Origin of the sequence: Acidovorax sp. sif1233 (genome assembly GCF_019218755.1) — a bacterium.
GTDB lineage: Bacteria > Pseudomonadota > Gammaproteobacteria > Burkholderiales > Burkholderiaceae_C > Acidovorax.
Window position 1 is genome coordinate 168081 of sequence record NZ_JAHUWZ010000004.1, and the last position, 56017, is coordinate 224097.

At 67.5% G+C, this 56017-nt stretch carries 52 protein-coding genes (2 of these 52 only partly in view); 15 read left to right on the forward strand and 37 right to left on the reverse strand.

All coding sequences use genetic code 11. The annotated features are described in order from the left end of the window. Positions 1-149, forward strand: the 3' portion of a protein-coding gene (locus KW843_RS15175; protein WP_218295987.1) for a serine protease. It extends 799 nt beyond the left edge of the window; only the last 149 of its 948 coding nucleotides appear in the window; its start codon lies off the left edge, out of view; it ends in the stop codon at positions 147-149. A gap of 167 nt (positions 150-316) precedes the next feature. Next, positions 317-1039 (forward strand): hypothetical protein, encoded by a 723-nt coding sequence (locus KW843_RS15180; RefSeq protein ID WP_218295988.1) that lies wholly within the window; start codon positions 317-319, stop codon positions 1037-1039. A 61-nt stretch (positions 1040-1100) separates the two neighbouring features. Here the strand turns inward: KW843_RS15180 and KW843_RS15185 are convergent, their stop codons facing one another. Beyond that, the gene (locus tag KW843_RS15185) at positions 1101-2282 is read right to left on the reverse strand and encodes an integrase arm-type DNA-binding domain-containing protein (protein WP_218295989.1); all 1182 of its coding nucleotides are present in this window, start codon (positions 2280-2282) and stop codon (positions 1101-1103) included. Between the two features lie 463 nt (positions 2283-2745). Between KW843_RS15185 and KW843_RS15190 the strand changes: the two genes are divergently transcribed. Together KW843_RS15190 and KW843_RS15195 are read left to right on the forward strand one after the other, a co-directional pair. Next, positions 2746-3081: a hypothetical protein gene (locus tag KW843_RS15190; RefSeq protein ID WP_218295990.1), complete on the forward strand. Its 336-nt coding sequence runs from the start codon at positions 2746-2748 to the stop codon at positions 3079-3081. A gap of 120 nt (positions 3082-3201) precedes the next feature. Further along, positions 3202-3654, forward strand: a complete 453-nt coding sequence (locus KW843_RS15195; RefSeq protein ID WP_218295991.1) for a GFA family protein — start codon at positions 3202-3204, stop codon at positions 3652-3654. 256 nt (positions 3655-3910) lie between these two features. On the opposite strand, the gene KW843_RS15200 is transcribed toward KW843_RS15195, so the two are convergent. Next, complete coding sequence (locus KW843_RS15200) at positions 3911-4111, reverse strand: hypothetical protein (protein ID WP_218295992.1); 201 nt, start codon at positions 4109-4111, stop codon at positions 3911-3913. Between the two features lie 290 nt (positions 4112-4401). On the opposite strand from KW843_RS15200, the gene KW843_RS15205 reads away from it, so the two are divergent. Beyond that, positions 4402-5235: a hypothetical protein gene (locus tag KW843_RS15205; protein ID WP_370628503.1), complete on the forward strand. Its 834-nt coding sequence runs from the start codon at positions 4402-4404 to the stop codon at positions 5233-5235. Positions 5236-5287: 52 nt separating this feature from the next. Here the strand turns inward: KW843_RS15205 and KW843_RS15210 are convergent, their stop codons facing one another. Together KW843_RS15210 and KW843_RS15215 are read right to left on the reverse strand one after the other, a co-directional pair. Then, positions 5288-5503, reverse strand: a complete 216-nt coding sequence (locus tag KW843_RS15210) for a hypothetical protein (protein ID WP_218295993.1) — start codon at positions 5501-5503, stop codon at positions 5288-5290. Between the two features lie 331 nt (positions 5504-5834). Then, positions 5835-6725 carry an EamA family transporter gene (locus tag KW843_RS15215; RefSeq protein ID WP_218295994.1) on the reverse strand — a complete coding sequence of 297 codons (891 nt, stop codon included), beginning with the start codon at positions 6723-6725 and terminating at the stop codon, positions 5835-5837. 88 nt (positions 6726-6813) lie between these two features. Here KW843_RS15215 and KW843_RS15220 point away from each other — a divergent pair, with 88 nt between their 5' ends. Further along, entirely contained in the window at positions 6814-7299 is a 486-nt protein-coding gene (locus KW843_RS15220) for an Lrp/AsnC family transcriptional regulator (RefSeq protein WP_218295995.1), read from the forward strand. A gap of 4 nt (positions 7300-7303) precedes the next feature. Here the strand turns inward: KW843_RS15220 and KW843_RS15225 are convergent, their stop codons facing one another. The 3 genes from KW843_RS15225 to KW843_RS15235 form a co-directional block, all read right to left on the reverse strand. Continuing rightward, the gene (locus KW843_RS15225; protein WP_218295996.1) at positions 7304-8296 is read right to left on the reverse strand and encodes a 2-dehydropantoate 2-reductase; all 993 of its coding nucleotides are present in this window, start codon (positions 8294-8296) and stop codon (positions 7304-7306) included. Between the two features lie 196 nt (positions 8297-8492). Further along, a complete protein-coding gene (locus tag KW843_RS15230) occupies positions 8493-9878 on the reverse strand; it encodes an ATP-binding protein (RefSeq protein WP_218295997.1) in 1386 nt (461 codons plus the stop codon). Then, complete coding sequence (locus tag KW843_RS15235; protein WP_218295998.1) at positions 9875-10534, reverse strand: response regulator transcription factor; 660 nt, start codon at positions 10532-10534, stop codon at positions 9875-9877. Before KW843_RS15235 ends, KW843_RS15230 begins: the two co-directional genes overlap by 4 nt. 187 nt (positions 10535-10721) lie before the next feature. Between KW843_RS15235 and KW843_RS15240 the strand changes: the two genes are divergently transcribed. Beyond that, positions 10722-11750 (forward strand): ABC transporter substrate-binding protein, encoded by a 1029-nt coding sequence (locus tag KW843_RS15240; RefSeq protein WP_218295999.1) that lies wholly within the window; start codon positions 10722-10724, stop codon positions 11748-11750. Positions 11751-11801: 51 nt separating this feature from the next. Here KW843_RS15240 and KW843_RS15245 read toward each other — a convergent pair whose 3' ends face one another. The 10 genes from KW843_RS15245 to KW843_RS15290 all read right to left on the reverse strand — a co-directional run bounded on the left by KW843_RS15245 (position 11802) and on the right by KW843_RS15290 (position 23378). Next, a complete protein-coding gene (locus KW843_RS15245; RefSeq protein WP_218296000.1) occupies positions 11802-13325 on the reverse strand; it encodes a DegQ family serine endoprotease in 1524 nt (507 codons plus the stop codon). Positions 13326-13529: 204 nt separating this feature from the next. After that, positions 13530-14519, reverse strand: a complete 990-nt coding sequence (locus tag KW843_RS15250) for a catalase (protein WP_218296001.1) — start codon at positions 14517-14519, stop codon at positions 13530-13532. A gap of 76 nt (positions 14520-14595) precedes the next feature. After that, positions 14596-15708 carry an aldose epimerase family protein gene (locus tag KW843_RS15255; RefSeq protein ID WP_218296002.1) on the reverse strand — a complete coding sequence of 371 codons (1113 nt, stop codon included), beginning with the start codon at positions 15706-15708 and terminating at the stop codon, positions 14596-14598. Between the two features lie 21 nt (positions 15709-15729). Further along, complete coding sequence (locus tag KW843_RS15260; RefSeq protein ID WP_218296003.1) at positions 15730-16668, reverse strand: DMT family transporter; 939 nt, start codon at positions 16666-16668, stop codon at positions 15730-15732. 261 nt (positions 16669-16929) lie between these two features. Further along, on the reverse strand, positions 16930-18504 hold the full coding sequence (gene garD / locus KW843_RS15265) for a galactarate dehydratase (protein ID WP_255594786.1): 1575 nt from the start codon (positions 18502-18504) through the stop codon (positions 16930-16932). A 45-nt stretch (positions 18505-18549) separates the two neighbouring features. Next, positions 18550-19842, reverse strand: coding sequence for a TRAP transporter large permease (locus tag KW843_RS15270; RefSeq protein WP_218296005.1), 1293 nt, complete (start codon positions 19840-19842; stop codon positions 18550-18552). A 217-nt stretch (positions 19843-20059) separates the two neighbouring features. Continuing rightward, positions 20060-20548 carry a TRAP transporter small permease gene (locus KW843_RS15275; RefSeq protein WP_218296006.1) on the reverse strand — a complete coding sequence of 163 codons (489 nt, stop codon included), beginning with the start codon at positions 20546-20548 and terminating at the stop codon, positions 20060-20062. A 71-nt stretch (positions 20549-20619) separates the two neighbouring features. After that, positions 20620-21597, reverse strand: coding sequence for a TRAP transporter substrate-binding protein (locus KW843_RS15280; protein WP_218296007.1), 978 nt, complete (start codon positions 21595-21597; stop codon positions 20620-20622). 57 nt (positions 21598-21654) lie between these two features. Continuing rightward, positions 21655-22551 (reverse strand): SMP-30/gluconolactonase/LRE family protein, encoded by an 897-nt coding sequence (locus KW843_RS15285; protein WP_218296008.1) that lies wholly within the window; start codon positions 22549-22551, stop codon positions 21655-21657. Between the two features lie 8 nt (positions 22552-22559). Further along, entirely contained in the window at positions 22560-23378 is an 819-nt protein-coding gene (locus KW843_RS15290; protein ID WP_218296009.1) for an NAD(P)-dependent oxidoreductase, read from the reverse strand. A 128-nt stretch (positions 23379-23506) separates the two neighbouring features. On the opposite strand from KW843_RS15290, the gene KW843_RS15295 reads away from it, so the two are divergent. The 3 genes from KW843_RS15295 to KW843_RS15305 all read left to right on the forward strand — a co-directional run bounded on the left by KW843_RS15295 (position 23507) and on the right by KW843_RS15305 (position 26696). Next, complete coding sequence (locus tag KW843_RS15295) at positions 23507-24235, forward strand: FadR/GntR family transcriptional regulator (RefSeq protein WP_218296010.1); 729 nt, start codon at positions 23507-23509, stop codon at positions 24233-24235. 337 nt (positions 24236-24572) lie between these two features. Next, positions 24573-26012, forward strand: a complete 1440-nt coding sequence (locus KW843_RS15300) for an aldehyde dehydrogenase family protein (RefSeq protein WP_218296011.1) — start codon at positions 24573-24575, stop codon at positions 26010-26012. A gap of 366 nt (positions 26013-26378) precedes the next feature. Further along, on the forward strand, positions 26379-26696 hold the full coding sequence (locus KW843_RS15305; protein WP_218296012.1) for a hypothetical protein: 318 nt from the start codon (positions 26379-26381) through the stop codon (positions 26694-26696). A gap of 94 nt (positions 26697-26790) precedes the next feature. Here the strand turns inward: KW843_RS15305 and KW843_RS15310 are convergent, their stop codons facing one another. Next, entirely contained in the window at positions 26791-28425 is a 1635-nt protein-coding gene (locus KW843_RS15310) for an iron ABC transporter permease (RefSeq protein WP_218296013.1), read from the reverse strand. Between the two features lie 125 nt (positions 28426-28550). Here KW843_RS15310 and KW843_RS15315 point away from each other — a divergent pair, with 125 nt between their 5' ends. Further along, positions 28551-29615: an ABC transporter ATP-binding protein gene (locus KW843_RS15315; protein WP_218296014.1), complete on the forward strand. Its 1065-nt coding sequence runs from the start codon at positions 28551-28553 to the stop codon at positions 29613-29615. Between the two features lie 24 nt (positions 29616-29639). Here the strand turns inward: KW843_RS15315 and KW843_RS15320 are convergent, their stop codons facing one another. From KW843_RS15320 to KW843_RS15360, 9 genes are all read right to left on the reverse strand, one after another. Continuing rightward, positions 29640-30029 carry a thiol-disulfide oxidoreductase DCC family protein gene (locus KW843_RS15320; RefSeq protein ID WP_218296015.1) on the reverse strand — a complete coding sequence of 130 codons (390 nt, stop codon included), beginning with the start codon at positions 30027-30029 and terminating at the stop codon, positions 29640-29642. Further along, positions 30026-30586, reverse strand: coding sequence for a DUF4166 domain-containing protein (locus tag KW843_RS15325; protein ID WP_218296016.1), 561 nt, complete (start codon positions 30584-30586; stop codon positions 30026-30028). The genes KW843_RS15320 and KW843_RS15325 overlap by 4 nt, the downstream gene beginning before the upstream one ends. 211 nt (positions 30587-30797) lie before the next feature. Beyond that, positions 30798-32030 carry a Yip1 family protein gene (locus KW843_RS15330; RefSeq protein ID WP_218296017.1) on the reverse strand — a complete coding sequence of 411 codons (1233 nt, stop codon included), beginning with the start codon at positions 32028-32030 and terminating at the stop codon, positions 30798-30800. A 218-nt stretch (positions 32031-32248) separates the two neighbouring features. Beyond that, positions 32249-32986 carry a 1-acyl-sn-glycerol-3-phosphate acyltransferase gene (locus KW843_RS15335; protein ID WP_218296018.1) on the reverse strand — a complete coding sequence of 246 codons (738 nt, stop codon included), beginning with the start codon at positions 32984-32986 and terminating at the stop codon, positions 32249-32251. Between the two features lie 138 nt (positions 32987-33124). Beyond that, positions 33125-34414 carry a dihydroorotase gene (locus tag KW843_RS15340; RefSeq protein ID WP_218296019.1) on the reverse strand — a complete coding sequence of 430 codons (1290 nt, stop codon included), beginning with the start codon at positions 34412-34414 and terminating at the stop codon, positions 33125-33127. Between the two features lie 79 nt (positions 34415-34493). Continuing rightward, positions 34494-35456: an aspartate carbamoyltransferase catalytic subunit gene (locus KW843_RS15345; RefSeq protein WP_218296020.1), complete on the reverse strand. Its 963-nt coding sequence runs from the start codon at positions 35454-35456 to the stop codon at positions 34494-34496. A gap of 2 nt (positions 35457-35458) precedes the next feature. Beyond that, a complete protein-coding gene (gene pyrR, locus KW843_RS15350) occupies positions 35459-35983 on the reverse strand; it encodes a bifunctional pyr operon transcriptional regulator/uracil phosphoribosyltransferase PyrR (protein WP_218296021.1) in 525 nt (174 codons plus the stop codon). Next, complete coding sequence (gene ruvX, locus KW843_RS15355) at positions 35980-36399, reverse strand: Holliday junction resolvase RuvX (RefSeq protein WP_218296022.1); 420 nt, start codon at positions 36397-36399, stop codon at positions 35980-35982. Before ruvX ends, pyrR begins: the two co-directional genes overlap by 4 nt. After that, the gene (locus KW843_RS15360; RefSeq protein WP_218296023.1) at positions 36396-36995 is read right to left on the reverse strand and encodes a YqgE/AlgH family protein; all 600 of its coding nucleotides are present in this window, start codon (positions 36993-36995) and stop codon (positions 36396-36398) included. The genes ruvX and KW843_RS15360 overlap by 4 nt, the downstream gene beginning before the upstream one ends. Positions 36996-37016: 21 nt before the next feature. On the opposite strand from KW843_RS15360, the gene KW843_RS15365 reads away from it, so the two are divergent. Further along, positions 37017-38507, forward strand: a complete 1491-nt coding sequence (locus KW843_RS15365; RefSeq protein ID WP_218296024.1) for a deoxyribodipyrimidine photo-lyase — start codon at positions 37017-37019, stop codon at positions 38505-38507. A 183-nt stretch (positions 38508-38690) separates the two neighbouring features. On the opposite strand, the gene KW843_RS15370 is transcribed toward KW843_RS15365, so the two are convergent. Genes KW843_RS15370 through KW843_RS15395 form a run of 6 tightly spaced genes read right to left on the reverse strand, consistent with a single transcriptional unit; the run spans position 38691 to position 48752 of the window. Next, complete coding sequence (locus KW843_RS15370) at positions 38691-44855, reverse strand: Hpt domain-containing protein (protein ID WP_218296025.1); 6165 nt, start codon at positions 44853-44855, stop codon at positions 38691-38693. A 47-nt stretch (positions 44856-44902) separates the two neighbouring features. Further along, positions 44903-47191, reverse strand: coding sequence for a methyl-accepting chemotaxis protein (locus KW843_RS15375; RefSeq protein WP_218296026.1), 2289 nt, complete (start codon positions 47189-47191; stop codon positions 44903-44905). Between the two features lie 21 nt (positions 47192-47212). Continuing rightward, a complete protein-coding gene (locus tag KW843_RS15380; RefSeq protein WP_218296027.1) occupies positions 47213-47740 on the reverse strand; it encodes a chemotaxis protein CheW in 528 nt (175 codons plus the stop codon). A gap of 15 nt (positions 47741-47755) precedes the next feature. Continuing rightward, the gene (locus KW843_RS15385) at positions 47756-48121 is read right to left on the reverse strand and encodes a PleD family two-component system response regulator (protein WP_010459520.1); all 366 of its coding nucleotides are present in this window, start codon (positions 48119-48121) and stop codon (positions 47756-47758) included. Next, entirely contained in the window at positions 48122-48520 is a 399-nt protein-coding gene (locus tag KW843_RS15390) for a PleD family two-component system response regulator (RefSeq protein ID WP_005796099.1), read from the reverse strand. Positions 48521-48578: 58 nt separating this feature from the next. Continuing rightward, a complete protein-coding gene (locus KW843_RS15395) occupies positions 48579-48752 on the reverse strand; it encodes a rubredoxin (protein WP_082836248.1) in 174 nt (57 codons plus the stop codon). 94 nt (positions 48753-48846) lie between these two features. On the opposite strand from KW843_RS15395, the gene KW843_RS15400 reads away from it, so the two are divergent. After that, positions 48847-49806, forward strand: a complete 960-nt coding sequence (locus tag KW843_RS15400; RefSeq protein WP_218296028.1) for a bifunctional hydroxymethylpyrimidine kinase/phosphomethylpyrimidine kinase — start codon at positions 48847-48849, stop codon at positions 49804-49806. Further along, a complete protein-coding gene (gene hemL / locus KW843_RS15405) occupies positions 49790-51100 on the forward strand; it encodes a glutamate-1-semialdehyde 2,1-aminomutase (protein WP_218296029.1) in 1311 nt (436 codons plus the stop codon). The genes KW843_RS15400 and hemL overlap by 17 nt, the downstream gene beginning before the upstream one ends. Before the next feature lie 81 nt (positions 51101-51181). Here hemL and KW843_RS15410 read toward each other — a convergent pair whose 3' ends face one another. After that, positions 51182-51961, reverse strand: a complete 780-nt coding sequence (locus KW843_RS15410; protein WP_218296030.1) for an IclR family transcriptional regulator C-terminal domain-containing protein — start codon at positions 51959-51961, stop codon at positions 51182-51184. A gap of 210 nt (positions 51962-52171) precedes the next feature. Here KW843_RS15410 and pobA point away from each other — a divergent pair, with 210 nt between their 5' ends. Next, on the forward strand, positions 52172-53356 hold the full coding sequence (pobA, locus tag KW843_RS15415) for a 4-hydroxybenzoate 3-monooxygenase (RefSeq protein WP_218296031.1): 1185 nt from the start codon (positions 52172-52174) through the stop codon (positions 53354-53356). Between the two features lie 82 nt (positions 53357-53438). On the opposite strand, the gene purH is transcribed toward pobA, so the two are convergent. From purH to dusB, 3 genes are all read right to left on the reverse strand, one after another. After that, entirely contained in the window at positions 53439-55052 is a 1614-nt protein-coding gene (gene purH, locus KW843_RS15420) for a bifunctional phosphoribosylaminoimidazolecarboxamide formyltransferase/IMP cyclohydrolase (RefSeq protein WP_218296032.1), read from the reverse strand. Between the two features lie 95 nt (positions 55053-55147). Then, a complete protein-coding gene (locus tag KW843_RS15425; RefSeq protein WP_218296033.1) occupies positions 55148-55381 on the reverse strand; it encodes a Fis family transcriptional regulator in 234 nt (77 codons plus the stop codon). Continuing rightward, a protein-coding gene (gene dusB / locus KW843_RS15430; protein ID WP_218296034.1) for a tRNA dihydrouridine synthase DusB crosses the window boundary here: on the reverse strand, positions 55378-56017 show its 3' portion. Its footprint extends 407 nt past the window's final position; the window shows 640 of its 1047 coding nt (coding positions 408-1047); its start codon lies beyond the right edge, outside the window; the stop codon is at positions 55378-55380. The genes KW843_RS15425 and dusB overlap by 4 nt, the downstream gene beginning before the upstream one ends.

Sequence of the window (56017 nt, forward strand, 5' to 3'; positions counted from 1 at the left end):
TGTGGCCCCCAACGCCATACAAGCGCCCAAAGCCTGGAACGCTCCTGCACTTGGGAAAGGCGTTTGGCGTCTCAATTGAACGCCCGGACGCTTTCAAGCTCTGCACCTATAACGGAGACATCTCACTCGAATACGTGGCATGGGAGTAGTGCTCAATTTGGGCGTGCCTTCGCTTTGGTTCATAGGGCTCAACCATGAGATTTGGTGCGCAAACAGCACTGAAAGCGACTCTCGCATCCGTTCTGTATCAACCCACGGTGATGCAATCTTCTGCTTACTCTCGTCCCAAATCTAGGCCTACTCTCCCGTCCACAACATGCCGTCTCAAATAGAAAAACTCGAAGCTCACGCCGGGCATCTGCTCGACTCGTTCATTGCATTGCGTGAGAAATACGCGATGCTTGAGCCGATGCTGTTTGATCCGGATACCGTCATGACACGAGGCTCCCGCGAGCAGTTCAGGGGATTTCAAATTCTGCGCAATTCATTGTTTTTCTCGTGTGCTCAGGACATCGCGAAGCTGACGCTTGACGCTGATAAGCGAACTCCCAGCATTCGCAACCTCGTAAGTGCGTTAGACGATGCACTGGTTGTTGCTGAGCTAGAGGAGCGGTACGCGGTATGGGTGATTCCCTCTGCGGGAGAGGAGAAAGACCCAGAAATTGCCATGGCGCTCAGGGGACTAGAGGAGCGCGAACGAAAGGAACTGAGAGACCAATTTCGTGAATATGTGGCGGAGCTTCGCACCCTCTGGGCTGAACTGTCCAGTGCACCGGCAGTTTTAGGATTTCTCACTGTTAGAGACAAGGTTTCTGCGCACACGGAGGTCAGATTTGTCGCGGACAAATACCAACTCGTGGATATTGCCAATCTCGGAATTAAATGGAGCGATCTCCGCTTGAGCATCGCGTCAATGCAGCGACTGGTTGAACTTATAGGTTTTATCGTCCGCAATGCCGGGTTCGCTTGGGACTCGCTAGATCATCAACTATCAAAGGCTTCCATGGCCTTTTGGCGATTTCCGACCGATGGTTCCTAACAGACCCCAATCCAATTCCGAAGGCATTGCGATGCATCGCGGCATCCGAACGACGCAACCATCATGGGCTGGCCGACAGTTTTCCGTGCAGGTAGTCCGCCCACCACTGCATCAACTTCGTGCGGTCCGCCATGTAGGTGGTCCGGTGGTACGCCGCCCGAATTTCGTTCTGTTCCCGATGCGCGAGCTGTCGCTCAATCACATCCGGGTTCCATCCGTGTTCGTTGGCCACGGTCGAGAACAAGGCCCTGAACCCGTGCGCCGTGGCGATGCTCTTGTAGCCCATGCGCGCGAGTGCTGAGTTGAAGGTGTTCTCGCTCAGTGGCTTGCTGGGGTAGTAGGGACTGGGGAACACCAGCTCCCGGACGCCGCTGATGGCCTCGATCCTGGCCAGCACTTCGAGGGCCTGTTTGGACAGCGGCACGCGGTGTTCCTCGCGCATCTTCATGCGCTCTGCGGGGATGGTCCACAAGGCCGCCTTGCGGTCGAACTCCGCCCAGCGCGCGCCGCGCACTTCCCCGGGCCTGCAGGCCGTCAGCATGAGCATGCGCAGGCCCAGCACGATGCTGGGTGCGCCGTCATAGGCCGCGAGTTTGCGCATGAACTCGGGCAGCTCTTTTTCCGCCAGGGCGGCCCGGTGTTGGACGGTGCGAGGCTTGAGGATCTCCGAGGGCACGAGATCGAGCATGGGGTTGGTGTCGATGCGCTGGTGCGTTACGGCCCAGCGGTAGATGGCTTTCACGCGCTGCAGCACCCGGCCCGCCTGATCGCTGGCGCCACGCGCCTCCACCGCCTTGACGGCTTCCATGACCTCCCTGGCCTTCAGGCTGGCCATCGGCCGCGAACCGAGGGTCGGGAACACATCCGATTCGAGAGAAGCCCGAATGCGGCCCATGGTGACGGGCTCCCAGCGGGTGGACTGGTGTTCGAGCCAGTCGCGGGCCACGGCTTCGAGCGTGTTGCGGTTTTCATGGACGACCCGGGCCTTTTGTTCCTTGCGGGCCTCCCCCGGGTCTTGGTTGTCCTGCAGGAGCTTGCGGGCCTTGCCCGCGGACTCCCTGGCCATCTTCAGGCTGATGTCGGGGTAGACGCCAAAGGCCAGGCGCTTTTCTTTTCCGGCGAAGCGGTACTTCATGCGCCAGTAGCGCCCGCCTGCCTTGGTGATTTCGAGATACAGGCCCAAGCCGTCGGCGTGTTTGCCAGGTTCAGAGAGGGTGCGGAGCTTCGTGTCGGTGAGTTTCAAGGGGGCACCAAAAAGGGCTGGGGGCACAAATGGGGGCACATTCTGCCAGCGCCTTTCTAGAAGTGAGTATCCATGCGGCCTAGCGGACAGAATGTGAGAGCTGTCGAGGGACCACGAGCCCTTTACGAATCAACGACTTACACCCAACGATCCGTTCCCGGGGACATTGTGGGAGCACGGTACGGCAGTGAGATCGACCCGTGACCTCCCACAGCTGCAGCCCGCTTGCGCCTGCCCTCGCCGCTTGGCCGGCCCCGCGCCTACGGGCATTGAGACGGCGCTCCGTCCCCCAGCCCGCCATGGATTCATGCGGCGTTGTCTGACAAAAGCAGGCCGTCAGCCCCCGTACGATTGCTCCGTCGCCCTCCTCTGCGACAACCCTCCCCTCCTTGCCTTGAGCAAGTTAAAGCCCGCTGAGTGCGGGCTTTTTTTTCTTCCGGGTTTCATGGGCAAAATCGAACCCATGGCAGCCCAGAACATTGTTGACCTCCCCCCTTATCGCCCAGGCATGCTGGATGTATTCCGCCGCCTCTCGAACGCGTTCCGCACCCACTGGCGTGACCACGAAAACAAGTACCCCCAGAAGATCATCCTGACAGCCCAGCAGGCAGAGGACTTGTACATCACCCGATGCTATGGCGCCGTTGCGGACCAGAATCGGAAGGAGCCACCTCCCAAGAGCGAGTTCTGGAGCCGTCCGATTGAGATTTCCGATTCCACGGCAGGCGTGGTGGTCGCTCATGACGGGACGGAAATGCCGCTCTCGGCTTTCGACCAGATGCCGCCAGCTCGAACCTAGGCACGCGGGCGCCGCACCGTTCGTCATCGGGCAGAATCCGGCCAGGAGCGGACCTGGCGTTGCGCCAGTCGATCCGGATGGCTCATCTGTTCATGTGCTGATTCGTTAGTGGAGGCGATTTTGACCCCAGCTGATTTCGACGGCCGCAAAGGGCTTCACGCCAGTTGCCATTGCGGCGCCGTGAAGTTCACTTTGCTGTTGACCGATGGATTGCGCAGCGCGCGCCGGTGCAACTGCTCGTACTGCGGCATGCGGGGCGCGGTAGCAGTCTCTGTCAACCTGGATGACGTTCATGTGCATGCGGGTGAGGACAAACTGACGCTCTATCAATTCAACACAGGACAGGCCAAGCACTATTTCTGCTCCGTGTGCGGGATATACACCTTTCACTCCCGGCGTTCCGTGCCCACGCAGTATGGTGTGAACGTCGCCTGCATCGATGGGCTCAGCCCGTTCGACTTTGACGAGGTGCCTGTGCTGGAAGGTCGCAGCCATCCAAAAGATCGTCCGGGCGGCGTGCCGACCACCGCGGGCTGGATCACTTACCGCGCCAACTCCGATCACCACAGCTGAAGGCCTGCCCCTGCATCAGCCGCCTGGCAGCTGACAGCCCGCCATTCTTCGAGAGCGGGGCCGCTCCCTGCCGCGGTCTACGGTGCAAGATTGCTTTAGGCCTCACCGTACGCGTGGCGTCACCCACACCCAGCGTCACAGTCGCCCGAGGAGAGGCATGTGCCCTGGTTGCCGAGATACAAGCGCCGTCAGGGCTGCGCAGGCGTGGTGGAGCCGGCCCCCTCGCTCAGGCGGAGCGCCAGCGGCGGCTATGGGCTCACATCCTCGGCGGCTTGCCGACCGGGTCATCGTCCTCGTTCTCAACTTCGCCCTGGTAAGGATCTGGACCGGAGCCATCGGGCAGCTGCGGTGGTGGTGGCAGGGTCGGCGGTTCGGTGCTGGGCGGCAGATCGCCCGGGGGCAGAGGAAATTCCTCGGGGACTCGGTGGGCGGGGTGTTCGTTGGGGTCGGTGGCCATGGTGCGCTCCTTGGGCAGAAAGCCCATTGGGCGCCGTACCGTGGCGTGCTGCCGTAGGAGGCGGGCCACAAACCAAGCCCGCCAGAGGATGCACTCCGATGGGAGAGCCGTAGCTGAAAGCACCACGCGCCAGGCCGGATGCCGTGCTCGACCCGGCCCATCGCGCGCATTTGAACCCGGACACTCGCAACCAAGGCACGGCCCCAGGCGTGAAAGACGTCCGGGCGGGGGCCGATCTTGGACCACCGCGCCCTGCTTCCGGCCACGAAGGCGTCCTCTAAGATAGCCGCGTGTCCACACCGCCACCATCCCCTCCTCTGCCCGCCGCTTCCTTTTCAGAGCCTTCCGCCAGCGTGCTGGCGCAAGCGCTCGGGTTGCCCGTCTTCACATCGCCCTGGCACACGCCGCACTACCCTGATGGTGCCGTGGGCCCCTGGCGGATCAGGCGTGGCGGCGTCGGGCTGGACTGCGGCTACCACAGCGGCCCGTGTGTCGCCTCGGGTTCAGCCGTGCTGATGCGCGAGAACGGCGAGGGCGGGTGGGACACCTGGATGTCGCTCTCGCCCATGGAAATCGAAAGCCAGGAGCTGCCCTTGCGCCACGTCCGCGGCCACGTCGTCGTGATGGGGCTGGGCATGGGCTGGGTTGCGGCCAACATGGCGCTGCAGCCGGCGGTGGACCGCGTGACGGTGGTCGAGCGGGACCAGGACGTGCTGCAGCTGTTTGGCCTGTGCCGTGTGCTGGAGGGGCTGCCCGATGCCGCCGCGCGCAAGGTGGCACTGGTTCAGTCCGATGCGCTGCAATGGCAACCCCAGGGCGCGCCCGTCGATTTTCTGTATGCCGACATCTGGCTCGGGCTGGCCGAACCCCAGGCCCTGGCGGATGTGCAGCGCATGCAGTCGAACGTGCACGCGCAGCAGGTGTACTTCTGGGGCCAGGAACTGGTGCTGGGGAAGATGGCCCGCAGCCAGGCAGAACCTGGAACCCCGCAGTGGGCCCCGGCAGTCGGGCACGCGGTGCGAGAGACGGGCTTGCCCTTGCTGGCGCACGCCGAGCCCGGCTATGCCGAACTGGTGGCGCGTGTGCTGCAGTGGCGCGAAGGCCGGGGTTCGGCCACCGGGTGACCGGCGGGCAGGCAGGCCCACCGCAGGCCACCCATCTCCTGGGGCATGGTCGTCATTTGAGCCACTTGCGCCGGGCGCGCGGCTGGACGGTGATGTCCACGGTCTGGTGCACGGCGGGTTTGCCGCTGGCGGTATCGGTTTCCACGACGTCTTCCAGGTCGATGTCCTTGACATCGGAATCGGTGGTTTCTTCGAGGTCTTCCAGGATGGCGCTGACCTTGCGTTCAGCCTCGTCGACTTCGGATTGGGGCAGCGGGGGAATGCGCATGGGCGACTCCTGTAGGGGCTGTGGTGGGTATATCGATCGGTGCAGCGTCCAGCGGACGGCCACCGCTCCTGCCCCCCGGCGCGGGGCCGCGCCCGGGCGGGCATCGGGGATGCCAGCGTGCCATCCCTCCATGGCTTCCACGGTAGAAAAGGCGGCGGCGCGATGACGTAGGCCACCGCGAGGTTCGGGTGTGGGAATCGCGGTAGCACAACCCAGGCATCGCCCCGCGCCGAGCCGCCATCGGGTGGGCAAGGGATCGGAGAGAGGGCCGCGCCCGCCAGACTGGAGCCTGTCCGCGACGGAACCGTCGCGGCGGGCAACGCCCGCCGTGTCAGGCCGGATGCGGCGCGGCGTGCCCCGGTGCGGCGGACCGCCCCGCCGTGAACGCGCTTCCCATCGACGCCGCCACGATGCAGCCGATGGCCAGCCATTGCAGCAGGCTCAGGTGCTCGTCCAGCAGGCCCACGGCCAGCACGGCGGCCACGGCGGGCTCCATGCTGATCATGATGCCGAAAGCCTCCTTGGGCAGGCGCTTGAGCGCCATCATCTCCAGCGAGATCGGAATGGCGCTGGAGACCGCCGCCACCGCCACCCCGATGAGCAGCAAGGCCGGCGACAGCAGCGCAGCGCCCGCATGCGCCACGCCCACCGGCACCACCACCAGCGCCGCCACCAGGAGGCCCAGCGATACCGAATGCCCCGCGTGCAGGTGCCCGGCGCGCTTGCCGAACACGATGTACAGAGCCCAGAATACGGCCGCGCCCAGGGCATACAGCACCCCCACCGGGTCCAGGGTGCTGCCGTTGAGCCCCAGCGGCAGCAGCATGCCCAGCCCGGCCATCGCCAGGGCCACCCACACGAAATCCACCGCGCGGCGCGACGACCAGATGGCCACCGCCAGGGGCCCCGAGAATTCGATGGCCACGGCCAGGCCAAACGGCAGCGTGCGCAGCGACATGTAGAACATCAGGTTCATCCCCCCGAGCGCCGCGCCATAGCAGGCAAGGGCTGCGGCATCCGCGCGCGACAGCCGCCAGCGCCACGGCCGCCACAGCAGCAGCACCAGCACGGCGGAAAAACCCACGCGCAAGGCGGTCGTGCCCTGCGCGCCCACGGCGGGAAACAGCAGCTGCTTGGCCCAGGACGTGCCAATGCCCAGGGCGGTGACGGAGCCGAGAACAGCCAGGAAGGGAAAGAATCGTTGAAAGCGCGACGCGGTCATGGGTAAAAATATAGTTCGACCCGTGCGTGCTTTTTTCTCTTATTTCGGGCCATGCACGCAACTTTCGCTCGCTGCTTGAGAGGATTCCATGCCCACCCCGCCCCCGCTCGACCGCTTCGACCTCGCGATCCTGGACATCCTGCAGACCGACAACACCACGCCCCAGCGGGTGATTGCGCAGGCGGTGAACCTGTCGGCGCCCGCCGTGCAGCGGCGCATCCGGCGGCTGCACGACAGCGGCGTCATCCGCGCCAACGTGGCCGTGCTCGACCCGGTGAAAGTGGGCATGCCGCTGACCATCGTGCTGGAGGTGCACCTGGAGAACGAGCGCCCCGACCGCACTGCCCCGCTGCGCGCGCGCATCGCGGCCGAGGGCGCGGTGCAGCAGTGCTACAGCGTGACGGGGGAGGCCGACTACCTGCTGGTGGTCACCGTGGCGTCGATGGCGGACTACGAGGCCCTGACGCAGCGGCTGTTCGAGGGGGATGACAATGTGCGGCGCTTTCGCACCTCGGTGGCGCTGGGCAGCCTCAAGTCGGGCCTGCGGGTGCCGCTGGACAGGGCGCTGGCCTGACTGGTCACAGCCCCAGCGCCCGCCGCATCTGCTTGCCGCTCAGCCGCTGGCGCGGGCCGCCGAGCAGTTCGCACATGCGCGCGTTGAGCGGTGCCTGTGCCCCATGCTGCGCCGCCAGCCGCACCACCGCGCCGCTGAGCGCATCGATCTCGGTCACGCGCCCAGCTTCCAGGTCGTCCCACATCGAGGAGCGCGCCTTGGCGTCGATCTGCAGCATGCGTTTGGCCAGCCGGGTGAACAGCCAGTTGGGCAGGCGCAGCACATGGGGCAGCAGCGTGGGCGACACGGCGGTGACCTGGGCGGGGGTGATGCCCGCGCGCGCCATCACGCGCAGCGCCTCGGTCTGCAGGGCGGCGAAGACGCGGCGGCAGTCGCGGTCGAGCAGTTCCTGCCGCAAGGGCAGGTCCGACAGCGCATTGACCGGGTTGTTCAGGTTGAGCAGCAGCTTGCCCCACTGCACCGCGCGGATATCGGCGGGCAGCACGGTGGCCAGGCCCGCCGCATCGAACACCGGCGCGATGCGCTCGGTGGCGGCGTCGCGCTGCAGCTGCAGATGCCCCGCAGTGGCGCGGTGCACCTGGGCGCCACGCAGCACCACGTTGTACGGCACCATGCCCGCCAGCACGTTCAGGCCGGGGGCCAGCGCCGCCACGCGGGCCACGTTGTCCACGCCGTTCTGCAGCGAGATGACGGGGGTGCCGGGCGCGCAGGCCGCCGCCAGTTCGCGCGCGGCGGACTCGGTGGCGCCGCTCTTGACGCACAGCAGGATGATGCTGTCGGCGCCGGGGGCGGCGTCGGCCAGCGTGGGGGCCAGCCGCAGCGCAGACACGGGCACGGTGCGGTCGAACCCGTCCAGGTCCGTCACCTTCAAGCCCTGCTGGGCGATGGGCTCCAGCGCATGCGGGCGCCCCACCAGGCAGACCGGCTGGCCGTGCGCTGCCAGGCGCCCCCCCACATAACAGCCAATGGCGCCTGCGCCGAGAACGATGAAGTGCATGCGGGTGCTTCCTTGGGCAATGGGAGACAGGGCGCCACAGTGGGTGCGGCGCCTGCGCATTGTGCGGCGGCGCGCCCACGGGGCCTGGCGCAGAGGCGACGGTGTCTGCAGACACCTCCAGCCTTCAGATTTTGAGTGTTTTTGGCCTCCAGCGCTTATCCATCAAGCGCCAAAAGCTATTAAATTTGAAGCGCCATCAACCCATGGCGCCTGCGTCCAGGGGGTTTGCCGCCAGCAGACCTGCACCAAACCGCACGGTCACCAGCAAGCCGCCCAGGCGCGGCGAGGCCCCCAGTTGCACGGTGGCGCCGTGGCCTTGCGCGATGGCCTGCACGATGGCCAGGCCCAGGCCGCTGCCGGGAGCGCCATCGGCGGTTTCGCGCACAAAACGCTGCATCACGCGCTCGCGGTGTTCGGGGGCGATGCCCGGGCCGCTGTCTTCCACCGTGAGCACGGCATGGCCGTTGTCGGCGCACACCTGCAGGTCCACCCGGCCGCCGGGCGGAGTGTATTTGATGGCGTTGTCGAGCAGGTTGCGCGCCAGCATGCGCAGGGCCTCGGCGTTGCCGGGCACGGTGGCGGCGTCGGAATCGAGCAGGCCCACATCCATGCCGCGCACCTGGGCGGCGGGGGCCACGTCGGCCAGGGCCAGCTGGGCCACGGCGCGCAGGTCCACGGGGTCGGTGGCGGCCGTTCCGGCCTCTTGCCGGGCGAGGGTGAGCAGTTGCTCCACCAGGCGCGTGGCACGGTCGATGCCGGCGGACAGGCGTTCGATGGCGGCGGCGCGCGCCACATCGTCGCCCGCGCGCTGCAGGCCCTGCAGCTGCAGGCGCAGCGCGGCCAGGGGCGAGCGCAGCTCGTGCGCCGCATCGGCCACAAAGTGCTGCTGGGCGGTGAAGGCGCGCTGCACGCGTTCGAACAGCAGGTTGAGTTCGCTCACCAGCGGCTGCACTTCGTCGGGCAGCTGCGCGTCGTTCACCGGCGAGAGGTCGTCGGCCTGCCGCTGGGCCAGCTGCCGGCGCACGCGCTCCACCGGGGCCAGCGAGCGGCTCACGCCCCACCACACGGCCAGCACCAGCAGCGGCGCCATGATGGCCAGCGGCGCCAGCGTGCGCAGCGCCAGGCTGCGGGCCATGTCGCGCCGCGCGGCCATGTTCTGCGCCACCTGGATGACCTGCGAGCGCGTCTGCATCGAAAACACCCGGTAGGTGCCGCCGCGCGCCTGCACGTCGGTGAAGCCCAGCACGGCGATCTGCGGCAGGGCCGCGCCCACGGCCGATTCAAAGATGCGCAGGCCCTGGTTGGTCCACACCTGCACGATGAATTCGTGGTTCTCGTCCTCGGGGTCCAGGCCCGGCCCCAGGCCCTGCGCATCCACCGGCAGGCCCGAACGCAGGGCCAGCGCGGTCTGCTGCATGTGGTAATCGAACAGCGCATCGGCCTCGGCGAGCGCGCCCCGGTAGGCCAGCGCGCCCTGCACCGCCCCGGCCAGCACGATGGCCGCGAGCAGAAACACCAGCAGCCGCATGCGCAAGGATCGGGGAAGCAGACCCTGGAGGGCCTGGGTGAGCTTGCGGGTCATGCCTTGGGTACGAGATAGCCGACGCCGCGCACGTTGAGCAGCACCTCCGCGCCGAGCTTCTTGCGCAGGCCGTGGATGTAGACCTCCACCGCGTTGCTGCTCACCTCGTCGCCCCAGCCGTAGAGCTTGTCTTCGAGCTGCTGGCGCGACAGCACCATGCCGGGCCGGGCGATGAGCGGCTCCAGCACCGCCCATTCGCGCGCCGAGAGCACGACGGGAACACCCTGCACCGTGGCCTCGCGCGTGGCGGGGTTGATGCACACGCCCTTGTGCTCGTACACCGGCTCGGCCCGCCCGGCGGCGCGGCGCAGCAGCGCGCGGATGCGGGCGAGCAGCTCGTCCAGGTCATAGGGCTTGAGCACGTAGTCGTCGGCCCCGGCGTCGAGCCCTTCGATGCGCTGGGCCACGGCGTCGCGCGCGGTGGCCACCAGCACGGGGGTGCGGTTCTTGCGGGCCCGCAGGTCGCGCAGCACGGCCAGGCCATCGCGCTTGGGCAGGCCCAGGTCCAGCAGCACAAGGTCGTAGGGCTGGGTGCGCAAGGCGGTGTCGGCCGCATCGCCGTCGCGCGCCCAGTCCACGGCGTAGTGCTCGGCGCGCAGCAGGTCCTGCACGGCTTCGCCGATCATGGGGTCGTCTTCAACAAGCAGGAGGCGCATGGCAATGGGTTCAATGGATCGAGGGGAATCGCCCCTCAAAGGATAGCGGTGGCGCCACGGCCCACCGCAATGCGGAGCATCCCGTTCGCCGTTTTTCTGTCACATCACTGTCACAATCATCGTGCGTCGGGCCCACTGCCCGACCCTCAGTTCGATCCATACCAACAGAGAACAAGGAGCAAGATCGATGGCATTCCACAAGATTCGGTTCATTTCCGCCGCGGCCGTGCTGGCCGCGCTGTCGGCAGGCGCCCAGGCACAGGGCGCGGTCAACGCGCTGTGCAGCACCGACGCCCCCTGGTGCGAAGCGGCCGCCAAGGAGTTCACCAGGAAGACCGGCATCAAGGTCAACCAGGCCCACAAAGGCACGGGCGAGATCGCGGCCCAATTGCGCGCCGAGGCCAACAACCCCAAGACCGACATCTGGTGGGGCGGCACGGGCGACCCTTTCCTGCAAGCGGCCGAGCAGGGCCTGCTGGCCGAATACCGCCCGGCCTACCTGCATGACCTGCACGGCTGGAGCGTGCGCCAGTACGCGATGTCGGGCCACCAGGTGGGGGGCTTCTACAGCTCGGCCATCGGCTTTGGCTACAACACCGAGACGCTCAAGAAGAAAAAGCTCCCCGAGCCGCAGTGCTGGGCCGATGTGATCAAGCCCCAGTACAAGGGCGAAGTGGAAATCTCGCACCCTGCCTCCAGCGGCACGGCCTACACGGTGATCGCGGGGCTGGTGCAGCTCATGGGCGAGGAGAAGGCCTTCGACTACCTCAAGGCGCTGCACAAGAACACCACCACCTACACCCGCAGCGGCCAGGCGCAGGCACCCAACGTGGCCAAGGGCGAGGTGGGCGTGGGCATTACCTTCATGTTCAACTTCGAGAAGTGGAAGGCCGACAAGTACCCGGTCAAGACCCAGGCGCCTTGCGAAGGCACCAGCTACGAGGTGGGCGGCATCGCGCTGGTGAAAGGCGCGCGCAACATGGAGAACGCCAAGAAATACTACGACTGGCTGATGAGCCCCGAAGGCCAGGCCGTGGGCGCCCAGGTCGGCAGCTACCAGGTGCCCGCCAACAAGAGCTTCAAGATGGACCCGCGCATCCCGACGCTGGACAACGTCAAGCTCATCAAATACGACTTCGAGAAATACGGCAAGGCCGCAGAGCGCAGGCGCCTGATCGACCGCTGGACCAAGGAAGTGGAGGCGCTGCCGCGCTGATGCGCGCAGCCCGCCGCAGGATCTTTTCCGACGGCGGGCCGCCCCCACGGCCTACCCCAGGCGCACCGGCACGAAGATCTTGTCGCCGTTGCGCTCGATGAGCAGCGCCACCGACTTGCCCGCCTTGGCCATGGCCGTGCGCACCTGCTCGATGTTCCGGGCCGGCGCGCCGTTGATGGCCAGCAGCACATCGCCCGGCTGCACACCGGCCGCCGCGGCGGGGCCCCGCGCCTGCTCGATCACCAGGCCCTCGCTCACGCCCACCTCGCGGCGCTCCTGCGGGTCCAGCGGGCGCAGCGACAGCCCCAGCTGGCCCTTGCCCACGGCATCGTCGTTGCGCGCCTGCTTGCTGGCCTTGTCGCTGGAATCACCCAGCGTGGCGGTCAGCTCTAGCGGCTTGCCCTGGCGCCACACCGAGAGCCTGGCCTGCTGGCCCGGCTGCGCCTGCCCCACCCAGGCGGGCAGGTCGCCCGAGGCCACGATGGGCTGGCCGTCCACCTGGCGGATCACGTCGCCGGCCTGCAGGCCCGCCTTGTCGGCCGGGCTGCCCTTGCTGACGCTGGCGACCAGCGCACCCTCGGGTTTGTCGAGCGCGAACGATTCCGCAAACGCCTGGTTCACCTCCTGCACGGCCACACCGAGCTGCGCGTGGCGCACCTTGCCGGTGGCGACGATCTGGTCCTTGATCTTGGCCGCCAGCTCGATGGGGATGGAGAAGGACACGCCCTGGTAGCCGCCCGAGCGGCTGTAGATCTGCGAGTTGATGCCCACCACCTCGCCGCGCGCATTGAACAGCGGCCCGCCCGAGTTGCCGGGGTTCACGGCCACATCGGTCTGGATGAAGGGCACCAGGCTGTCGTCGGGCAGCGAGCGGCCCTTGGCGCTGACCACGCCCGCCGTCACGCTGTTCTCGAAGCCGAAGGGCGAGCCGATGGCCAGCACCCATTCGCCCACCTGCAGGTCGCGCGTGCTGCCCAGGCGCACGGTGGGCAGGTTCTTGGCGTCGATCCTGAGCACGGCCACGTCGGTCTTGGGATCGGAGCCCAGCACCTTGGCCCGGAACTCGCGCCGATCGGTGAGCTTGACGATGACCTCGCTCGCGCCCTTGACCACATGGGCGTTGGTCAGCACCAGGCCGTCGGGGCTCACGATGAAGCCCGAGCCCTGGCCGTGCGTGGGCACGTTGGGCTGGCCCTGCGCACCCCCGCCGGGAAAACCGAACTGGCGGAAGAACTCGTAGAACGGATCGTTCGGGTCGATCTGCGGGCCCCGGCGCTGGCGCGCTGTGGGCCGCCCTTCGTCATCGTCCTCGTCGTCATTGGCCATCGCCGTCTTGGTGCTGCCCGTCACGCTGATGTTGACGACGGCAGGGCCGTTCTGCGCGGTGATCTGCGCGAAGCTGGGCAGCGCGCCGCCCGGGGCCGCCGGGGTCTGGGCCACGATGGGCGCGGAGGGAGTCAGGGCCCGGGCCTGGTGCCCCGTGATGAGGCCCGCGCCGGTGGCACCCACCGCGCCTGCGGCCACCAGGGCCAGGATGAGGCGGCGGGGGGTGGAGGTCAGCGTCGTGGTGTTCATGGTGTGGTGCCTTTCCCATCGGAGTTGCGATGGAGGGCAGTGTGGGCACCAACACTTAGACGAAACTTAGAGCCGGGAACGCGCCAGGCTCGGCGCGTCGAACGTTGCCGCCTGTTGTGGTGCTCCTCCTCGTGCTGCCTGCGACACGGCGCCCGGCCAGAACCGCTTCGGCGGGCTTTGCGAGCCGCTTCGGGGCGACTCAGGCTACACCGCCCCGCGCCCCTTCTGGCTCTCGAAGTACACCACCTTGCGGGCGCGCATCACGTCGCCCAGCGGCCGGTGCGCCGCCAGTGCCTGCCAGGGGTCGAAAACGGCGGCCTCCACCTCGGCGGCCAGCGCGGGGTCGGCCGCAGGATCCTGCCGGGGCAGGGTCAGCCGGGCCACGGTGGTGTAGGGTGTGGGCCAGTCCACGCTGGCATCTTCGATGGGGGTGGTGGCCTCGTCCACGAAGGGCTGCAGTTGCAGGTCCCACACCAGGTCCTGCTGGCGCAGGCGGGTCGAAAACTCGGCGTTCCAATCGTCCTGCACCTGGGTGACCGGCGCGCCATTGGCGACATGGGGCACCAGACGCACGCGCACCGCATAGGGCCCACACGCGATGGGCGCGGCACTGTGCACGGCATGGGCGGCAAAGCCGCCGAAGGGCCGGCCGAAAGTCTTGGCCGTCTTGGCGATCTGCCTGGCGGCCCCCAGCAGCCCGTGGCGCTGCACCAGGAACTTGATCAGCGCGCCGCCGCCATGCGAGGCAGCCACCACAAAGTCCACGAACTCGCCGCTTTGGGGAAAGGCGAACTTCTCCTGGTTGATGAGCGTGAAGTCCTGGCTTTTGGCGGGCCCGTTGCCCAGGGCGGAATCGCCCTTCACCCCCAGCACGCTGAACGAAAAGCCCCGGATGTCGGGCTTGCGGTCGGAGGCCTTGTCCATGCCGCCATTGCTCAGCCGCACCCGCACGTCGTACTGTGCGGGCTGGGCAAACAGCCCGTGGGACGCAAACGCAGGCAGATCGCCCAGCACCTGCAGCTGGCCCCGCGCGGCGGTGAGCTGCTTGCGGTGCAGGCCACGGCCGTTGCCGTACTTGTGCGACTTGCGCGCCTGTAGTTCGGCGAACTGGCGCGCATACCCGGCAAAGCGCCGGGCTTCGTCGGGCGCCACCACTTCCTTCCAGTCAGTGCTGGGTGCAACGGTTGTATCCATGAGCGACCTCGGTTGAAAGCCAGGTGGCATGGTAGCGCGACCTGCCGAAAATCGGGACCCTCGCCGGCCACCGCGCTCAGAGGCCGCGAAACCGGTACACGATCGCGCCCCGCACCACCTCCCCGGGCGCCAACCAGCGCATGGGAAAGGCGGCGTGGTTGGGCGCATCGGGGTACTCCATGGGTTCCAGGCAGATACCGTCACCCGGCTGCCAGAGCCAGTTGCCCTGCCGCGCGCCACGGCCCCGGTCCCGCGCCGGGTCCGCCTTCAGGCCATGGCCCGCATAGACCTGCACGCCGGGCGCTGTGCTCCAGACCTCCATCGCACGGCGGCTGACGGGCTCGCTCAGCAGCGCGGCCAGCCGAAGGCCCGACGGGGTGATGGATGACACGGGCGGCGCACGGGATGCATCCGGCTCGTCCAGCACCAGGTAGTGGTCCAGCCCGCCGGCCTGGGCCAGTTGTTCGCTGGGCACCGCCACAGCATCGCCCACGCGGCGGGCCTCGCGAAAGTCGAATGGCGTGCCCAACACGCCAGCCAGCGCGCCCGTGGGGCACACGTCGGCGGCCAGCGGCACATAGCGGCTGGCGGGCACCTGCAGGGTGTGGCCGTGGGTACTGCCACGGCCCGCCAGGTTGAAGAACGCATGCCCGGTGAGGTTCAGCACGGTGGGTGCGTACAGCGCCTCGGCCGTCCAGGCCATGTGCAGCGCGTTGTCGGCCGTGACCTGCAAGCGAAGCTGCAGGCGCACCGTGCCCGGCACACCGTCGTCTTCGGTGCGAAAGGTGTGGCCCAGGGTGAGCGCATCGGCCCGCACCTCCTCCACCGCAAACACCTGGAAGCGGCTGCCCCGGGGACCGCCATGGTGGTGGTGGGGACCGCTGTTGGTGGGCAATTGCAAAAGCGAACCATCCGGCAGGGTCAGCTTGCCTGCGCGCAAACGCCCGGCCCAGCGCCCGATCAATGCGCCCATGGAGAGCTGGCCGTCCAGGTAGCCCTGCAGGCTGTCGTAGCCCAGCGCCACATCGGCCAGGCCACCCTGCCCGTCGGGCACCGCCACCTGCACCAGGCGGGCGCCGTAGTTGCTCACGGCCACCTGCAGCCCGCCCGCGCCACGCAAGGTGAACAGGTCGGTGCGCTGGCCGTGGAGCTCTTGTTGAAACGCTTTGCGGGAAAGGGAGTAAGCCATGGCCGCAAGTTTAGGTGGCATCTATTTGGCGGCGGGTGGCGCGGCTGGCGCATCGCGCGTCACCAGCCAGATGCCCGCGCACACCAGCACCAGGGCCAGCAGGTTCTTCCACTCCCACAGCGCCTCGCCCAAAAACAGTGCCGACAGCGCCGCGCCAAAGATCGGCACGGTGAAGTTGAACACCGTGACCTGGCTCACGCGGTTGTGTTTGAGCAGGATGCTCCACAGCGAGAACGCGGCCGACGACAACAGCGCCAAGTACACCAGCAGCGCGGCCGAGCCCCAGGTGAAGCCCGAGAGCGAGCCCCCCAGGCCCCAGCCGAGGGCCAGCAGCGCGGCGCCACCCAGTCCCAGTTGCCAGCCTGTCATCACCACAGAGTCCATGCGCTGCGAGACCTGCTTGCCGTAGATGCTGGCGGCAGCCAGCACCAAGGCCGCGATCACCACGAAGCCTTCGCCCAGCAGCGTGAAGTCCATGTCCAGCGTACCGCGCCCCAGGTTGACCACCATGACGCCCGCGAATCCCACCACACAGCCCCAGAGCTTGGCGTGGCTCAGTCGGTCGTTGTGATAGACCCAGTGCGCCAGCAGCACGCTGAAGAACGTGCCCGTGGCATTCATGATCGAACCCTTGACCCCGGTGGTGTGCGCCAGCCCCACGTAGAAGAACACGTACTGCAGCGTGGTCTGCGCCAGGCCCAGCACCACCAGCTGTCGCCCTGCTGCAAAGCCCAGGCTCCAGACGGCCTTGCGCATGGCCACGGCCCAGGCCAGCAGGATCAGCCCCGCCCCCAGGAAGCGCCAACCGGCGAATACCAGCTGCGAGGGAATGTCGCTCCTGGCAATGCCAAACCAGGCGTAGCCGGTCTTGATGGCAGGGTACGAGCTGCCCCACAGCAGGCAGCACAGCAGCGCCAGCGCCACGACGACCTTGCGGTCGGAAAATCGGATGTGACCCATGTGAAATCGTGTCTCTCTAGTGAAACAGCCCGCGCTAAGACGGGCTGTTGAGGGGTGTTCAAGCGCTCAGGGACGCAGGCTGCAAGAACGACATTTCAATGATTCATTTACCTATGCCTCACCCCGCCGCATGCAACGGGCGCGGGCCAAGCCAGAGCTCCCGTGCAAGGGCCGCCCCGCCGCGCTGGGAGCGTCCCCCTCCCGGATTGCGCAGCAATGCGAGAGAGGGGGAAGGCGCGAAGCGACTCAGGGGGTGTCACTTCAAGTCACCGGCGCGGGGTTGAACAGCACCAGCGCGTTGTGCAGCTTCCACTGCTCGGCCCAGGTCTTCTTGCGGCCGCTGGCCACGTCGAGCAGCAGGTGGAACATCTCCCAGCCCAGGTCTTCAATGCTGGCCTCGCCGTCGGCGATCTTGCCGGCGTTGATGTCCATCAGGTCATTCCAGCGGCGGGCCAGGTCGGTGCGCGTGGCCACCTTGACCACGGGGCATTCGGCCAGGCCGTAGGGCGTGCCCCGGCCGGTGGTGAACACGTGCAGGTTCATGCCAGCGGCCAGCTGCAGCGTGCCGCAGATGAAGTCGCTGGCGGGCGTGGCGGCGTACACCAGGCCGCGTTGGTCACGGTGCAGCTTCTCGCCCGGGGCCAGCACGTGCGAGATCGGAGCAGTGCCGCTCTTGATGATGGAGCCCATGGCCTTCTCGGCGATGTTGGACAAGCCACCGGCCTTGTTGCCCGGCGTGGTGTTGGCGGCGCGGTCCACGCGGCCCCGGTCGAGGTACTGGTCGTACCAGCCCAGTTCGCGCACGATGGACTGGGCCACTTCGGGCGTGGCGGCGCGGCTGGTGAGCTGCTCCACGGCATCGCGCACCTCGGTGTTTTCACTGAACATCACGGTGGCGCCGGCGCGCACCAGCAGGTCGGCGCAAAAGCCCACGGCTGGGTTGGCGGTGACGCCCGAGAACGCATCGCTGCCGCCGCACTGCACGCCCAGCACCAGCTCGCTGGCGGGGATGGTCTCGCGGCGGCGGGCGTTCAGCCGTGTGAGGTGCGGGCGCGCGCTTTGCACGATGTGGTCGAGCATGGACATGAAGCCCACATGCTCTTCGGCCTGCAGGCACACGGTCTCCGGGCCCAGCGCCGCATCACGCTCGTCGGTGATGGGAAAGCTGCCCGGGGGCAACAGGCGGTCGGGCTGGAGCTTTTCGCAGCCCAGGCTCACCACCATGACCTCACCCCCAAAGTTGGGATTGAGGCTGATGTTGCGCAGGGTGCGGATGGGGATGATGGCGTCGGGCGCATCGATGGCCACGCCGCAGCCATAGGTGTGCTCCAGGCCGATCACGTCATCCACCTGCGGGTACAGCGGCAGCAGCTCCGCCTTGATGCGGCGCACCGCCAGGGCCACGACCCCCGCCACACACTGCACGGTGGTGGTGATGGCCAGGATGTTGCGCGTGCCCACCGAGCCGTCTGCGTTGCGGTAGCCCTCGAAGGTGTAGCCCGTGAGCGGTTCGAGCACGGGCGACTTCACGGTGGCCATGGGCAGACCTTCGAGCGCGCGGGCCGAAGGCATCTGCAGCAGGCGCTCGTGCACCCAGCTGCCTGCCGGGATGGGCTTGAGCGCGTAGCCGATGGGCACGTTGTAGCGGCGCACCACCTCCCCTTCGGCCATGTCCGTCAACGCCACCTTGTGGCCTTGGGGCACCTTGTCGCGCAGGGTGACGCCCGCGCCCGGCACGCCCTCGGGCAGCACCGTGCCTGCGGGCAGGCCACCGTCGTTGGCGACGATGGCGACGTTGTCGTCCGCGTGCATGCGGATGGTGAGGGGTTCTCGCATCGGGTCGTTCACTTCATGTCCGCTTCGTGTTTTGCACGGCCGTGCTCATCCACCGGCCTTCAGCACCAGGTCCGGCAACCACATCGAAAACTGTGGCACGTAGGTCACCAGCATCAGCGCCACGATGAGTGCGCTGTAGAACGGCCAGATGGTCTTCATCACCTCGCCCACGGAGATGCCGCCGATGGTGCAGCCGATAAACTGCGTGGTACCCACCGGCGGCGTGTTCAGGCCCAGCGCGCAGTTGATGAGCATGACGATGCCGAACTGCTCGGTGGTCATGCCGAATTGCTGGCAGATGGGCAGGAAGATGGGCGTGCAGATGAGGATGGTGGCCGCCATGTCCAGGAAGGTGCCGAGCACGAACAGGATGATGTTCACGCACAGGAAGATGACCCAGGGCGAGGTGCTCATGGACTTGAGCGCATCGCCCGTCAGCTCGGCCACGCCGTACAGGCCGATGAGGTAGCCGAACATCGAAGAGATGCCGATCAGCAGCAGCACGGTGCCCGTGGTCTTGACGGCCTTGGAGGCGGCCTTGAGGAACTGTTCGCGCGTGAGCTTCTTGTAGACGAAGACCGACAGCACCAGGGCCCACACCACGGCCACCGAGGCAGATTCGGTGGCCGTGAACGCCCCCGACAGAATGCCCGCGATGATGATGACCACCACCGCCAGCCCGGGGACTGACGCTCTGAAGGAGATCCACACGATCTCCCAGCCGGGGAAAGTGCCCGCAGGGTAGCCGCGCTTGACGGCCACCAGGTAGGCCGCCAGCAGATTGCACACCGTGAGCAGCAGCGCCGGCACGATGCCCGCGAGGATCAGCGCCGCGATGCTCACCTTGCCGCCCGCGGCCAAGGTGAAGATGATCAGGTTGTGCGACGTGGGCATGAGCGCGCCCACCAGCGAGGCGTGCGTGGTCACGTTCACCGCATAGTCGGCGTGGTAGCCCTCTTTCTTCATCTGCGGGATGAGCACGGCGCCCATGGCGGACACGTCGGCCACGGGCGAACCCGACACACCGCCGAACAGCGTGCAGGCGAGCACATTGCTCATGCCCAGACCGCCGCGCACATGGCCGGCCACGCTCTTGGCAAAGTCCACGATGCGGTCGGCGATGCCGCCGTACATCATGATCTCGCCCGCGAAGATGAAGAACGGGATCGCCAGGAACGAAAACGGATTCATGCCCGAAATCATCTGCTGGAAGCCCACGGCCAGCGGCAGGCCTTCATACAGGATGGTGGCCAGCGACGACAGGCCGATGGAAAACGCCACGGGCACGCCCAGCAGCAGCAGGAGCGTGAAGGTCACGCACAGAATGGTCAACGCCATGATGGTGGAATCTTTACAGGAACGTTAGGGTGCTGGGCGGTACGCAGGGATTGCTTCGATCGTCCCCGGGGCGCTCCGCATGCGGCGGGCGTGACCCAGGCCAGGGCAGCCGAGCCAGGGCCGCCCCGCCGCGAGGGCTGCGTCCCCCTGCCCGCGTGGCGCAGCCATGCGAGAGCGGGGGGAAGCGCTGAAAGCGCTCAGGGGGGTGTGCTTCATCTCAATGCCAGGCGGGCTCGACCTCTGTGCCGCGGACCAGGGCAATGATGTGCTCCAGGGAGAACATCGCCACCAGCACGCCAGCGAGCGCGGGGGGAACGTACTTGAACGCTTCGGAGATGCCGAGCGTGGGAATTTTGTAGGGCGCCACGGACTCGGCCAGCACGCCGCAGTTCCAGGCCATGACCACGCCGAAGACCAGCACCAGCACGTGGATCACGATTTCCAGCTTGTGGCGCAGCCAGTCGGGCGCCAGTACCAGGAACGATTCGAGGCCGATATGGCCCGCGTCACGCACACCCACCGCCATGCCCAGCATGGTGACGTACAGCACCAGCAGCACCGCGCCGCTTTCGGCCCAGGTCGGCGTGTTGTTGAAGATGTAGCGGCCGATGACCTGGTAGAGCACGGCGCAGACCAGCAGCACCAGCCCCGCCACCCCCAGTTGCAGACAAGAGCGCGCGATGAAGGCGCAAAGACGCGTGTACATAGAGAACATTCAGAAGACGGAAGGAGGGACCCGCCGCAGGATGCACGGCCCTGCGGCATGGAACGCCAGGATTACTGCACCGCGTCGATGCGCTTGACCATGTCCTGGAGCTTGGGGTCCTTCAGGAACTTGTCGTACACCGGCTTCATCGCCGTCTTGAAGGCCGCCTTGTCGATCTCCACGATCTGCGCGCCGCCGGCCTTGACGGTGGCCAGGGACTTTTCTTCACGCTCGTCCCAGATCTTGCGCATGAAGCCCACCGATTCCTTGGCGGCGGCGCGGATGGCCTTCTGGTCGTCGGCGCTCAGCGTGTCCCACACGCGCTTGCTGAACAGCAGGATCTCGGGCGCCATCGAGTGCTCGGTCTTGTTGAAGTACTTGGCCACTTCGAAGTGGCGCGAGCTTTCGTAGCTGGGGTAGTTGTTTTCGGCGGCGTCCACCAGGCCGGTCTTGAGCGCGGTGTAGACCTCGCCGAAGGGCATGGGGGTGGCGTTGGCGCCCATGGCCTCGAGCAGGGACACCCACAGGTCGCTCTGCTGCACGCGCACCTTCAGGCCCTTGACGTCGGCCAGGGTCTTGACGGGCTTCTTCACGGTGTAGATCGAGCGCGCGCCGCTGTCGTAGAAGGCCAGGCCCACGAAGCCCTGCGATTCGCAGTCCTTCAGGATCTCGTCACCGATGGCGCCATCGAGCACCTTGCGCATGTGTTCCTTGTCGCGGAACAGGAAGGGCATGGTGGGCACCATGGTGGCGGGGCAGATGTTGTTCATGGGCGCGACGTTCACGCGCGTCATGGCGATGGCGCCCAGCTTGGTCTGCTCGATGGTGTCCTTCTCGATGCCCAGGGAGCCCTTGGCGTACACCTTGATGCTGTGCTTGCCGCCCGTGGCCTTGGACAGCGTCTCGCCCATGTGGCGCACGGCCAGCACGGTGGGGTAGTCCTCGGGGTGGATGTCCGACGAGCGGAATTCCGTGGCCTGCGCGGTGAGGCCGCCGAGCACGATGCTGGCGGCAAACGCCACGCGGCCCATCAATTGGGGAATTTTCATGGTTGTCTCCTGGGTTGAAGTGTTGTGAATGGGGGAGAGTTCCGAAGCCTGTTGTCTTCAGGCGCTCCGATAGGGTGTTTCCGGCAACCCCGCCACGCCGGGGCGGGTGGCAAAAATGGCGCCGCCCAGCGCCACGTCGTCGCCCTGGGGCTGCCCGGGGCGGATGGAGGTGATGAACAGCACGTCCAGCCCCGGGCCGCCGAAGCTGCACATCGAGGGCTTGCTGGTGGGCACGGCGATGGACCGGTCCAGGCGGCCGTCGGGCGTGAAGCGGTGCACCACGCCGGCGTCGTTGCCGCAGATCCAGTAGCAGCCGTCGGCATCCACCGCGCCGCCGTCGGGCCGGCCGGGCAGATCGCGCATGTCCACGAACAGCGAGCGTTCGCCCAGGGACCCATCGTCGTGCAGCGGCAGCTGCCAGATCTGCTGCACGCTCGGGTGGCTGTCGCTCAGGTACAGGGTCTTGCCGTCGGGGCTGAAGCCCAGGCCGTTCTGCGTGACCAGTCCCTGCACCTGCGGTGCCGACAGGCCGCGCTGCGCGTCCATGCGGTACAGGTTGCCCGCGGCCTGCGCCAGCGACATGTCGCGCACCATGGTGCCCGCCCAGAAGCGGCCCTGGCGGTCGCAGCGGCCGTCGTTGAAGCGCATGCCGGGCCGGGGGTGGTCCACGCCGGCCAGCAGGGTGGCGGCCAGGGTGCCCCCCACTTGGGGCTGCAGGTGAAAGACGCCCGTGTCCATGCCTGCGATCAGCCCGCCGGCCGCATGCAGCGCGATGCAGGCGGGGCGCTCCACCGTCTCCCAGCTTTGCACGCGCTGGTCCGCATAGGTCCAGCGGTGCAGCTGGCGGCCTTCGATGTCCACCCAGTAGAGCGCCTGCTCGGCGGGGCTCCAGACGGGGCTTTCGCCCACTTGGTCGCGGTGGTCGGGCAGCAGCAGGTCCACGGGGGGCGTCATCGGGGCGCTCATTCGAAAGGACCCGTGCGCACGAACGGGCCGCCCTGGTAGATCACGGCGGGGTCGGTCAGGTCGGGGAGCGGGTCGGCCGCCTCGACCTTGGCGCGGAAGGGCTCGGAGCTGTCCTGCGGCCGGTAGCCGATGTGGCGCGCCAGCGTGTTGTCCCACCAGGTGGTGGTGTTGTCGCCCATGCCGTAGATGGTGCTGTGGCCCACCACCGGAGCGGTCAGGCTGGCGACCACCAGGCGCTCCAGGTCGTCATAGCTCATCCAGGTGGCGAGCATCCGGCGGTTGCGGGGTTCCGGGAACGAGGAGCCGATGCGCAGGCACACCGTCTCGATGCCATGGCGGTCGAAGTAAAAACGGGAGAGGTCTTCGCCAAACGCCTTGGACAGGCCGTACAGGCCGTCGGGCCGGGCCGGGTCCTTGAGGCCCACCACCTCGTCTTGCCGGTAGAAGCCGGTGACGTGGTTGGAACTGGCGAACACCACCCGCTTGACGCCCTGCTTGCGCGCCGCCTCATACAGGTTGTAGGCACCGATGATGTTGGCCTGCAGGATTGGCTCCCAGGGCTGTTCGGTGGACACGCCGCCCAGGTGCACCACGGCATCGACCCCCTCCAGCAGCGCGAGCATGGCACCGGCATCCTCCAGCCGCGCGGGGCGCACCTCTTCCCCCGCGCCTTCCTGGCCCAGGTCGGCCACGTCGGACAGGCGCAAGGTGCCGCAGTAGGCTTTCAGGCGCGTGCGCAGCTCGCGCCCCAGCCCCCCGGCCGCCCCGGTCAGTAACAAGCGTTGGAAACGGATGGCGGTGGGATGGCAAGGCATGGCGGTTACAAAGGCGGGGGTTCTTGGTACAGTGGCAACAGATTCTGTTGAACGTCATCAGTTGTCGTACAACAAAAATGCAATGTACTGCTTCTCCCCACGGCGCCACATAGGGATAACACCAAGAGATGAACACCGATACCGCGCTTCGCCGCAAGCCTCGCACCCTGGCCCTGGAACTGGTCGATTCCCTGGGGGACCGCATCCGCGATGGCAGCCTGGCACTGGGCGACAAGCTCCCCACCGAAGCGGCCATCATGGCCGAGTTCAGCGTCAGCCGCACCGTCGTGCGCGAGGCGATTTCCAAGCTGCAGGCCTCCGGCCTGGTGGAAACACGGCACGGCATCGGCACCTTTGTGCTGGGGCTGGGGCAGGCACCGGGCTTCAAGATCACCCCCGACCAGTTCAGCACGCTGCGCGACGTGATCGCGGTGCTGGAGCTGCGCATCGGCGTGGAAACCGAGGCGGCCGCATTGGCCGCCCAGCGCCGCACCGAGGCCAACCTGAAGGCCATGCGCGAGGCGCTTGATGCGGTGGCCGCCGCCGTGGATGCCGGCCGCGACGCGGTGGCGGCGGATTTCCAGTTCCACCTGGAAATTGCGCGCGCCACGCAGAACAGCCATTTCGCCGAACTGATGGGCACGCTGGGCAGCATGATCATCCCGCGCGCGCGGCTGGCCTCACCGGATTCGGGGGACGATGAACGGCGCCAGTACCTGCGCCGCGTCAATGGCGAACACGAAAGCATCTACGACGCCATCGTGGGCCAGGACCCCGACGCCGCGCGGGCCGCCATGCGCACCCATCTGGCCAACAGCCGCGAGCGCAGGCGGCGCGCGCAGGCCGAGGCGAGTTGACGCGCCCGCGCCGTGGGCATCGGCCCCCTCCTCTGCTTGATGCGAAGTGCCCGGTTGTCTCATCAGTACTAACCCGCGGGTCTGTGAGGCCTGATATGTTGTACGATGACATACAACAAGGCTTTCAAGCCCATTGGCCGCACGACGGCAGATGGCGGCCGGCACCTGCGGGCGAGCTGCCCGCGCCGCGCCACCGCCACCCGGCCTTGCGGTACGCTGCGCAGCCACAGCCCGTCGGCGCCCCGCCACGGGCCCTGGGTGCGGCGCGGCATTCCGCCGAGGGCAGGCACTGCCTTCCGCACACCCTTTTCACTTCACTCACCAACCCACCACAGCCATGCATGCAAACCTGATCGGCGGCGCCTGGACAGACGGCGTCCGCACCTATAGCAACACCAACCCCTCGGACACCCGCGACGTGATCGGCGACTACGCCGTGGCCAGCCGCGAGCAGGCGCTGGAGGCCGTGTCGGCAGCCCACGCGGCCTTCCCGGCCTGGAGCGTGTCCACGCCCCAGCAGCGTTTTGACATCCTGGACGCGGTGGGCAACGAGATCATCGCCCGCAAGGCCGAGCTCGGTGACCTGCTGGCCCGCGAAGAAGGCAAGACCCTGCCCGAGGCGATTGGCGAAGTGGGCCGCGCGGCCGCCATCTTCAAGTTCTTCGCCGGCGAGGCGCTGCGCCCCGGTGGCGAAGTGATGCCGTCCGTGCGCCCCGGCGTGGGCATCGAGATCACGCGCGAGCCCCTGGGCGTGATCGGCATCATCACGCCGTGGAACTTCCCCATCGCCATCCCGGCCTGGAAGATCGCCCCGGCACTGGCCTATGGCAACTGCGTGGTGTTCAAGCCCGCCGAAGTGGTGCCCGGCTCCGCCTGGGCGCTGGCCGACATCCTGCACCGCGCGGGCCTGCCGGCCGGCGTGTTCAATCTGGTGATGGGCCGCGGCTCGGACGTGGGCCAGGTGCTGCTGGAAGATGAGCGCATCGCGGGCGTGAGCTTCACCGGATCGGTGGGCACGGGCCAGCGCGTGGCGGCGGCCTGCGTGCCGCGCGGCGCCAAGGTGCAGCTGGAGATGGGCGGCAAGAACCCCTTCGTGGTGCTGGACGACGCCGACCTGGCCGTGGCCGTGGGCGCCGCCGTCAACAGCGGCTTCTTCTCCACCGGCCAGCGCTGCACCGCCAGCAGCCGCGTGATCGTGACCGAGGGCATCCACGACCGTTTCGTGGCCGCCATGGTCGAGAAGATGAAGACCCTGAAGGTGGACGACGCGCGCAAGGCCGGCACCGACATCGGCCCCGTGGTGGACGACCGCCAGCTGGCGCAGGACCTGGAATACATCGGCATCGGCCGGCAGGAAGGCGCCAAGCTCGCCTACGGCGGCGAGGCCCTGGAGAAGAACGCCGACGGCGCACCCGGCTTCTACCTGCGCCCGGCCCTGTTCACCGAGACCACGCCTGGCATGCGCATCAACCGCGAAGAGATCTTCGGCCCCGTGGTGAGCGTGTTGCGCGCGAAGAACTACGACGAAGCGCTGGCCCTGGCCAACGACACGCCCTTCGGCCTGGCCAGCGGCATCGCCACCACCAGCCTCAAGCACGCCACGCACTTCAAGCGCCACGCGCAAGCCGGCATGGTGATGGTGAACCTGCCCACGGCCGGCGTGGACTACCACGTGCCGTTCGGCGGCCGCAAGAGCAGCAGCTACGGCCCGCGCGAGCAGGGCCGCTACGCCGCCGAGTTCTACACGACGGTGAAGACCGCCTACACGCAGGCCTGAACCGGGGGCCTTCCCGCATCACCGGCCTTGCGGACGGTGGTGCGCGGGCACGGCGCACCACCCGCCGGGTTTTGAGCAAAATGGCTCGCAAGCGCTCATGGGTAAAGCGCTGACAGCTATTCTATTGATAGCAAACAATGCCCATGCTGGTGGCGGCGCGCCCGGCAACCGGGTGAGAGAACATGCCAGGGGCGGCACGCCCACCGTCCGCGAGCCGCCACGCGGCAGGGCCCGGCAAAGATAAAGCCGCAGGGCGGACTCCAAAAATGTATCCAATGGTTACACTGACGATGCCGCCTTGTTTCACGGGCGGCAGTGTCCATCCCTGCCCTCTCTTCTTCATCCCCCGCACGGGGAATCTGCGCCATGAAAATCTCCCCCCTCTTCGCCGCCCTGGCCCTTGTTCTTTCGGCCAGCAGCGCGGTGCACGCCGCAGATGACTACAACCGCCCACCCGCGGGCGACGCGCAGTTTCGCCAGTGCCTGAGCCATTCCGCCAAGGTCTACCAGGGCGGCAACGAAGCCAGCCCCATCAAGGGCCAGACCAAGGCCCAGGCGTGGTGCACCTGCATGTGGAACGAAACGCCCGAGGACTTCAAGGGCAACCTGGTGACCTTCTCCGAAACCCGCAAGGGCAAGGAAACCAACAAGCTGTGCGAGAAGCACGCCGACTGGAGCGAATGAACGAGCGCCCGGGCACTGCTCACATGCCCCATGAACAAAGCCGCCCTCGGGCGGCTTTGTTCATTGCGCAGGCGCCCGGAACGTGCTGACGGTCTCAGGCCCGGCTGCGCAGGGTGCGGCTGAGCAAAATCACGGGAACCAGCCCCACCGCCACCAGCGCCAGCGACGGCAAGGCCGCCTCGCCCAGCCGCTCGTCGCGCGCCAGCTGGTAGGCCACCACGGCGAGGGTGTCGCTGTTGAAGGGGCGCAGCACCATCGTGGCGGGCAGCTCCTTCATCACGTCCACGAACACCAGCAGCGCGGCGGCGGCGGTGGAACGCTTGAGCAGCGGCCAGTGCACGCGCGCCAGCAGCCCGCGGCTGCCGACACCCAGCATGCGGGCCGAGTCGTCCAGGCTGAGCGGAATGCGCGCGTAGCCGCTCTGCATGGACTGCAGGGCCACCGCGCAGAACCGCACGAGGTAGGCCCAGACGATGCCAAACGCCGTGGCGGTGACGAGCGCGCCCACGCCCCACTGCGGCATGGCCGCCTGCAGCCAGCCCACGGGCAGCAGCAGGCCCACCACGATGACGGCGCCCGGCACCGCATAGCCGACGCTGGCCAGCTGCACCACGCCGCGCGTGATGGGGTCGGGCTGGCGGCGCACCGCAAAGGCCAGCGCCAGCGCGATGGCCACCGCCAGCGCGGCCGTGATGCCGCCCAGGCGCACGCTGTGCCAGGCCCATTCCATGAAGCGCTCCCACGGCAGCACCGACCAGTCGGCCGCCAGCGGCCGCAGCATGAAGGCCACTGGCGCCACGAAACCCATGACCACCGGCACCGTGCAGACCGCCCATGCCGCCCAGCGGCGCGCTCCGCGCAGCGCCAGGGGCTGCGCCTCGGCCGAGCCCGCGCGCCCGCCGCCGGTGGCAAAACGCATGCGCTTTTGCGCACGGTGCTCCATGTGCAGCAGCACCATCACCACCACCAGCAGCATGGTGGCCAGTTGCGCGGCCGCCAGGCGGTTGTCCATGGACAGCCAGGCCTTGTAGATGCCGGTAGTGAAGGTCTGGATGCCGAAATAGCTCGCCACGCCGAAGTCGGCCAGGGTTTCCATCAGCACCAGCGCCACGCCGGCGGCGACGGCGGGGCGCGCCAGCGGCAGGGCCACCGCGCGGATGCGGCGCGGCAGCGGCGCGCCCAGCAGTCGCGCGGCCTCCATGAGGTGCGCGGCACGCTCGCCCAGCGCCGTGCGCGCCAGCAGGTAGACATACGGGTACAGCGAGAAGATGAACACCCACACCGCGCCGCCCAGGCTGCGCACTTCGGGCAGGAGGCGACCTTCGAGGCCGAAGGTGCTGCGCAGGCCCACCTGCAGGGGGCCGCTGAACTGCAGGAAGTCGGTGTACGCGTAGGCCGTCACATAGGCGGGCATGGCCAGCGGTAGCAGCAGCAGCCACTCCAGGGTGCGGCGGCCGGGAAAGTCGAACAGCGTCACGGCCGCCGCGGCGCTGGTGCCCACGATGGCGGCGCCCAGCGCCACCATCACGCTCAGCTGCAATGTGGTCCACACATAGCCGGGCAGCACGGTGGCGGCCATCTCGCGCAGGATGGCCCCGGCCTGGGCGTCGCCCGGGCCCGAGGGCGAGAACGGAAGCCACGAGGCCAGCACCGCCAGCACGGGCAATGCCAGAAAGCCTGCGAACAGGACCAGGGGAATGGTGCGAAAGGCGAAGGGCGTGCGGCGCAAGGGGCGGGAGCTCGGCAGAGGGGGTGGGAAGAAAACGCACACCCGCACGGACGGCAACCGGGCAACGCTCAGGAATGCAAATGCGAATTTTAAGCATTCACTCCCCTACCCCATAAAATGCAGACATGTTTCTTGAGGTCTCCCAACTCGAAGTGCGCTATGCGGGCCGTGCGCAGGCCGCGGTGCAAGGTGTCACGCTGGGCCTGCACGCAGGCGATATCGGCGTGCTGATCGGCCCCTCGGGCTGCGGCAAGACGACGCTGCTGCGCGCGGTGGCGGGGCTGGAGCCGGTGAGCGGCGGCGAAATCCGGTTGACCAAGGGCCTCGTGAGCAGTGCCGCGCTGAGCGTGCCGCCCGAACTGCGGCGCATCGGCATGGTGTTCCAGGACTACGCCCTGTTTCCGCACCTGTCGGTGGGCCGCAACGTGGCGTTCGGCATCCACGCGCTGCCCCGGGCCGAGCAGGCCGCGCGCGTGACCGAGGTGCTTCAGCTGGTGGGGCTGGAAGGCAGCGAGAACCGCTTTCCGCACGAACTCTCCGGAGGCCAGCAACAGCGCGTGGCGCTGGCACGCGCCCTGGCGCCGCGCCCGCAGCTCATGCTGCTGGACGAGCCCTTCTCCAACCTCGACGTGGACCTGCGCGAGCGCCTCGCGCACGAGGTGCGCGGCATCCTGAAGGCCGCGGGCGCCACGGCGCTGTTCGTCACGCACGACCAGTTCGAGGCCTTTGCCATCGGCGATGTGATCGGCGTGATGCACGAGGGCCGCCTGCACCAGTGGGACGACGCGTACACCCTGTACCACCGCCCCGCCACGCGCTTCGTGGCCGACTTCATCGGGCACGGCGTGTTCGCCCCCGCCACGCTGGTGCAGCGCGGCAACAACGTGGTGGCGCAAACGCCCCTGGGCGAACTGACCGACCTGGACGAATGCCCCCTGCCCGGCAGCTACCCCGGCGGCGAATGCGATGTGCTGCTGCGCGCCGACGACATCGTGCACGACGACGATGCGCCGGTGCAGGCGCAGATCGTGCGCAAGTCGTTCCGGGGCGCCGAATTCCTCTACACGCTGCGCCTGGCCAGCGGCCAGACCATGCTGGCCCACGTGCCCAGCCACCACGACCACGCCCTGGGCGAATGGATCGGCATCCGCGCGCAGGTGGACCATGTGGTGACCTTTCCCCGCGAGTGACGGCGTGCGCGGCCCGATGCCGCGTCAGTCCAGGAACCGTGTGGCCATCCCGGGCGCGGGCACCAGGCAGGTCTCGGAGCGCCCCCATATCCGGTAGCGATTGCGCGCCACCCGGCGGTAGAGCGCGTCGCGCACGGGCGCGGGCACCAGCCATCCCAACCAGGCCAGGCGCCAGGGCCACCCCAGGCGGTGCAGCACGCGCAGGATGGCCGCCGTGTGCTGCCAGCTGCGGCCACCCTCGATGACGAGCAGGGTCTGCAGCCCATCCACCTGCAGACCCACGCCGGCCAGCAGCCGCCGGCCGGTGGCGCCCTGCATGGAGGCGAAACGGATGCGCCCCGCGCGGTCGTGCCGCAGCAGGAACCGCACCCAGCCGTTGCACAGCAGGCACTGCGCGTCGAACACCACGATCATGGAGGAAGCCCCTCGGTGGCTGGCACGACCAGGTGGCCCCGGTAGTGAACCACCCGCCCCACCCACGGCACGGTGGCCTGCACGTGGAAATGCAGGGTATCGCCCCGCCCGGTCTCCTCGGCCACCACGCGCGGGCGCAGCCACGCGGGGCAAGGGATGCCCAGGAAATGCAGGTGCTGCAAGCGCATGACCAGCCGGCCCTGCTGTTCATCGAGCACGAAGCCCAGCCGCGCGGCCCCCAGATGCTCCACCACCCGGCCGCCGGATTCGCGCAGGGTGGAGCGCATGGTCCGCGCGGGGAAGCAACGCGTCCACACCTCGGCGCCGGGGGTGGCATCCAGCTCGAAGACGATGTCGCCCTGGACCGGACGCAGCGGCGCCCCCAGCGCCCACGCGAGCAGGCGGCCCATCGCGCCCGCCGGAGCCTCGACCACCACCTTGCCCCGAAGTCTGTGCCGGCCCGACAGGCTGTGAAACCGCGCCAGCGCAGGCGCCAGGCGCCCGAAGGCCGGGCCCATGGCGCGCTGGTACAGGGAAGCAAGGGTGGGAGCAGGCATGGGAAGGGGCAGGAAGATCTGGCGGCGCGCAGCGTCCGGCCGCACCGGCAAGGGAAACGAACCGGCAGGGCCCGCGCCTGCCCGCCAGTCTAGCGCGCGGACACCGGTTGCTTCGCAGGCCCGGACACGAAAAAAAGCCTGCGCGTGCCGGCTTGCCTGTGCAGGGGGCACGGTGCCCATGCCCGGGGCGTGGGCCGCGTACGCCGGGGCGTCAGGACTTGCCCTTGCGCTGCAGGCCCTCCAGGCCATTGAGGTCCACCTGGCCCAGGATGCCCCGCAAGTCCTTGACGCCCATGTGGTCGCCCTCGACGCTGACCACCAGCCCGTTCTTCAGGATGGCCTTGAGCTCGGCATGGCTGCCGTCCTTCTCGTAGCGCTGGTGCAGCGTGCGGCCGCCCTCCTGCCACGTCTTCTCGGCGCTGATCTGGTCTTCCTTCTCGCCCTGGGCCATGCCCATGGCCATCACCGCCATCTGGCCCAGGCCGCCGATGTCGGTGATCTCCAGGCGCACCTGCTTGCTGTCGCTGCCGTATTGCGCGCTGGCCTGGCTGGTGGGCAGGCCCAGCGCCGCGCCGTCCTGCACGTCGAAGCCGGTGCGCGGCAGGCCCCCCAGGCTTTCGGGCAGCGCGGCCTTGAGCGATTGCGCGGCAATGGCCTGGCCGCCCCCCAGCGCGCCCGCCGCGGCCGCTGCGGCCTTGCCGGTGGCGGCCGCGATGGCGGCGGGGTCCTGGCCCTTCTGGGCCTGCTCCAGCTGGCGCGCGGCTTCTTCCATCTTCTTGCCGGCAGCTTCCAGGCCGGCGGTGTCGATGGACACCTGCCCCTTGGGCGTGTTCAGGGTGACGCCAGGCGCCGCGGCGCCGCCGAACAGGCTTCCGCCACCGGGCATGAAGACCGAGCTGACGGCACCGATGACCACGCCCATGACGATGGCCGCGATGATGACGACCACGGTGTATGCCACCGACTTCTCCGGTGCGCTCTTCATCAGCACGGGCAGGCCGGTGTAGAGCAGGTAGATGGAATACAGCGCCGCCAGCAAACCCAGCATGGCCAGCGCCGGCAGCAGGCTGAACACCCCGCCCAGCATGGCGGCCGTGCTGGCATAGACCGCCACCTTGAGGGCCTGGATCTGGTTCTTCTGCCCCCCGAACGCAGGGGCGAGCGCATCAATGATGAGCGCGAGCACGAACACGCCCACCAGGCTGAGCACGTACGACACCACCATGTTCACCAGGCCGGAAACCAGGGGCACGCGAACGGTCACGCCAAAGCCGCCGAAGCCGATCAGCGACAGGCCGATGAAGCCGCAGACCACCGGGATCGCGGCCAGGATCATGTAGTAGCGGGTGAACAGGGTCGCCGCATCGGTGGATTCGGATTCGATGGCGACCCAGGTCTCCTTGGGTTGCAGAAGAATGCTCTTGGCGCGCTCAATCAGGTTCATGGTGCCCTCCCGGCAGTGTGAGTGGTGCCTGCTGCCGCCGTGCCGCAGGCCGAAAGACGCGGACGATACGGGAAATTGCCCGCAATTGGGCGCTGTTGCCACACTGTCGCCGCCGCAAACGTGGAATATGCACGTTTTTGGGCCGCAGAACCACCCCGCTTGCGCGCCGCGCACGCGGGAGGAGCGGCGCGCCTGGCCCGCCCGCCGCTGCCGCCGCCTCAGGTTTTCCGCAACTGGTCGACGGTGTCGTGCAGGTGCTGCGCCCATGCGCGCCGGTCGCGGCCTTCGGCCGGCTGCGGGTCGCCGTAGTGCACCACGGCGTCGATGGACGGCGCGCACAGCGTGCGCCAGATCGAGCCCACCAGGGTCTCGTCGCCGATGTAGCTGGGCGCGAAACTGGTGGCGCCGGTGGCCCTGTCGGCAAAGCGCAGGCCCACGGGCTGCACCGGCGCGCTGGCGGTGACGGCGGCCTGCAGCAGGTTGGCATGAAACGGCAGCATCTCGCGGCCATCGCCCGTGGTGCCCTCGGGAAACACCGCGAGCACCTCGCCGCGCTCCAGCGCCTCGTGCATGGACCGCACCATGCGCAGCGCATCGCGGCGCGAACTGCGCTCGATGTAGAGGGTGCCGGCGGCGGTGGCCAGCGTGCCGATCAGCGGCCAGCCCTGCACGTCGGACTTGGACACGAAGCGGCAATGCCGGGCCGCGTGCATCACGGGAATGTCAAGCCACGAGATGTGGTTCGCGACCAGCATCACCGGCCCCGCCACTGGCGGCTGCCCCACGATGCGCAGGCTGATGCCGGCATGGGCCAGCAGTTGCAGCGACCACACCTGCACCCGCGCATGCTGCTGATCGGGCGACAGCGCCGGAAAACGCAGCGCCACGATGGTCAGCCCCTTGGCGATGTGGCCCAGCAGGCGCAGCAGGCGCCAGCAGGCGCGCAGGTGCCTCATCTCAGCCGTCCGTGGCGATTCGCCATGCCCATGGCCCACGCAACGGGCCTGACCGATGCGGGTGCCACCGTGGAACCGGCCCTGCCGGACCACCGGTGGCATCCCCCTCGGGGGATGGCGCGAAGCGGCACAGGGGGGTCACCCGTACGCCACCTGCCCGCCCACCAGCGTCATGCGCACCCGGCCTGGCAGCTCGTAGCCGGAAAACGGCGTGTGCTTGCCCTGGCTGCGCAGCGCATCGTCCTGCACGGTCCACGCGGCCTGGGGGTCGAAGATGCACAGGTCGCCCACTCCGCCTTCGACGATCTGGCCCACGCTGGCCTGCAGCGTGCCCAGGGCACTGCCCAGCACGCGCGCGGGTTCGGACGTGACCGTGGCCAGCGCGCGCACGAGCGGCACGCCGCTGTCCTGCGACCACTTGAGCGCCAGGCTCAGCAGCAGCTCCAGGCCCGTGGCACCGGGTTCGGCCTCGGCGAACGGCAGGGTCTTGGCGTCTTCATCAACAGGTGTGTGGTCGGACACCAGCGCATCGACGGTGCCATCCAGTAGCGCCGCGCTCAGGGCATCGCGGTCGCGCTGCTGGCGCAGCGGGGGCGTCAAGCGCGCGCGGCTGTCGAAGAAGCCAATGTCGTTTTCGGTCAGGTGCAGCGTGTTGATGCTGATGTCGCAGGTCACGTTGAGTCCCTCGGCCTTGGCCCGGCGCACCAGCTCGACACCGGCCGCGCTGCTGAGGCGGCACAGGTGCACGCGCGCACCGGTGGTCTTGAGCAGCTCGAAGATGGTGTGCAGCGCAATGGTCTCGGCTGCCACGGGCACGCCCGACAGGCCCAGGCGCGTGGCCAGCGCACCGCTGGCGGCCACGCCTTTGCCGAGGTGCATTTCCTGCGGGCGCAGCCACACGGTGTAGCCAAAGGTGGCGGCGTACTGCAGCGCGCGCTGCAGCACCTGGGTGCTGGCCAGGGGCACTTCGGCCTGGCCGAAGCCCACGCAGCCCGATTCGGTCAACTCGGCCATCTCGGTCAGCACCTCGCCGGCGAGGCCACGCGTGAGCGCACCCAGCGGGAACAGGCGCGACTGGTGCAGCTTCTCGGCACGGAACTTGAGCATCTCCACCAGGCCCGGCTCGTCGAGCACGGGGTCGGTATCGGGCGGGCACACCAGGCTGGTCACGCCCCCGGCCACGGCGGCCGCCATCTCGGATTCGAGCATGCCCTCGTGCTCATGGCCGGGCTCGCGCAGGCGCGCGGCCAGGTCCACCAGGCCGGGCAGCACGATGCAGCCCGTGGCGTCCACCACGCGCTTGGGCGCAAAGTCGGGCGGCACGCGGTTGACGCCGACGATGCGGCCCGCCGCGATGGCGATGTCACAGGTCTGGTCGAGGCCCGAAGCGGGGTCGATCACACGGCCGTTCTGGATCAGTATCTTCATGATTTGAAGCCAAATTGGCTGCTAGCGCTTATTGGATAAGCGCTAGCAGCTATGAAAACAGGAGTATTCATTCCGAGCATCACGCCTCGTTCCCCGCCACTATGGACATGACGGCCATGCGCACAGCGATGCCGAAAGTCACCTGCGGCAGGATCACGCTCTGCTTGCCATCCACCACGGCGGAGTCGATCTCGACCCCCCGGTTGATGGGGCCGGGGTGCATGACGATGGCGTCGGACTTGGCCAGCTGCAGCTTGTCCTGCGTGAGGCCGAAGCTCTTGAAATACTCCTGGCTCGACGGCAGCAGCGCGCCGCTCATGCGCTCGTTCTGCAGGCGCAGCGTGATGATCACGTCCGCGTCCTTGATGCCTTCTTCGAGCGTGTGGCACACACGCACGCCCATCTGCGCCATGTCGGACGGCACCAGCGTGCGCGGCCCCACCACGCGCACTTCGGCGCAGCCCAGCGTGGTCAGGCCGTGGATGTCCGAGCGCGCCACGCGCGAGTGCAGCACGTCGCCCACGATGGCCACGGTGAGGTTGGAAAAATCCTTCTTATAGTGGCGGATGGTGTACATGTCCAGCAGCCCCTGCGTGGGATGGGCATGCCGGCCATCGCCCGCGTTGATCACGTGCACATGCGGTGCCACATGCTGGGCAATGAGGTAGGGCGCGCCCGATTCGCTGTGCCGCACCACGAAGATGTCAGCCGCCATCGCGCTGAGGTTGGCGATGGTGTCGAGCAGGGATTCGCCTTTGCTGGCCGAGCTGCGCGCGATGTCGAGGTTGATCACGTCGGCCGACAGGCGCTTGGCCGCGATCTCGAACGTAGTGCGCGTGCGCGTGCTGTTCTCGAAGAACAGGTTGAACACGCTCTTGCCGCGCAAGAGCGGCACCTTCTTGACCTCGCGGTCGTTGACGGAGACGAAGTTGGCGGCCGTGTCGAGGATGTGCGTGACGATGTCGCGCGGCAGGCCCTCGATGGACAGCAGGTGGATGAGTTCGCCGTTGCCGTTGAGTTGGGGGTTGCGCTTCTTCAGCACGGTCAGGCCTCTTTGACTTGGAAGTGGAAGGTACCGCTGTCGCCACGCGCCAGGGCCAGCGACTGGGCGGCGGGCAAGGCCACGCGGGCCGCGGCGAAGTCGGCCTGCACGGGCAGCTCGCGCCCGCCCCGGTCCACCAGCACGGCCAGGCGCACGCTGGCGGGGCGGCCGTAGTCGAACAGCTCATTGACCACCGCGCGGATGGTGCGGCCCGTGTAGAGCACGTCGTCGAGCACCAGCACGTCGGCGCCGTTCACGTCGAACGGCAGCGAGGTCTGCGCACTGGCCGAGAGGCCGCGCTGGGCGAAATCGTCGCGGTGCATCACGGAAGACAACACGCCGGGCGCGCCCTCCAGGCCCAGATCCTTCTGCAGCCGCTCGGCCAGCCAGGCACCGCCCGAGGCAATGCCCGCCAGGCGCGTCGTGGGGGTCCACAGGCTGCGCACGCCGCGCAAAAGCTCGCGGTACAGGGCCTCGGCATCCAGCACGAGACTGCCGGACGCGCCGGGGGATGGGTTGCTGCTCATGGGAGGTTCCTCAAAAACTGTTCCAGGATGATGCAGGCCGAAGCGGCGTCCGCATCCTTGGCACCGCCGGCGATGGCCTCGGTGGTGCTGTAGCGCTCGTCCACCTCGAACACCGGCAGGCCGAAGCGGCCGCGCAGCTGGCGCCCGAACTTGAGCGCACGTTCGGTGTTCTCGTGGCTCGCGCCATCGGGGTGGTAGGGCACGCCGATCACCAGCGCGTCGGGCTGCCATTCCTTGATGCGCTGCGCGACCTGAACAAAACGCGCGTCGCCTTCGGCCTTGATCGTGGCTTGCGGCGTGGCGCTGCGCAGCATGCGGTTGCCCGTGGCCACGCCCGTGCGCTTGAGGCCAAAGTCGAAAGCAAGAAAGGTCTGGAAGTGCGCGGGAACGGCGGGCTGAGCGGGCAAGCCGGTCATGCGTGCCCCGCCTCGGGCGACAGCATCCAGGCCTTGAGGCCCAGCAGCGACAAGGCGCGGTCGTAGCGCTCGGGCACCGGGGTGTCGAAGATCACCGACAGGTCGGCCGCCACGGTGAGCCAGGCGTTTTCGGCCAGCTCGGACTCGAGCTGGCCCTCGCCCCACGACGAGTAGCCCAGCGTGATGAGCACCCTGCGGGGCCCCGCGCCCGTGGACAGGGCCTCGAGCACGTCCTTGGAGGTCGTCATCTCCAGCCCGCCCGGAATGGTCATGGTGGAAGCGTAGGCGGATTCGTCCGTTTCGGCCGTGTCCATGAGCATGGGCTCGTGCAGCACGAAGCCGCGCTCGGTCTGCACGGGGCCGCCCTGGAACACGGGTTCCCGGCTCAGGTCCTCCCGACGCAGGGACAGGTCGACCTTGTCGAAAAGTCCCTTGAGCGTGATGTCGGTCGGCTTGTTGATGATGAGCCCGAGCGCGCCGCGCTCGCTGTGTTCGCACAGGTAGACGACGCTGCGCGCAAAAGACTCATCTTCCAGACCGGGCATCGCGATCAGGAAGTGATGCGTCAGGTTGATGGGCGCAGAATCGGAAGACATCTGCCAATTTTAACGGTGAACATGGCGCACTCTCCAGAGCCTTCCTACCCCAGCGGCCTTGTCTGGTTCCGGCGCGACCTGCGGGCCCATGACCAGGCGGCTCTGTACCACGCGCTGACGCAGTGCCGGCAGGTGCATTGCCTCTTCGTTTTCGACCGCGAGATTCTCGATGCCCTGCCCCGGGCCGACCGGCGCGTGGAGTTCATCCGGGAGGCGCTGGTGGAGCTGGACGAGGCCCTGCGCGCGCTGTCGGGCCACGCGCAGGGAGGGCTCATCGTGGCCCACGCGGGGGCCAGCGAGTCCGTTCCCGCATTCGCGCGCGCGCTGAACGTGCAGGCGGTGTTCGCCAACCACGACGACGAGCCGCAGGCGCTCGCGCGCGACAGCCTCGTGCGCACCCGGCTGGCGGCCATGGGCAAGGCCTTCCACACATCCAAGGACCACACGATCCTTGAGCGCAGCGAGGTGCTGACACAGAGCGGCACGCCCTACAGCGTGTTCACGCCCTACAAGAACGCGTGGCTGAAGAAGATCGACGCGTTCCACCTGACGGGCTACCCGGTGGAGCGCCACGCGCACCGGCTGGCGCCCCGGCCCGCGGAGCACTGCAAGCCCATTCCCGGCCTGGCGGCACTGGGCTTCGTGCCCGCCGCAGGCACAACAGCGCAGCCAGGGCTGCCCACCGGCGCCAGCGGGGCCCGGCAGCTGTTCGACGACTTTCTGGGCCGCATCGCGCGGTATGGGGTCACCCGAGATTTCCCGGCGGTCAAGGGCCCGAGCTACCTGAGCGTGCACCTGCGGTTTGGCACCATCTCGCCGCGCCTGCTGGCGCACGCGGCCCACCAGCTCGCGGCCCAGGGCAATCCGGGCGCCGCCACCTGGCTCAACGAGCTGATCTGGCGGGACTTCTACTTCCAGATCCTGCACCACCACCCGCACGTGGTGGGGCATGCCTTCAAGCCGGCCTACGACGCCATCGACTGGGAAACCGGCCCCCACGCGGACGCCCTGTTCGCGGCCTGGTGCGCGGGCCGCACCGGCTACCCGCTGGTCGACGCCGCCATGGCGCAGATCAACCAGACGGGCTACATGCACAACCGCCTGCGCATGGTGGTGGCCAGTTTTCTGGTGAAGGACCTGGGGATCGACTGGCGCCGGGGCGAGGCCTATTTTGCAACCCACCTCAACGACTTCGACCTGGCCGCCAACAATGGGGGATGGCAATGGGCCAGCTCCAGCGGCTGCGATGCGCAGCCGTACTTCCGGATCTTCAACCCTGTCAGCCAGAGCGAAAAGTTCGACCCGCAGGGCAAGTTCATCCGCCGCTACCTGCCGCAGCTCGCCGGATTGCCCGACAAGGCCCTGCATGCGCCCTGGACGGCGCGGCCCCTGGAGCTGCAGGAGGCGGCCGTGCAGCTTGGCCAGAACTACCCCCTGCCGATCGTGGACCACGCGGCGGCACGCCAAAGAACGCTGGAGCGCTACGCGGTGGTCACCTCGGCGGCGGCCTGAGAGGCCGCCCCGCGCCAGCGCGGCCCAGCCCCCGCGCGGCGTGGCGTGGCATAGCGCACACGGTCGGCTCTGCCATGTTCAGGGGGTGCAGCGCTCTGCCGGGCACCACGGCTGCACCAGGAAGGGCAGGAAGTGCGCCACGGGCCCGCCCCGGGAAGGGCAGGCCGCGAGACGCGCGATGGGTCAGGCCTCCACCGCGGCTGCGATGCGTGCGTAGTGCTGAATGAGGCTCAGCAACTCTTCGTCGGAGTACGGCTTGCCCAGGTAGTGGTTGACGCCCAGCTCCATGGCATGTTCGCGGTGCTTCTCGGCGATGCGCGACGTGATCATGATGATGGGGAGGTCGCGCAACGCACCGTCCGCGCGGATGTTGCGCGCCAGGTCGAAGCCGTCCATGCGGGGCATTTCGATGTCCGACAGCACCACCGTGGGACGCTCTTCCTGCAGCCGCTCGAGCGCCTGCAGGCCGTCGGCGGCCAGCGCCACACGGTAGCCTTCGCGCTGCAGCAGGCGCTGCGTGACGCGGCGCACCGTGATCGAATCGTCCACCACCAGCACCAGGGGCACCTGGCTGGGGCCCGCCAGCTGGAGCGACACCACGGATTTGCCGCCAGCGCCCGAACCATCTGCCTCCAGCACGGGAGGCAGATCCACATGGGCTGCCCGCACCTGATCGCCGTACACCGTGGCCAGCGCCACGGGGTTGTAGATCAGCACCACGGCACCCGAGGCCAGCACCGACATGCCCGCCAGGCCCGGCAGGCGGGACAACTGGGGCCCGAGGTTCTTCACCACGACTTCTTGGTTGCCCAGCACTTCGTCCACGTGCATGGCGATGCGCTGCGATGCGCTGCGGAAAATCACCACAGGTCGCGTCTTGCCAGCCGGCTCGTTGCTGCGCGCAGAAGCCTGCAGCAGCGCCCCGGCCCAGAAGAACGGCAGCTGCTCCGTGCCATCGTCGAAATGGCCGGTACGGTATGCAACTTCAAGGTCTGCCGCCGAGGTGCGCCGCACGATCTCGACCACGTTGGCGGGCACGCCGATCGCCAGATCACCGGCACGCAGCATCACCACCTGCGTCACCGCCGTGGTCAGTGGCAGCACCATGCGGAAGGCAGCGCCCTTGCCGGCCTCGGTCGAGGTCTCGATGCGCCCGCCCAGTGCATTGATCTCCGAGCGCACCACGTCCATGCCGATGCCCCGGCCCGCCAGGCCGGTCACTTCGCTGGCGGTACTGAAACCGGGCGTGAAGATCAGGTTGGCCGCTTCGGCATCGCTCAACTGCGCATCGGGTTCGATCAGGCCCTGGGACAGTGCCTTTTCCCGGATGCGCGGCAGGTTCAGGCCAGCGCCATCGTCACGGAACTCCACCGACACGTCGTTGCCTTCGTGGTGCAGATCCACCGTGATGGTGCCGGACGCCGGTTTGCCCGCGGCGACCCGGTCCTCGGGGTTCTCGATCCCGTGGGCCACGCAGTTGCGCAGCAGATGTTCGAACGCCGGGGTCATGCGGTCCAGCACGCCACGGTCCATCTCGATGGAGCCGCCGGTGATATCGAGCTTGATCTGCTTGCCGGTTTCCTTGGAGGCCTGGCGCACCACGGCGTACAGGCGCTCGGCAATGCCTTCGAACTCCACCATGCGGGTGCGCAACAGGTCGCGCTGCAGTTCGCGCGCCTGGCGGCCCTGGGCGATCAGGTCGTCTTCGGCGCCTTCCATGGTGCGCTGCAGGTTGCGCTGCACGGTGGCCACGTCGTTCACCGACTCGGCCATCATGCGCGTGAGTTCCTGCACGCGGGTGAAGCGGTCGAACTCCAGCGGATCGAAACCAGCGGCCGAATCCTTGGACAGGGCCAGGCGCGACTGCATCTGCGATTCGGCCTGCACCTCGATGTCCCGCAGCTGCTGGCGCAGGCGGTCCAGATTGCCCGACAGGTCGGCCAGCGAACTGCGGAACTGGCCCAGCCGCACGTCCAGGCGCGATCGGCTGATCATCACTTCGCCCGCCTGGTTCACCAGGCGGTCCAGCAGCTGCGCACGCACACGCACCGACTGGTTGGACGCCACGCGCAGCGGCGCAAGCTGGGAGGGTGCCGGCAGGCGCACGGCAGGCGCCGATGGCGGCGTTGCCAGCGCCTGTGCAGGCGCATCCACCGGCACTGCCGACAGGTCCACCGGGGAACTGGCGCGCACGGCCTCGACCGGCAGCGACACCACCGTGTCGGCTGGGCTCTGCCCAATGGTCCGCAGGGCTTCGAAGTTGGCCTGCAGGCCGTCAAAGCTGGCCTGCAGGGGCTCGATCTGGTCGGAGGTGACCGTCTCGGCGTCCAGTTGCTCGATGGCGGATTCGAGGCGGTGGGCCATTTCGCCCAGACGCATGGCACCCGCCAGGCGCGAGCTGCCCTTGAGGGTGTGCAATGCCCGCAGCACCTCGCTGCGTGCACCCAGGTTGTCCGGGCGCGAAGCCCACTGGCGCAGGGCTCCACCGAGCTGCGGCAGCAGTTCCGCGGCCTCTTCCTCGAAGATCGGGAACAGGTCCGGATCGATGACGTCGATCGCATCGATGTCGTCATCCACGTCCGAACCCAGCGCCACGGCATGGGCAATCGCGTCGTCGACCATCTGGTCGTGGTCGTGCACCACGGCGGACAGCGCGGGCGCCACATGCCCCTTGGGAACCGGCACGGGCGTCAGCTCGGCGGGGACATCGGGTACGGGTTCGGCTGGGGGCAGCGGCTGCGCGGCTTCCGCGCCGATCGGTGCCACCGGCTCCATCGCCAGCCCGTCTGCGGCTTCCGCATCTTCTTCGGGCGGCGACAGGGTGTTGTCCACCTCGGTCTGCAAGATCTGGCGCAGTTGCTCCAGCACTTCCTGGCTGGGCTCCTTGAGGAAACCGGCCGCGAACTGGTGCAGCAACCGGCGGATATCTTCCGCCGCCGCCATGAAGGCCTGGGCCTGTTCCTGGGTGCCGCCAGACTGCAACGTCACATGCTGGAGCGCATGCTCCAGTACGCGCGCCATTTCGGACAGGGCATTGAAGCCCACGGTGGCGGAGCTGCCCGCGAGCGAGTGCGACAACGCCACCGCGATGTCCGGCAGGGGCTCGTGCAGTTCCAGCGACCATTCCTGCAGGCAGGTCACCAGGCGGCGGGACCATTCATCGGCTTCGTTCAGATAGACGTTGTAGAGCGGAATGCCAATGCGCAGCGTGTCAATCACCTTGACCGCTTCGTCGCTGCTGTTGTCCTCCAGCGGCAGGGCCTCGGCCAGTTCCGGCGTTGCAGCAACGGGCTCGGCGTCCACGGTTTCCACCGCTTCGGCAGGCACAAGGGCTTCGGGCTCGGGCGCACCGGCCTCCGGCAATGGCTCCAGCGCCTCCAGTTCCCCCGGCTCCGGAGCTTCCAGCGGCTCGGCGGCATCCAGGGATTGCGCCGACAGCAGCCCGGCCACTTCATCCTCAGTCAGTTCGTCGGACAACGCGGGCGCTGGCGCCGGAAGTTCGGCCTCAGGCGCCGCCACGGCGGGTTCCAGGTCGGGCAGTTCGAGATCCAGCACGAAGTCGGCACTGGAAGGATCGATCACCGCGGCGTCTGCGGGCGCTTCGTCCAGCGCGGCTGCAAACACGGAGAAATCGATCTCCTCGGCCACCTCGGGGGAGGCCACGGCCTGATCCGCCGGCACTTCGGGTGCGTGGTCGAAGATTTCGGTGGCTTCGAAGTCGGGGATGGCCAGCGCCTCTTCCACCGCCTGTGGTGCGTCTGCAGCTTCTGGCTCCAGCGATTCGATGGGCACGCCGTCCAGGGCCGCAGCTTCCTGCATCTGCTCCTGCACGGGCGCAGCCTGCGGGGGGCTGTCCTCGCTGGCGAACGGGGTGGCCAGCGGCAACAGGGTGCCGTCGAGCCGCATGGCATCCGCGGACTTGCGGAATGCGTCTGGCTGCCAGCCCGAAGCCTGGCCAGAGGCGATATCGTCCGCCCAGCGGCTGAATGCCCGCAGCGCGTCCGAGGACAGCTGCAGCAGGCTGGGCTGCATCGGCTTTTGCTCTGCCAACCAGGCGTTGAGGACCTGTTCCATGGACCAGGCCGCTTCACCGAAATCGTTCAGCCCGACCATCCGCGAACTGCCCTTGAGCGTGTGGAAGGCACGGCGCAGCGTGGTCTGTTCGCTGAGGTTGCCCGGCTCATCCTGAAGCACGTCGATGGCGGCCAGGCCATTGACCACCACTTCGCGGGCCTCCTCCAGGAAGACCTCCAGCAGTTCATCCTCGATCTCCGGTGCCTGCGCCACTGCGGGCGCGGGCGCTGCCGCCTGGGGCACCGGCGCGCCGCCGCCCTCTGTGGCGACGGGCAGATCAAAGGAAATGTCGGGTGCGAGCGACCCCGGATCCACCGGCGCCAGCTGCGCAGGGGCCACCTCGGACGGCATGTCCGGAAGGGAAGGCAGGGATCCGAAATCCGTGGGCTCGCCGAAGGGTTCCGGCACGGGAAAACGTGGCACCACGTCGGGCAATGGGATGGCGGCCCGCTCTTCCAGCTTGGCCGGCGCCTCTTCCACGGCATCCGACGCACGCGGACGGGTCTTGCCCATGAGGATGCGCAGTTCACCGAGCTCTTCGTCGTACACGAACAGCTTGCGGGCCATGGTGCGCTGGTAGCTGAGCATGTCGATCAGGAACCCCAGCGCGCCGAGGCTGTTGCCCAGCTTCTCGAAGACACCCTGGCGATCGGCCTCGGGCACCTCGTTGATGAGCAGGCGCTCCACCATGTCGCGCATGCGAACCACCGCGAGCGACGCCTGGTCCAGGCCCAGCACGGACAGCACACCGCGCATCTGCGCGAGATGGCCGGGGACGGTCGCCAGGACCGCCGTGTCCTGCGGATTGCGGAAAAACTGATCCAGCGCCTTCTCGGCTTCGCCGAGCGTGGAGCGCAGTTCGTCGACAACGCTGCCCATGGTCTGGTTGTCGCTGACCCGGCGGTACAGCTCCTCCATCCACTGTTCCAGGGGCTCGGGCTCCGCGCCCGCGCCGACGGCATCCAGGCGCTGCGCGAGCCTGCCCGCGCGGATTTCCATCTGGTCGTCGCCCGCATCCAGCTCTTCAAAGGCCGCCTGCAGGTACAGGACCGAGGTTGCCACTTCCATGGCCAAGGCGGCCGAGGGCGGTTCGCCGGAACGGGTGGTGGATTCCAGTGCGCGCGTCAGGGCCTGCGCAAGGCTTTCGCTTCCGGGATGCAGCTTGCGCAGCGAGTCGCACACCAGGCTGAATTGATCCGCCGCGGGCTTGAGCTTGTTGCGGTCCCCGCCGGCCAGCGCGGACCAGGTCTCGGTGGCCGCGGCGATCCGCTTACGTGCCTGCGCCAGCATGGCGGGGTCAAAACGGCCGAACCGCGCAGCTTCATAGTCGACCGGCTTGAACCGGTCCAGCGCGAAGGCCTGCCGCACGGCCTGCAGCGAGGGCACGTCGCTGGCGGCCGCATCGGCCGGCCTGGCCTGGGAACAGAAGAACAGCAGGTCCTGCACCAGGCGGTCTGCAATGGTCGTGTCGCCCTTGGCCAGGGTGGCGTACTGCATCAGCACACGGGACGCCACGCGCTTGACGTAGACATCCGCGGGCAGCAGGCCGGAGCCAAAGGCCTCGAAGAAGCCCGCGCAGATCTTCCAGAAAGCGCGGGACTGGCGGTCCGGCTGGGCCGCCACGAAGCCCAGGCAGGTGTCCCTCAGGCTCAACGAGGCCCGCAGATCACCGGATTTGACGATTCGCAGCACCGCGGCGTCCAGGCGCGCGCGCGCTTCAGGACCGTACGGCAGCGGCGTGACCGACACTGCACCCTCGGGCTCGCGAAACCTGCGCTCCACAGGCCACAGGTCGGCAGGATGGACGCGGTCCGCGCCGGCCAGCGCCTGCGCGTCGCGGTACTGGGGGAACAGCGCAACAGGCGAAGCCGCCTTGCCAGCCAGAACGGTTTCCAGGTATTCGATCAGCGCAAAGCTCGCACGCTCGATGACGGCCGCGGCGTCGTCGCTGCAGGTCTCGGGCCGCTGCACGAACTTCTGGACCGCAGACTCCATGGCCCGCAGGACCAGCGCCGGCGGGCCCATGCCCACCATTTCCAGCGCGCCGCACGCCTGATGCAGCTGCTGCCGGGCAATGCGCAGCGGGCCGGCATCGAGCGCCGCGAGATCCGATTCGCGGGCGGCTTCCGCATCGCGCACAAAGCGGCGCATGGCCTTGACAGCACCGTCAAGGGATTTGCGCAGTTCGTCAAGCACCCACGCCAAAGGACCCAGGTCCTGATCTCCCTGGGTCCCATCCGCGGCCGGTGCATTGTTGACATCAATAGATGACATGGATTCGTCCCCGGCTGCTATGAGCCAGCTGGTTGATGACTACAGCGTCAGGCGATCTTGAACCGTGCCACCGATTGGCGCAGTTCTTCAGCCATGTGCGAGAGCTCGCGCACCTGCTGCGCTGTGGTTCGGGTACCTTCACCCGTTTGCTCGGTCACCGCAAAAATGTGCTGGATGTTGTCGGCCACTTCGTTGGCCAGAACGGCTTCCCGGGATGTTGAGGACGAAATCTGCTCAATCAGTTCGGCAAGACGGCGCGACACGCGGTCGATCTCGGTCAGTGCTGTACCGGCGCTGTCGGACAGGCGCGCCCCTTCCACCACACCCTGCGTGGAGCGTTCCATAGCGGCCACGGCATCCTGCGTGTCGGTCTGAATCGCCTTCACGAGCGCCGAGATCTGGCGCGTGGCGTCTGCCGAACGTTCAGCCAGTCGCTGCACTTCTTCGGCCACCACCGAGAAGCCTCGGCCGGCTTCACCGGCGGACGCTGCCTGGATGGCAGCGTTCAGGGCCAGCACGTTCGTCTGCTCGGTAATGTCGGAAATCAGTTCGGTGATTTCACCGATCTCCTGCGAGGATTCGCCCAGGCGCTTGATCCGCTTGGAGGTGTCCTGGATCTGGTCGCGGATGGAGTTCATACCGCCGATGGCGTTCTGCACGGCCTGCAGGCCCGAGTCGGCAGCTTGCAGCGATTGACGGGCCACCGTGGCGGACTCTTGCGCTTGTGTGGACACCTCGTTGATTCGGGTGGCCATGTCGAGCACCGAACGGCCGGTTTCACGAATTTCGCGCAGCTGCTCGGTGGATGCCGCCAGCAGCTCCGTGGACGTGTTGTCCACCTGGGCCGTCGTCTGCGCCACCCGCGTGGCCGTGTTCTGCACGCTGCCCACCAGCTGGCGCAGTTCTTCCACCGTGTAGTTCACCGAGTCGGCGATGGCGCCCGTGATGTCTTCCGTCACGGTGGCTTCCTGGGTCAGGTCACCTTCAGCGACCGACTGCAATTCGTTCATCAGCCGCAAAATGGCGGCCTGGTTGGCGTCATTGACGCGCTTGGCTTCCTGCTCCTGGCGCTTGGCGTCCTTCTGCTGCATTTCGGCAGCAGCCTGGCGGCCACGGCTGTCCAGCAGCTGCACGCGCGAGATGCCCACGCCGCAAAAGATCACGAACAGGCCGGCGAGGGCCAGGGCAGCGAGCTGTCCACCGCCCACACCCGTCTGGGCGGACAGCTTGCTCTGCAGGCCTTCGAGCTGGCGGCGCAGGGGTTCGCTGTCGGCAATGATCGCCGACTGGGCTTCGCGGGCAGACACCAGGCCTTGCAGGTTGCCCAGAATGGCGCTGGCTTGCGTGCGGGTCTGCTCATAGAGCTTGACCAGGGCTTCGAGCTGTTCGCGGGTCTGGGCATCCTTGGTGGCGGCCAGGCGCAGTTCAGGGCTGCCATCGAGCAGGCCCTGGGCGATTTCCTTGAACGAATTCAAGTCCTTGCCCAGCAGGAACACGGCCTCGGGGCTCACGCCTTCCATGGTCTGGAATTCGTTGGCCGACTTGCCGATACGCTGGGTCAGCATCACGAGCTGGCCGGCGGCGGAAATCTCGGCGGCAGGCGCGTTCTGCTGCAGCTTGAGGGACGACACCGTCTCGGCGATTTCCAGCAGGTCGGACGATTGGCGGTTGATGGTGCGCAGAGCGTCCCCCACCTGCGTCAGGATCTTCTGCTGGCCCATCACCACGCTGGCATTGCGCTCGGCACGTTCCATGAGCGGGTTCACGGCGTCCAGATCGGGCTTGTAGGGCTCGCCCAGCGATTCCACGCCGAGTTCGCCATCACCCGCATTCAGGGCGCGCACATTGCGCGCCAGCACGCCGGAGCTTTCCACCACGTCCGGGAAGGCCTGCGGACTTCCCACCAGCGCCTGCGACACCGACTTCGCCAGGCGCTGCGACTGCATGAGGGACTGGCCCGTTGCAGCAAGCTGCTGCGCGGAGCGGTCGGCCTGCCGCAGCACCCAGGCAGCGATCAAGGCCAGGACGATCACGCCCACAGCCAGCAGGCCGAGCAGGCGGCGCTGGTGGGCCGCAGCGGTCGAGCGGCCCAGCAGTGGCAGGGAGATGAGGTCTTCCTCCGCGTCCTGGGCAGACTGCTCGGGGGCATAGCCGTCCGGGTCACCCTGAACACTGTTCATGGCTTCGGCCTGGTACGCGTCGCGCAATTGCGCGCCGTCCAGCGAACCCGTGGCAAGAATATCCTGCCCGTCGTCGGCCGTGCCGGCAATCGCGCCTGCATCCGGTGTGGCAGGTTTCCGGTTGAACAGTTTTCCAAATTGATTGACGACGGACATGGTGCAGCCTTACAGAAAAACTCAAGCACTGATGCTCAGGAAAGCGGGATGTTGGGACAGGATCTGCAAGTTCAGTTCCTGCCAGCGCGCGCCGCTGGAATCGATATACGTGGTGCCGAAGAATGCAGGGGAATCCTCGGCCGGAGGCTCGGAGGACACGAACGCATCGGTCCCGCGCAGGCCGGCCAGGCGGTCCACCAGCAAAGCGGCATTGACTTCGAGGGCCGCGTTGAAAGCCAGGAGGCTGGCCTCCGACAGGGCCTGTTCGGTACGGGGCGCCGCGGAGCCCAGGAGCCCCGCGAGATCCACCACGCCGACCAGCCCGCCGCGCAGGTTGGCAACGCCCAGGAACCAGCTTTGGGTATAAGGCACCGCCTGGATCGAGACCCAGGGGAAAATCTCCCCCGACTGTCCAAGGGGCAGCAAATAGAAACTCCCGGCGGACTCGACAGCCAGCCAGGATGACACAGAGGTCCCTTCGGTTCTTGCGGCCTGAAGGCGGCTGGCAAGTCGGGTCTGGAGCTCTCGCAGGGCTTCGCGGTTGGCCATGAACGCGCCGCAGCCTCAGTTCAGGGCGTCGATTTTGGCCTGCAGTTCGGCGGGATCGACGGGCTTGGTGATGTAGCCCCGCGCACCCTGCCGCATCCCCCAGACGCGATCCGTTTCCTGGTTCTTGCTGGTGCACATGATGATGGGCACGTCGGCATACAGCGGGTCGCGGGTGATGGCGCGCGTGAGTTGAAAGCCATTCTGGCCGGGCATCACGACATCCATCAGGATCAGATCGGGCTTTTCTTCCGCCAGGCGGCGAAAGGCTTCATCGGCATTTTCAGCGGTGCGTACCTGCATGCCTTTTTTCTGAAGCAGGTCCGTCAAAAACATCAACTCGGTCTTCGAGTCGTCGACGACCAGTACTTTCTGGATGGGCATTTACATCGCTCCTTGTTGGGAATTGCCAAACTGCTGCACTGCCTGCAGCAGCTGGTCTTTGGTAAACGGTTTGGTGAGATATTCCTGGCAGCCGACCATGCGCCCGCGCGCCTTGTCGAATACGCCGTCCTTGGAAGACAGCATTACCACCGGAGTATCTGCAAAACGGGCGTTGCGCTTGATGATGGCGCAGGTCTGGTACCCGTCGAGCTTGGGCATGAGGATGTCGCAGAAAATCAGCTGAGGCTGGTAATCGTTGACTTTGGCCAAAGCATCAAAGCCGTCGTCGGCCAACAAGACTTCGTGCCCCCCCTGCTTGAGAAAAATCTCGGCGCTTCGACGGATGGTGTTGCTGTCATCCACCACTAGCACTTTGAAAGATGCGCCTGTTGTAGTCAATTGTTACTGCTCCCGATGGAAAAATAAACAACGCGGCAGCACATGATGCTGGTGCGCCTCAAATCTGAACCATCTCGAAGTCTTCCTTGCGGGCGCCACATTCAGGGCAGGTCCAATTCATGGGAACCTGATCCCATGGAGTGTTGGGTGCAATGCCGTGCTCAGGTGAACCCTCTGCTTCGTCATAAATCCAACCGCAAATCAAACACATCCAAGTTTTAGAGTCGGTCACAGCTTAAAGGGCCTTCACATAGAATGCAACGATTGTATCTAGTCATCTCCGCGGGCCACGGCGCCGGTGCCGCCCCTCAAGCAGGATCTGGTCCATGACCGCCAAAGCATCCCCTCCCCCCCCAGAAATCATAGATCTCGAAGATGACGGTTCGGAGGACGCAAGCCCTGCGTGCGTGCTCGTCTTCAACGCCAGCGACCCCAGCGGCGCCGGCGGACTGACGGCCGACATCACCACCATCGCCTCCGTGGGCGGGCACCCGATCGCCGTGGTCTGCGGCGCGTACGCCCGCGATACCGCGGAGATTTTCGACCACTTCAGTTTTGACGACGAGGCCGTGGCCGAGCAGGCCCGCGCCGTCCTGGAGGACCTGCCGGTACAGGCCATCAAGGTCGGTTTCGTGGGCAGCCCGGAGAACATCAGCACCATCGCCGAGATCACGACCGACTACGACGAAGTGCCCGTGATCGCCTACATGCCCAACCTGTCCTGGTGGCGCGACGAGCTGATCGACGAGTACCTGGACGCCTTCCGGGAATTGTTGTTACCGCAGACCTCGGTGTTGGTTGGAAACCACAGCACCCTGTGGCGCTGGCTGCTGCCGGACTGGACCAGCGACCGCAGCCCGACCGCGCGCGACATCGCCCGGGCCGCCTCCGAGATGGGTGTGCCCTACACCCTGGTCACCGGTATTCCGCTGCCCGAGCAGTTTGTCGAGAACGTGCTGGCCTCGCCCCAGACCGTGCTGGGCAGCGGCAAGTTCGAACTGTTCGACGCCACCTTCTCCGGCGCTGGCGACACCTTGTCCGCCGCGCTCACCGCCCTGGTGGCCAGCGGCAACGACCTGGGCGAGGCCACCAGCGAGGCCCTGGGCTACCTCGACCGCTGCCTGGACGCCGGCTTTCGCCCCGGCATGGGGCACATCGTGCCCGACCGCATGTTCTGGGCCCAGCCCGACGACGACGAGGCCGACGGCGATGAAGAAGAACCCCCGATTGACGAAGCACAGGCCCTCGAAGGCTTTGTGATGCCACCCCATGACACCAAGCACTGACCTCAACATCCCCCTGTTCGAACGCGCCAAGGCGCTGATCCCCGGCGGCGTGAACTCGCCCGTGCGGGCCTTCAAGGCCGTGGGCGGCACGCCGCGTTTCGTGAAGCGCGCCCAGGGCGCCTACTTCTGGGACGCCAACGACCAGCGCTTCATCGACTACATCGGCTCCTGGGGTCCGATGATCCTGGGCCACGGCCACCCCGCCGTGCTCGAAGCCGTGCAGAGCGCAGCGCTCGAAGGCTTCAGTTTTGGCGCGCCGACCGAGCGCGAAGTGGAGCTGGCCGAGGAAATCCTGAGCCTCGTCCCTTCGATGGAGATGATCCGCCTGGTCAGCTCGGGCACCGAAGCGGGCATGAGCGCCATCCGACTGGCGCGCGGTGCCACGGGCCGCAGCAAATTCATCAAGTTCGAGGGCTGCTACCACGGCCATGCCGACTCCCTGCTGGTCAAGGCCGGTTCGGGCCTGGCCACGTTCGGCAACGCCACCAGCGCAGGCGTGCCGCCCGAGGTGGTGCAGCACACCCTGGTGCTCGAATACAACAACGTCGCCCAGCTGGAAGAAGCCTTTGCCCTGCATGGCAAGGAACTGGCCTGCGTGATGATCGAGCCCATCGCGGGCAACATGAACCTGGTGCGCGCCAGCGTTCCGTTCATGAAGCGCTGCCGCGAGCTGTGCACCGAATACGGCGCGCTGCTGGTGCTCGACGAGGTGATGACGGGCTTTCGCGTGGCCCTGGGCAGCGCCCAGAGCGTGTACGCCCGGAGCATCCCGGGCTTCAAGCCCGACATCACGGTGCTGGGCAAGGTGATCGGTGGCGGCATGCCGCTGGCCGCCTTTGGGGGCCCGCGCGCCATCATGGAACACCTGGCACCGCTGGGGGCCGTGTACCAGGCGGGCACGTTGTCGGGCAACCCGGTGGCCACGGCCTGCGGGCTGGCCACGCTGCGCGAGATCAGGAAGCCGGGTTTCTTCGACGCCCTGTCGGCCACCACGCGCTCGCTGGTCGATGGGCTGGCTGCCGCGGCGGCGGCCGAAGGCGTGCCCTTCAGCACCGACAGCGAAGGCGGCATGTTCGGCTTCTTCCTGATGCCCGAGCTGCCCCAGAACTACGCCCAGGTGCTCAAGACCGACAGCGCGCGTTTCAACCAGCTGTTCCACGGCCTGCTCGATCGCGGTATCTACATCGCGCCGGCGCTGTACGAGGCGGGCTTCGTGAGCGCGGCACACACCGCCGACGACATCGCCGCCACCGTGGCAGCCGCCCGCGAAGTCTTCAAGGAACTATCAAAATAATAGCTGCCAGCGCTTACCCATCAAGCGCTTTCGGCCATTTTTATGGGTATTCCCGCTTGCTAACTCGACGTTGGCATTCGTTCACAGCAGCCCCCGCAGCTCGCGGGCGGCCTCCTGCAGCAGTGGCAGCATGTCGCGCTGCAGGCTGCGCTCGTCCACCTGCTTGGGCGACGCCACCACATTGAGCGCGGCCACCGTGTCGCCCTGCAGATTGCGCAGGGGCACTGCCAGCGCGTGCACGCCCAGTTCGTGCTCCTCCACCGCCAGGCAATGGTCGTCGCGGCGCGCCTTGGCAATCACCTGCCGCAGCGGGCCGACCTGGGTGATGGTGTGGGGCGTGAGCCGGTGCAGCGGGCAGGCCTTGAGCCACGCCGTCAGCGCCGCCGGTGGCAACGCGGCCAGCAGCACACGCCCCGTGGACGTGGGGTGCGCCGGCAGCCGCGCCCCCAGGTGCAGGCCATAGGCCAGCACGCGCGAAGGCGCGCCGTACACCCCGCTGCGCGCCACGATCACCACCTCGCCGCCATCCAGCACCACGGCCGAGAATGACTGCTGCGTCTGTGCCGCCAGCCGGTTGAGCGTGGGCTGCAGCACCCGCGGCAGCCGGGCCGATGCCAGGTAGCTGCCCGAAAACCGCAGCACCTTGGGCGCCAGCCAGAAGTAGCTGCCATCCGTCTCCAGATAACCCAGATGCGCCAGCGTGAGCAGGTGGCGGCGCGCCGCCGCGCGCGTGAGGCCGGTGCGCTGCGCGGCCAGCGTGGCATTGAGCCGCTGGCGCTCGGTGTCGAAACTCTCCAGCACCGCCAGGCCCTTGGCCATGCCTTCGATGAAATCTGCCTTGGCGATGGGAACGGTGGTCATGCGGGGGTCCATGGTCGGCCGGTCGATGCCCGGGGTGCGGGCGCCCGATGCGCCGGGGCTGTGGAAGATTGCGCGATGATCGCACATCACGTCCACCCACCGCGCGCCAGGGCGCCGGGCGGGCGCCGCGTTGACATGGATCAACCTACGCTTGGCGCTGTTGTCTTAGCGCTTTCCAGCGCCCTTGTTTGCTTTGTGAGGTTGTCCACCATGCGTACCCAGGTTGCCATCATCGGCGCAGGCCCCGCCGGCCTGCTGCTCGGCCAGTTGCTTTACAAGTCCGGCATCGACGCCGTCATCATCGAACAGCGCAGCCCCGACTACGTGCTGGGCCGCATCCGCGCCGGCGTGCTGGAGCAGGTCAGCATGGACCTGCTGGACCAGGCGGGCGTCGGCGCCCGCGCCCATGCCGAAGGGCTGCCACACGACGGCATTGAGCTGTTGTTCAAGGGTGCGCGGCACCGGATCGACCTGCACGCGCTGACCGGCGGCAGCCGCGTGACCGTGTACGGCCAGACCGAAGTGACCCGCGACCTGATGGACGCCCGCGCCGCCGAAGGCCTGACCACGGTGTACGACGCGCAGAACGTGGCCGTGCACGACTTCGACGGCCAGCAGCCGCGCGTGACCTACGAGAAGGACGGCCAGACGCACGAGGTGCTGTGCGACTTCATCGCAGGCTGCGACGGCTACCACGGCGTGTGCCGCGCCAGCGTGCCCGAGGGCGCACTGCGCACCTACGGGCGTGTCTACCCCTTTGGCTGGCTGGGCGTGCTGGCCGACGTGAAGCCCGTGTCCCACGAGCTGATCTACGCCAACACCGAGCGGGGCTTTGCGCTGTGCAGCATGCGCAGCAACACGCGCAGCCGCTACTACCTGCAAGTGCCATCGACCGACAAGGTGGAGCAGTGGAGCATCGAGCAGTTCTGGGCCGAACTGGGCAACCGCCTGGACCCCGAGGCGCGCGAGAACCTTGTCACCGGCCCGGCGCTGGAGATGAGCATCGCCCCGCTGCGCAGCTTCGTGGCCGAGCCCATGCGCTTTGGCCGCCTGTTCCTGGCGGGCGACGCGGCCCACATCGTGCCGCCCACCGGTGCCAAGGGCCTGAACCTGGCGGCGAGTGACGTGGGCTACCTGTGGAATGCGTTCGCCGACTACTACAGCGAGAAGTCGAGCGCCGGCATCGACACCTATTCCGACCGCTGCCTGCGCCGCGTGTGGCGCGCCGAGCGCTTCTCGTGGTGGTTCACCTCGTTGATGCACCGTTTTCCAGAGACTGGCGAATTCGGCCAGAAGATTCAGGAAGCCGAGCTGGAATACCTGGTGCACTCGCGCGCAGCCTCGGTCTCACTGGCCGAGAACTATGTAGGGCTGCCGATGAACTTCGGAACCTGACTCTCTCCCCGTTCCGAGAGTACCTCCCAAAAAAAGCGGTTTCCCAGGAAGCCGCTTCTTGCATGGCGCCCCGCCGCCCGAATCAGTGGCGGAAGTGGCGCACCCCGCTGAACACCATGGCCACGCCGCGCTCGTTGGCGGCATCGATCACTTCGTTGTCGCGCATGGAGCCACCGGGCTGGATCACGCAGGTCGCACCTGCATCGACCACCACATCGAGGCCGTCGCGGAAGGGGAAGAATGCGTCGCTGGCCACCACGGTGCCCTGCAGCGTGAGGCCCGCGTGGCCCGCCTTGATGCTGGCGATGCGGGCCGAGTCCAGGCGGCTCATCTGGCCGGCGCCCACGCCCATGGTCATGCCGCCCTTGCAGAAGACGATGGCATTGCTCTTGACGTACTTGGCCACCTTCCAGGCGAACAGCAGGTCTTCCATCTCTTCCAGCGTGGGCTGCTTGTGCGTGACCACCTTCAGGTCGATGAGCGACAGCTCGTGGTTGTCCGCGGTCTGCAGCAGCAGGCCGGAGCCGATGCGCTTGGCGTCCATGGCGTTGCGGCCCCGCTGCCAGTCGGTGAGCTGCTGCGCCTTGCCGGCATGCGGCGGCAGGGCGATCTTGAGCAGGCGCACATTGGCCTTGGCCTTGAACACCTCCAGCGCCTCGGGCGTGAACTCCGGCGCCATCAGCACTTCGACGAACTGCTTGGCGATCTGCTGGGCGGCGGCGCCATCCACCGTGCGGTTGAAGGCGATGATGCCGCCGAAGGCGCTGGTGGGGTCCGTCTGGAAGGCCTTGCCGTAGGCATCGAGCGCGTCCAGGCCCACGGCCACGCCGCAGGGGTTGGCGTGCTTGACGATGACGCAGGCAGGCGCCTCGAAGCTCTTGACGCATTCCCACGCCGCATCGGCGTCGGCGATGTTGTTGTACGACAGCTCCTTGCCCTGCACCTGCTCGGCCGTGACCAGCGAGCCGGGCGCGGGGTACAGGTCGCGGTACAGCGCGGCCTGCTGGTGCGCGTTCTCGCCGTAGCGCAGGTCCTGCACCTTGGTGAAGATGCCGTTGCTCTGGCCGGCGAACTGGGCACGCGCGGGCACGTAGGTTTCGGACAGCTTTTCCTCTTCGAAGGTGACGGACGAGAGGTAGTCGCTGATGGCGCCGTCGTACTGCGCGATGCGGTTGAACGCGGCCACCGACAGCGCGAACCGCAGCTTGTCGGAAAGCTTGCCCTTTTCCTTCAGCTCGGCCAGCACAGCGGGGTACTGCGAGGCGTCGGTCAGCACGCCTACGTCCTTCCAGTTCTTGGCGGCGCTGCGCACCATGGCCGGGCCGCCGATGTCGATGTTCTCGATGGCGTCGGCCAGCGTGCAGCCCGCCTTGGCCACGGTGGACTCGAAAGGGTACAGGTTGACCACCAGCAGGTCGATGGTGTCGATGCCATGCTCCTGGAGCGCGGCCATGTGCTCGGGCAGCTCGCGGCGTGCCAGCAGGCCGCCGTGCACCTTGGGGTGCAGCGTCTTCACGCGGCCGTCCAGCATCTCTGGGAACTGGGTGACCTCGGCCACCTCGGTCACGGGCAGGCCCTGGTCGGCCAGCAGCTTGGCGGTGCCGCCGGTGGACAGCAGCTTGATGCCCAGCGCATGCAGGGCCTGTGCAAATTCGACGATGCCGGTCTTGTCGGAGACGGAAAGAAGTGCGTTCATGGCAGTGGTGGTGGGGAGAGTTTGAATAAAAACAGGGCCTGGCGCTTTATGGATAAGCGCCAACAGCTATACATTTAATAGCAATCGTGCGCCGGTCAGAGCAGCTTGTGCAGGGCCAGCTTCTTGCGCAGCGTGTTGCGGTTCAGGCCCAGCCATTCGGCGGCGCGGGACTGGTTGTTGTCGGCATGGGTCATCACCACTTCCAGCAGCGGTTTCTCGACCACGCGCACCAGCATGTCGTACATGCCGTCGGGCGTCTCTCCGCCCAGGTCGCGAAAGTAGCCTTGCAGGCTCTCGCGCACGCATTCTTCTATGTGTTTCTTGCTCATGCAGCCATTCCCTCTTGTTCTTCTGGTTCTGCGTCCGTGCCGGTGGCGGCGGGCAGCCGGTCCATCTGTTGCGCAAGGGCATCCAGGTGGTCGGCCACGGCCTGCCACTGCGCGGCGCAGTCCTCGATGGTATTGATGTGTTGCCTGAAGGCCTCGCCGCCCGGCAGCGCACGCAGGTACCACGCGATGTGCTTGCGCGCACTGCGCACCCCGGTCAGCTCGCCATACAGGCCGTAGTGGTCTTGCAGGTGGTCCAGCAACAGGCGCCGCACCTCGGCCACCAGCGGTGGCGCCAGGTGCTCGCCCGTGGCCAGGAAGTGGCCGATCTCGCGGAAGATCCACGGCCGGCCCTGTGCGGCACGGCCGATCATGATCGCGTCGGCCCCGGTGGCGGCCAGCACGTCGCGCGCCTTCTCGGGTGAAGTGATGTCGCCATTGGCCACCACGGGCACCCTCACCGCCGCCTTCACCGCCGCGATGGTGTCGTACTCCGCATGGCCCTTGTAGCCTTGCTCGCGCGTGCGGCCGTGCACGGTGAGCATCTGGATGCCCACGCCCTCGAACGCGCGGGCCAGCGCCACGGCGTTCTTGTGCTCCTGGCACCAGCCGGTGCGCATCTTCAGCGTGACGGGCACG

What these genes read in the sequence shown, in the direction of transcription:
- KW843_RS15315 (WP_218296014.1), top strand. Translation starts at nt 28,551, where the DNA reads ATGTTTCTTGAGGTCTCCCAACTCGAAGTGCGCTATGCGGGCCGTGCG.
- hemL (WP_218296029.1), top strand. Translation starts at nt 49,790, where the DNA reads ATGACACCAAGCACTGACCTCAACATCCCCCTGTTCGAACGCGCCAAG.
- KW843_RS15340 (WP_218296019.1), bottom strand. Translation starts at nt 34,414, where the DNA reads ATGAAGATACTGATCCAGAACGGCCGTGTGATCGACCCCGCTTCGGGC.
- KW843_RS15190 (WP_218295990.1), top strand. Translation starts at nt 2,746, where the DNA reads ATGGCAGCCCAGAACATTGTTGACCTCCCCCCTTATCGCCCAGGCATG.
- ruvX (WP_218296022.1), bottom strand. Translation starts at nt 36,399, where the DNA reads ATGACCGGCTTGCCCGCTCAGCCCGCCGTTCCCGCGCACTTCCAGACC.
- KW843_RS15360 (WP_218296023.1), bottom strand. Translation starts at nt 36,995, where the DNA reads ATGTCTTCCGATTCTGCGCCCATCAACCTGACGCATCACTTCCTGATC.
- KW843_RS15260 (WP_218296003.1), bottom strand. Translation starts at nt 16,668, where the DNA reads ATGGGTCACATCCGATTTTCCGACCGCAAGGTCGTCGTGGCGCTGGCG.
- pobA (WP_218296031.1), top strand. Translation starts at nt 52,172, where the DNA reads ATGCGTACCCAGGTTGCCATCATCGGCGCAGGCCCCGCCGGCCTGCTG.
- pyrR (WP_218296021.1), bottom strand. Translation starts at nt 35,983, where the DNA reads ATGAGCAGCAACCCATCCCCCGGCGCGTCCGGCAGTCTCGTGCTGGAT.
- KW843_RS15180 (WP_218295988.1), top strand. Translation starts at nt 317, where the DNA reads ATGCCGTCTCAAATAGAAAAACTCGAAGCTCACGCCGGGCATCTGCTC.
- KW843_RS15275 (WP_218296006.1), bottom strand. Translation starts at nt 20,548, where the DNA reads ATGTACACGCGTCTTTGCGCCTTCATCGCGCGCTCTTGTCTGCAACTG.
- KW843_RS15335 (WP_218296018.1), bottom strand. Translation starts at nt 32,986, where the DNA reads ATGAGGCACCTGCGCGCCTGCTGGCGCCTGCTGCGCCTGCTGGGCCAC.
- KW843_RS15290 (WP_218296009.1), bottom strand. Translation starts at nt 23,378, where the DNA reads ATGCCTTGCCATCCCACCGCCATCCGTTTCCAACGCTTGTTACTGACC.
- KW843_RS15245 (WP_218296000.1), bottom strand. Translation starts at nt 13,325, where the DNA reads ATGAACACCACGACGCTGACCTCCACCCCCCGCCGCCTCATCCTGGCC.
- KW843_RS15380 (WP_218296027.1), bottom strand. Translation starts at nt 47,740, where the DNA reads ATGGCCAACCGCGAAGCCCTGCGAGAGCTCCAGACCCGACTTGCCAGC.
- KW843_RS15210 (WP_218295993.1), bottom strand. Translation starts at nt 5,503, where the DNA reads ATGCGCATTCCCCCGCTGCCCCAATCCGAAGTCGACGAGGCTGAACGC.
- KW843_RS15300 (WP_218296011.1), top strand. Translation starts at nt 24,573, where the DNA reads ATGCATGCAAACCTGATCGGCGGCGCCTGGACAGACGGCGTCCGCACC.
- KW843_RS15330 (WP_218296017.1), bottom strand. Translation starts at nt 32,030, where the DNA reads ATGAACCTGATTGAGCGCGCCAAGAGCATTCTTCTGCAACCCAAGGAG.
- KW843_RS15255 (WP_218296002.1), bottom strand. Translation starts at nt 15,708, where the DNA reads ATGGCTTACTCCCTTTCCCGCAAAGCGTTTCAACAAGAGCTCCACGGC.
- purH (WP_218296032.1), bottom strand. Translation starts at nt 55,052, where the DNA reads ATGAACGCACTTCTTTCCGTCTCCGACAAGACCGGCATCGTCGAATTT.
- KW843_RS15225 (WP_218295996.1), bottom strand. Translation starts at nt 8,296, where the DNA reads ATGCACTTCATCGTTCTCGGCGCAGGCGCCATTGGCTGTTATGTGGGG.
- KW843_RS15320 (WP_218296015.1), bottom strand. Translation starts at nt 30,029, where the DNA reads ATGATCGTGGTGTTCGACGCGCAGTGCCTGCTGTGCAACGGCTGGGTG.
- KW843_RS15220 (WP_218295995.1), top strand. Translation starts at nt 6,814, where the DNA reads ATGCCCACCCCGCCCCCGCTCGACCGCTTCGACCTCGCGATCCTGGAC.
- KW843_RS15305 (WP_218296012.1), top strand. Translation starts at nt 26,379, where the DNA reads ATGAAAATCTCCCCCCTCTTCGCCGCCCTGGCCCTTGTTCTTTCGGCC.
- KW843_RS15295 (WP_218296010.1), top strand. Translation starts at nt 23,507, where the DNA reads ATGAACACCGATACCGCGCTTCGCCGCAAGCCTCGCACCCTGGCCCTG.
- KW843_RS15325 (WP_218296016.1), bottom strand. Translation starts at nt 30,586, where the DNA reads ATGCCTGCTCCCACCCTTGCTTCCCTGTACCAGCGCGCCATGGGCCCG.
- KW843_RS15400 (WP_218296028.1), top strand. Translation starts at nt 48,847, where the DNA reads ATGACCGCCAAAGCATCCCCTCCCCCCCCAGAAATCATAGATCTCGAA.
- KW843_RS15285 (WP_218296008.1), bottom strand. Translation starts at nt 22,551, where the DNA reads ATGACGCCCCCCGTGGACCTGCTGCTGCCCGACCACCGCGACCAAGTG.
- KW843_RS15370 (WP_218296025.1), bottom strand. Translation starts at nt 44,855, where the DNA reads ATGTCATCTATTGATGTCAACAATGCACCGGCCGCGGATGGGACCCAG.
- KW843_RS15200 (WP_218295992.1), bottom strand. Translation starts at nt 4,111, where the DNA reads ATGGCCACCGACCCCAACGAACACCCCGCCCACCGAGTCCCCGAGGAA.
- KW843_RS15230 (WP_218295997.1), bottom strand. Translation starts at nt 9,878, where the DNA reads ATGACCCGCAAGCTCACCCAGGCCCTCCAGGGTCTGCTTCCCCGATCC.
- KW843_RS15215 (WP_218295994.1), bottom strand. Translation starts at nt 6,725, where the DNA reads ATGACCGCGTCGCGCTTTCAACGATTCTTTCCCTTCCTGGCTGTTCTC.
- KW843_RS15240 (WP_218295999.1), top strand. Translation starts at nt 10,722, where the DNA reads ATGGCATTCCACAAGATTCGGTTCATTTCCGCCGCGGCCGTGCTGGCC.
- KW843_RS15410 (WP_218296030.1), bottom strand. Translation starts at nt 51,961, where the DNA reads ATGACCACCGTTCCCATCGCCAAGGCAGATTTCATCGAAGGCATGGCC.
- KW843_RS15270 (WP_218296005.1), bottom strand. Translation starts at nt 19,842, where the DNA reads ATGGCGTTGACCATTCTGTGCGTGACCTTCACGCTCCTGCTGCTGCTG.
- garD (WP_255594786.1), bottom strand. Translation starts at nt 18,504, where the DNA reads ATGCGAGAACCCCTCACCATCCGCATGCACGCGGACGACAACGTCGCC.
- KW843_RS15280 (WP_218296007.1), bottom strand. Translation starts at nt 21,597, where the DNA reads ATGAAAATTCCCCAATTGATGGGCCGCGTGGCGTTTGCCGCCAGCATC.
- KW843_RS15250 (WP_218296001.1), bottom strand. Translation starts at nt 14,519, where the DNA reads ATGGATACAACCGTTGCACCCAGCACTGACTGGAAGGAAGTGGTGGCG.
- KW843_RS15375 (WP_218296026.1), bottom strand. Translation starts at nt 47,191, where the DNA reads ATGTCCGTCGTCAATCAATTTGGAAAACTGTTCAACCGGAAACCTGCC.
- KW843_RS15425 (WP_218296033.1), bottom strand. Translation starts at nt 55,381, where the DNA reads ATGAGCAAGAAACACATAGAAGAATGCGTGCGCGAGAGCCTGCAAGGC.
- KW843_RS15385 (WP_010459520.1), bottom strand. Translation starts at nt 48,121, where the DNA reads ATGCCCATCCAGAAAGTACTGGTCGTCGACGACTCGAAGACCGAGTTG.
- KW843_RS15365 (WP_218296024.1), top strand. Translation starts at nt 37,017, where the DNA reads ATGGCGCACTCTCCAGAGCCTTCCTACCCCAGCGGCCTTGTCTGGTTC.
- KW843_RS15235 (WP_218295998.1), bottom strand. Translation starts at nt 10,534, where the DNA reads ATGCGCCTCCTGCTTGTTGAAGACGACCCCATGATCGGCGAAGCCGTG.